The following is a 42,675-nucleotide window of genomic DNA, read 5'->3' as shown; positions in this document are numbered from 1 at the left end:
ATAATTTTGTTTTTCATATCAGTGTAAAATTTATTATTGTTTAATTTAACTCCTTAAATGCTTCAATAAACTTAAAAATATTTTTTTAAAATTCTATCGGCTTCCAATATGGTCAAACCCATACCTTTCATTTCCATTATTTCTTACCCAAATATTGAATTTCTGACTACTGTAGATAGATTGATCACCTTGTAAAACTTCAGTTGTACCTAACAGGTTTGGAATTGTCGCACCAGGATTTAGGCGGGGTGTTGGAAAGGAATTTCCATTCCATCTGCCGATTGTTCCAACAGCGGAACCGGTACTTAACTTCTGATCTACAACAACACCAAAAGTTATTGTTTGAGTATACAATTGATATTTGCTACTCGATCTATTATCCATCCATATTGGATAGGCTTTATTCATACCTGATGCAATTCCTATATAATCACCCATATAACCAGATGCATAACCCGGAATTGCAATTGGAGTAAACTGCTGATCGCTAACTTTATAATTTGTAAAAGTTGAACCTCCATCTGTTGATCTTGCAACATAAACTTCAGTTAGAAGGTTATTAACATCATTTCTACTGTCATAGAATATCACATTTACAGCACCGTCCGGACCGACATCCACCCAAGGCATCCATTGATCGCCGATGGTAATATCGTTTACTAGTACAGGAGTAGTACTCCAGGTTGAACCCTGGTCAGTCGATTTAATTAAAAATATATCTGGTGTCCCGCTTCCAGGCGAAGTTGAACGTTTATCTGCCCATACTACGTATATATACCCGTTCCTCGAACCACCACTTCTATCAACGGCTATTGACGGAAAGCTATTAACACGAATCCCATTTGGATAATCAGTTGTAATTTTTAATCTATAGCGGCTGTTACTTAAAGTTCCAATCTGAGTTACAGAAGTTATTGTCGGTGGATTTGTATATGTAAATGAGCTGCCCCCATTCGTTGATTTATTAAAACCTATACCTGTTTCATTGGGATTCCCTATTCCCCATACAGCATAAACTTCACCATTAGGTCCGACTGCAGGAACAGCTGCCTGAACAACTGTTGTTCCACCGCTGAGATTTGTATAATTAGTAAATGTAGTTCCGGAATCAATTTATCTGCAAAATCTTATTGGATTAGATCCTGAAAATTCAGTCCAGACAAAATAAAGATTATTCTTATAAGTACTATTCGAATTTACATCTATTGCCATATAATTTTTATCAACAGATTTTTGATCATTATTATCAACCCTTACAGAAGCATTCCAATTAATTCCACCATTAGTTGATTTACTTAGATATAGTCTTCCATTGCTTCCTACAACATCTATATAATTGAAAAAAGCATTTCCTTTTCTATCGAAAGCTAACGAAGGATCCGTTGCAGATACAGATGTAGTTAATAAATGATCATTTCCGCTCCATGTATTTGAACCATCCGTTGAATAATAAAAGCCTTGCCCTGGATCTGTATTGGCACCCGCAGCTAACTTGTTACTATTAATAGGACTAATTGATATTGATACCTCACTCTGATGGTTAGAAGTTGGATAAACCTGATAATTTGTAAACTGAACGGTCTTTTTTCCTAAGGGCATTGTAACAGGTGGATTTAAGCCTAGAGCCGAGTTAAATTTTAATAGATCAACTTGACCATTTAGCAAAGACTTACAAACTATTAACAGTACAAATATTTTTAATAAAATATTTTTCACGCAAACTCCTTTTTTTATTTAAAAGATTATTTAATATTTGGTTGTAAATAAAAAAGTGTACTTATCCCTTAGGATTTGTAATTTCGCCTTTTTATTGAGAGCCGGGTAGTGTCAATTTCAAGGTGCGCATAATTTTGTTTTTCATATCAGTGTAAAATTTATTATTGTTTAATTTAACTCCTTAAATGCTTCAATAAACTTAAAAATATTTTTTTAAAATTCTATCGGCTTCCAATATGGTCAAACCCATACCTTTCATTTCCATTATTAAGCCATATAGTCCATTTCTTCCACCAAGCCATCATTAGGTGTACTGCCCTAAATACGCGTAAACATCTTAAAGAGAATATTAAGCGTAACAACTTACCAAATATAATCCCACCCTGCAGGATCGTAAATTTTCTGTTCTGTATAATAAGAAAAGTAAAGACAACAACTGAAACAGGAATAACAATTTTGTCTTTTATTGAAATATATCTCTGGTTAGGCTTTTAAGTAAGAACCCCCGTGCTTTAATAACCAACTGTAATATACTATAGTCTTTCGGATAAACATACTACATTGGTTTTTTACCCTGCTGCTGGTTTAGCGGTTTATCTTTGTAAAGGAATGGTAATTACATGATAATGAACTAGTGTTACGTCAAATGTCCGAAGTCAAAGTTAGCCGTACCATTATCAACAATTTAACAATTAAGCAATTGTACAATTTATTTCCATTTTGCAGTCAGACGATCAATAAGAAAATATTATTTTGGGAATATCAAATCACTATCACATCTTTATGGGATTGTGAAAGAAGTTCTATCTTGCAAGATTGATGTTGAAAAATTAATATTACCGTAATAAACTTTATTGAGGGGTTGAAATGCGGTTCTCAAAAAAAAATATATTAGCGTTTTTTACATTCTTTCTTTTGTCTGTACATTGTTTTGCGCAGGATATGAATTGGAATGCAACCCTGGTTGTAAATGCATATCCAAGCCCATTTTTTAATGATTGGGAGCGCGATCCTTCCATAGGAAACCTGGTGATTATTACCTCTGCGGGAACTCCACGCACTGTATTTTATGCCAGACTTAAAATTATTTATCCCGCAATTGGTGGTAAAGTAATCATTGAAGGGAAAAGTGATACACTTTCAATTCCTGCCGGTCCTCAAACTCAAATTAACACTTATAACGATATTGTTGATTGGAAAGATGTGGATTATGATAAGACTCTTTATGAAACGATTGCACGTTCCGGCAGATTGTTGGAAGGTGATTACATAATAAGTGTTTCCTTATATCGATACAATGATAATAGTTTATTAACTGAAGCATCTGCAAATTTTTATACTGTGTATCCTGATCCGCCGCAATTACTTGATCCGGTGAATGAAGCTCAACTTTCCAGTAGTAATTCTACTCCAACTTTTATGTGGTCGCCGATTTCAACTCCAACAAATTACACAATTCACTATAACTTGAAAATAGTTGAGCGATTTCCACGGCAATTGGCTGAAACAGCGCTTCTATCCAATCCACCACATCACGTTGCAGATATTGTTGGCATTGGTACATATACATATCCCACGGATGCACTTGCATTAGAAAATGGTAAAGAATATGTATGGCAAATTACCGCTACGAATGACAATGGGTTTGCTCCTGGCACTAATAATGGTAAAAGTGAAATCTGGACTTTCTTTTATGGAACATCACAGCAAAAAGCATTTGAAACTTTAGCATTAGAAACATTAATTTTAGAAGAAAATTTTGCATACCTGAAGAATTTAAATTCCCTGGAAATAACAGAAAGTGATTTCAGCTTTTCTTTAAATGGAACAACTAATTTGGAATTGCGTTTCCCCAATTCGGATCCTCGTATTATTTCTGTAATTGTGGATAACCTTACTTTTCTAAAAGGAAATTATACACCACCTACTTTTTTATCGGGAAGAATAACGGCAATGCTTCAGCAGGACGATATCCCAGCTTCTATTACTGGTCAATATTTCCTTCCACGGGAACTGGAATTTATAGCTCCAAATATTTTCAGTATTTCCGGAGCTTTAAATTTCCCAAATTGCAATGTTCCATTGAATGGCAAACTTACTTTATCAAATGGACAACTGTCTGGTGATCTTACAGCATTTGGTTCTTCTGCTGTTCCTATTTGTACTTTAGGAGAAGGAAATTTTTTGCTGAAGATTACGGAAGCGAATATCCATTTCTCAGATCCGGTCATCAAGTTAATGGGAGAGCTTAATCTGTTTGGTGAGCAAGTTAATTGCCAAATTCCAGAGATGACTTTATCAAGAGATGGTAATTTAAGTGCACAGGTTAATTGTAATATAAATCTGGTTTATCCATTAGTTCAAGGTTCAGAAGTTCTAACATTGAATTTCAATAATGTTGCCGGATCCATTCGTGCAAATCTTGGTAATAATACATCGGATTACAACTTAAATCTAACTGGTGGATTTGATTTAAAAGTTGGAAACCTTGGCGGATTTGGAGCCGATATTGTTTATAATTTACAACCTTCCGGAATGGATTTAGTTTCATTCAGGCCAAGAGGAAATGTAGGTATCATTCCAATTGATTTGGGATGGTTGAAAATCAATCTTGAAAATCTTTCTCTTGCATCACTTTCAAAAAGTTCAGGTGGATGGGATTTCCAATTTAATTTTGATGTTGGATTTACTTTTCCTTCGTTGAACTTTACTATTCCTTCATCCTCAGGTGGTTCTTTTAATCCAGGCGGATTTAATATTCCGGCAATCACGTTGCCAAATTTATCTTTACCTAAAATTACACTTGGTTCGTTTGAAATTGAGCTTAATGCTTTACGACTTTTACCATCAACAATTAACTGGCCCGACCTTGGCTCAGGTAATTCGGGCAATCTAGGATTTAATTTCGATTTGGATTTAAGGATGCCGAATTTATCCGGTGGAAGCGGAGACTTACTTAATCTTGTTATTCCGGTTTTAAATGCATCAATAAGTAACGGAAATTTTTCTATTCCATTTCCAGATTTAAGTTTTCCTTTGCCAGGACTTGAACTTGATCTTAACGGTTCATTTCCTTTTTTCATTACAGGATTGAAGGGCGGATTGAACATCAGTCTTTCTGGTGGATTAAATATAAATCCTAACATTTTATTGAAAGGCAGATTTTCTTTACCTCCTGCATTTGCCTGCCAGGGAACAAATAGTTATCTGGAACTTCTGACCCCTTCAATAAATTTATCTTCTAATGGAAAGGTAACGGGAATAGTTGAAAACATAATTCCAAATTGCCCATTAGAGATTGGTTTATTAAAGTTAACAATTACAAGTTCAAAACTAATTTTAAGTTTAGATGGAAATACACAGCAGGCATTTCTGGAAGGAAGTGGAAATATTACTCTTAATTCGCCCGGTGGTCAATCCATTACTGCGCTGGCAACATTTAAATATGATCTGATGAATCAACGTTTAATAAGTTTTCTTGCTCAAGTAAATCAACCATTTACAATAAATTTGCCGCCACAGGATCCTGTTCTATCATTTCTGATTAATAGTGCTACCATAACGCAGGATGAATTTATTATCGATGGCAGGCACCAAATAAGATTAAGCGATAGAACAACCGTAGGTGCAACTTTTAATGAATTTAAAATGCGGTGGCAGGATTACGGAGTTAATTCGGGAACAGTAATTTTCGATATTCCTTTTGCATTAAAGGCTACATTGGAAAATAACCAGGTAGATTTCAAAATGGTTGCTGCAGGAAGTAGTCTAATAGACCCAGTTGGAATACTCATCAATCTGCCGAGTGCGGTTAGCATCGATAGAACCGGTTTAAAAATTTCAGGTAACGCATCTGCATATTTAAAATATGATGGAAGAGACTTGCCTAATCTTAATGCATCATTCTCACAAAATTTTGCAATCTCATTAAATCCATTCAGAATTATTAATGGGCAATGCCAAATTCTTTACGGTCAAACAAGCATTGCCATAATTAATGCGAACGGATTTTTCCCGGATTTAAGTTCGCTTACACTTGCATTATTACCGGAAAGGTTACCTCTTCCAATTGAGTCAATCGCTTATCTGCAAATTAAAAATGGAAATGATCTTCTTGTTGAACAATCTGTTGAAAATGGAAATTTCCGGCTTAGAACTAAGGTTGGGCAACCCGTTAAGCTTGTAATAAAAGCACTTCAGTTTGATAAACCTGAACCACCGGAAATTAATGTAACATTCAATATTCTTATTGACCAGGTGACTAAAGAATTAGTCGAAGGTTCAATCAATGTTCAAGTGCCGGATAATCTTCTATCCACTTTTGATCTTAGACAATTTAATATTCCATTTGCTATCAGGAATATTTTTTTTGGTGATGTTAATGGGGTTAAAGCTTTCAACTTTACCGGTGATCTTTATTCTTTCGGATCTGTAATTAAGAACCAATTTCAATTATCGCTTCTGCCAAATGGAAAACTTTTCGGCGAAGTAAATTTAGACAACTTGAATAAAAACTTTTCACTCGATCAGGCAAATAAAATAATTATTAATCTAACACAATTTTCCGGAAGCTTTAATATTCAGCTTGTGCCGGCAAATGTTCAATACGATTTTACTTTGGATGGTTCATTACGAATGAATCTTGGTGATGTTAATTATGGCGCTGTTATAAAGCTTGGTTTAACACAGAATGGAATTGAATTAAAACAAATTACGGCAGATAACTTGCCTTTGCCTCCGCAGATTGATTTAAGTTGGTTATCTCTTACACTTTCCGATTTCACAATCAGGTCACTAACTTATAGTAATAATCCAGGTTGGGATTTTGAACTTAATATGGGTATTCAAATAAAAATTAAGGATTTGAATATAACGACGCCAATAATAACCGGAGTTAAAATTACTAAAGCTGGAATAATTTTCCCGGAGACTTCATTCCCAAATATTCAGGATGAAGTTCATGCCTTGCTTGGCTTTGGAATAAAGCCAACAGCTTTTAGGATGCCGTCTTTTACTTTTAATTGGTTTAGTCAAAATCCGGTTCCAAATAATTGGGGTTTCAAATTTGATTTCCAGATTAGTTTTCCGGGTATAACTGACTTACGGAATATAAGTTTAGCAATTACTAACGCCAATATAATTTCGGGAAAAATCCAGGGAAGCATTACTGCAAGAACATTTAATTCTAATTTCCCAAGATTGTCGTTCAATCCATCGTTTTACTATTTAATAAAAGAACTTAGTGGCAGTCTTGATTTAGCTGCAAACGGAACTCAAACATTCGACATTAAAATAAAGGGAGACTTACAACTTCCAGGTTCTTTACAATGCCAGGGTGAAACTGGTCTAATGAACCTTACTTCCACTCAATTAACTATTGATGCCAACGGAATAATAACAGGAACAATTGGAAGCTTTGTACCGCGCTGTCCAATCAATTTAGGTATTGGAAGTTTAACCGTTGTAAGCTCATCTTTAATTTTTTCAAAAAATATAAATGCTCAATCAATTGATTTAAATTTATCCGGTGATTTAAAATTGCCATCAATAACTGATGGGCAATTTGCAACAACAAGAGGTAATATTACTTTTGATTTGATCAATGGTGTTATTAAAGACGGGCAGATTGCAGTAAACAATTCTATTCGATTTGGTTTTCCACAGAACAATCCAATACTTTTATTTGAAATAACAAGTGCACTGCTTAACAAGGATGGATTTAAATTAATAAGCGGTAATCTTAAACTGCCAAACTCAACAGTTAATGCAACGTTTGATAACCTGTTGTTTGATTTTACAAATATGGCAATTAAGAGCGGAAAGGTTACACTTACAAATCAATTTGCTTTTAAGGTTACAGCTTCCGGAGGTGTATTTAACTGGCAAACTATTGCTGCCGATCAGGAAGTAAATGATAATTCAGTTATTCGGTTAGTTCTTCCAAACAACATTTTTCTGGATAAAGATGGACTTCACATAAATTCAGGCACATCAAATCTTTTTGCTAAATGGAACGGAAACGTCTTTGCTAATATTACTTGCACCTATAACAATCTTCTTGTTGGATTTTCTTCCTTCATTGTAAAAAGTGGAACTGCACAGATTAAAAGTGGAAGTACAAATGCTGCAACAATAGATAATGTTAGTCCATATCTTCATCTTGATCCGAACTTTTTTGATTTTGTAATTCCGGAAAAAATTCCCTTACCCTCAGAAACAATTGCTTATTTAAAAATCAAGAATGGTAATAATTTATTAATTCAAACGGAAAGGAAAGATAACGGTTTAAGAATTTATACATCATCACCGGTTAAGCTATATATGCCGGGGCTAAAATATAGCGCAGCAAATGTACCAGAAGAGGATGTTAGTTTTGATTTTATAGTCAACACAACAACGTGGGCGTTAGTTAGTGGTTCGCTTGATGTTACTTTAACTCCACCGCTACAATTAAAAAACTATGGTGTACCGGTTACAATCAAAAAAATAAATTACAGCCTGGTAAGTGGTGTTGCTGTTTTAAGAGCAACAGGCGAACTGTGGCTTCCAAATGCTTTAAGCAGCGTAGCCGTTAAAATTGAAAATATGACTATCTCTTCTTCTGGAATTTCAGGCTTAGTCAGAGTCGGAAATTTCAAAGAAACATTTGATCCGACAGGTGGATATATTAAAAATGCAATTCTCGGAAGCATTGCAAACTTCAAGTTACAGGCAATTGAGGCGACTTTTAATCCTGGTTCCACAACATTTAAGATTTGTGGTGATATAACAACCGGCGTTTTCCGCAACAACAGGGATTCCTCTGCCATCCATTTTACTGCTCAGTTTACAAATAACAATTATGCCTTTGCTTTTTCATTAAATCATCTTCAGCAGCCAGGAAAACTTGACTTAAACATTGCGAAGTTTCAGGTTGCTCAAGGTTATCCAAAATTTACTTATACAGAAAATGATTTTTCATTTGAACTAAACGGAATCCTAAGTTTTCCAACATTAAATAATATTGCCATTACAATAACGGACTTGAAGTTTAATAAAAATGGTTTTGTTTCGCCGGATATTAGTATATCAAGGGAAACTGAATACCAGGTATTCAAAATATTCAATGCAAATTTTACACTTAAGGATAGAGGAGCAAATAAAGCTATTACTCTTGCTTATACAAATTCAATATTTTATGCAACCTTAAATGGAAGTATTAATTTCTTGGATAAAAATGTTGACTTCCAAAACTTCAAAATTGGAACGGATGGAAGTATATCGGTTCAGGGAGTTTTTGTAAATCAGCAAATTGATATAATCACCGGATATTTAACAATTACAAGTTTAGGAATAACTTCTCAACCGGTTTTAAAATTAACAGTTAATGGAAATGTAAAACTTCCAAAACCTGCAAGTTCATTAACTAACAACTTTACTTTTGGTATTAGTGCCGATGGCACAATAGACGGCAGCACGGTTGTAACGCTGCTTAATCAAAACCAAAGGCTGGATAATAATCCAAGTGTCGATAACTCTGAATACCAATTCTGGATTGCCACAGTTGATCCAACAATAATAAAACTAAACCTGGATTTTGCCAACATCCGCAACAGTTCTATCCAGGCAGTAATGGATGTTTATTTCTCAAACAGTCAATCAAAACGATTAAGTGTAGGTACAGGAAATCCTTTTGCTCCAGGTTTGGAAATTAAATTTGATGGTTCAATATCCTGGAAAAATATTTCGGTATCCCAAGGTTTAAGTGATTTTAATTGGGATGTATTTAAATTGAAAAATCTAATTATTGCCGGCTCTAACAATCAAAACTTTGCGCTTTCTATTTCTGGTAAAATGGAATTATCACTTGGTGAAGGTGGGAATAATATTTCCGGCTCATTAGATTTTCAAGGGCTTAATATCGATGCTGATGGAAGAGTTGGAAGTTTATCTGATGTAATTAGAGGCGGTTCATTAAGTGTTCTGAATACCGTTACAGTTACCTTAACAAGCCTTGAATGGGAAGGTGGACTTGACCGGACTCTTACATTAAAAGGAGGGACATTACCATCTGGAAATTCAAATGCAACTTCTAATAATAAACAGATTCAGCATGTCGAAAGTTATTTTTCATTTGGTGGAGAAATATCCATTGCAAATGTTCTAAGCGGTGGAATTGACAAATTTGTTGCATATAAAACAAGAAGCGGTGGAAACGGATTTTATATTCAGAATGCCAACCTTTCCATTCCAAATGTTCTAACATTTTCCGCAGACATGGATTATCAAAATATTAGTAACCGATTTTTATTGCTGGCTTCTGGTAGTGGAAGTTTTGGAAATAAAACAATTACAGTTGTTGGTAAGGTTGGTAAAGATGGACAGAATCAATCTACTTTTGGATTGTTTGTTGCAGTTGAAGGTTTAGAAATTCCTATTGGTCCGCTTATTATTAATGGAATTGGCGGCGGGTTCTTCTATAATCCCGAACAGTCTGATATAATTCTTGTTCAACAAAAAGCCCAGGTAGATGCATCTGTAAATTCTAAAATAACAAGATCACCAGGAAAGTTTGCAGTATTTCTTTTTGGTGCAGCGGTTATTGTTAGTGATAATCTTGTTCAGGGTAGAGTTCTTATTACAATTACTCAGGAATATTTTAGTGTTGATGGAAAGCTTATTATACTAAACCAAGGTGAAAGAATAAAAGGAATTGCTCATCTTGCTGTTGGATTTAGCAACGGTTTTGCTGAAGGAAATATAGACATAACTTTAGATATCTATAGCTTAGTTAAAGGAAGCGGTTCACTTGATTTCTATTATTATGGCGGAGATAGCTGGGGAATAACTGGTAGACTTAGTATAGATATTCTGAGTATTTTACATTCCCAAAGCGACCTATATTTTGGAAGTGAAGGATTTCTATGTTCAATTTCGCTCAACGCTGGTTTTGATATTTGGATAATTGAAGTGAACGCTGGATTTAGCGGTGAGATTTGGTATCAAACAAGAAACTCTTCCTGGGGTTTATTTTGTACAACGTGGATAGATGTTGAAGTCCTTGGTGGATTAGCTTCTGCAGAAGGAAGATTGCAGGGAGCTTTGTTTGGTAATGCTAATAACTTTTACATATACGGAGTTGCAAGTTTAAGTGTAAGCGTTTGTGGTATTGATTGGGATGGTAGTGTTTGGGGTAAAATATCAAGCAGCGGTTGTGATGGCGGCTTTGGTGGAAACTCCGATTTAAGAAAACTAATTGCGGAAGCTAAAAGCGCTTCTCAGGAAATGGAGAATAAAAGAAGAGAAGCTCAGCAGGAAATTGATAACTCTATGCTTGCAAATATGCAACTTACCGAGCAGGAGTTGAGTGCCGTATTTGACAGACTTTATTCTTATGGGCAAATGCTTAAAAATGTCAGAACGTTAGGAGATTTGGATAGTCCAGAGATACGGGACGCAATTTGGTTTATTAATTCAACTGTAGATATTGAAGAAGAGTTTGGACCTTACATGGATGGTGAAATTAACCAATATGTTTGGGTAAGAGATAAAGTATGGCTATCACAAGATCTTAGGGAATCATATTCAACCGCTCAATTAAAAGCCGAAAGAATTGTACTTAGCCATAATATATCAGATTTTAATACAGCAAGAACACAAGTATCAACTGGATTGAACCAGGTTATTGCAAATCCTGATATAAGAGAAATGACGCGCGATGAATACGCTTTTGGCGGTAATCCAGTTCAAAATCCTAACTTTGATCCACCCGTTACTTCAACACAGGTTATTGGTGGAAAAGTCTGTAAGGTAGTTAGATCCGGTCCTGGTTTTTCTGTCGATCAGACAATTGCCGCAGCAAACCAAACAGTAGCAAGTAATGCGCAAACGGCAATGGATCAGTATGAAACTAACTTAAATAGCAGAATAAATGCAATTAACAGTAGTCTCCGGATTGTTGATAATGCTTTGGAAATAAATGGACCTATCCAGGCAAATAACTCAATTGGAACAAAGTATTCTACATTATTATCGAATATGGAAGGCTTTTATAGCCATTTGAACTCTCGGTTATATAATGAAAAAACATGGGCAAATAATACAAAAACTGCATTAAGTAATAACCATCGTGCTGCTTTACAAGGTTATATTGAAAGGAAAACAAATGCGGTTGATAATAATGAATTGTTTAATATAACGGAATGGCGTTTAAGAAGGCTTGTTGAATTGGGTGATAATCCAACTGATGCACAAAACAAGTTAAATGATTTTAACCGAACCTGGCAAAATGCATCTGCTAATGTTAAGAAACAACTTTGCAATCAATATGGAATGGATTTATGGTACAATACGAATATTACCGGGTTGCAATCATTTACTAATAAAAGCCAGGATCAAATGTCAGACAATGAAAGAGCTTTACAGGTTGAGTTAGAGAATATTAATAATGGGCAAACCGCTTATACAGATGCGCTTGATCAGCTATTTGCTATAAGAGTTCAGATGCATGAAAACTTGTATGATATTTACAATAGTTATTATTCTTGGAAGAATAATCAACCAGATGCAATAAGAAACAGACCAACCACTTTACAAAATATTAACACATATAAAAATAATATTGCTGCACTTTTAGTTGTACCAAAAATAACTTCCTTTAATGTTAATTTAGAAAACTTCTATTATGAAACTATTGCAAAATTCAGTTGGACAGTTAATCCCGTGGCACTCGAAAATTCAATGAGACTTTTAAACGCCACTAATAATCAGCTTCTTAACGATGGATTTCAGAGCTTAGGCAACAGTACATCAAGATGGAGGTATTTACTTCGTCCGGATAATTTATCGGCAGGAAACTATACTATGTTTTTAAAGGCAAGATCGGGTGCAGGCTTTACAAGTTCCAGAATGGTTCAATTTAGTGTTACTTATGCAACACAAGGGGATTATACAACAGAATCAACAGTTCAAATGCAGGGCGATCAGACGGCTCCTTCAAATCCTGTAATTACACTGCCCAGACTTTATAAAAATGCACAGAACCTGTTAATCGCCTCTGAACAGAAAATTTATGCTAATTGGATTTCCACTGATGATCAATCTGATATTGTTGAGTACCAATATAAAGTTACCTTTCCTAATGGAACTGCAATGATAGACTGGACTTCTGCTGGCGGCAGAACTGATTTGGAAATTTTAGGTTTAACTATGCATACAGGTAATAGATACCGGCTATATGTAAAATCAAAAAATGGCGTAGGTTTATGGAGCGCAACAAATATATTTAAAGAATTTCTATATGATGGAACAGGTCCGACCAGACCAACAGTAAGAAACATTGCGCCACCTGTTATTAATCCATTAGTTGATGGAGCTAATCCTCAGGTAATTCCACCGGTAGACTTGCCACAAGAATTAATGAGTAATGATATCGAAAATCCAGTACCTGAAATCCATCTCCCTCATATCTATCGCGGGGCAGTACCCACATTAACTGTTTATTGGAATGCTTCAAATGATCCCGAATCCGGGCTTTCATATTATGAATACAGAGTTGTAACAAAGAATGAACCGGTCAGGAAAACAGACTGGGATTCATTAGGCAATGTTTTACAAAAAACAATTTCCGGTGGTTTCTTGAATTTTATTGATTCATTTTATGTGGAAATTTGTGCTGTGAATAAAGTTGGTATAAGAAGTGAAATTCTATCCATTGGTCCAGTTCGTCCTTTGGATACAACATTTCCTACAAAGCCGGTAGCAGCGGTTAGTTATAGAAGATCAATTCAGCGGGTTTACCTGATTTTCAGTGAGCTCTCAGAAGATCTTGATTCGAAGATTAAAGGTTATCAGGTTGCAATCGGTACAACAGCCGGTGGAACGAATAAAAAGAACTGGAATAATTCTGTTGATTTTACACCTGACGATATGGGACCAGCATCTTCATGGTTGACACCTAATTTTAACTTACCAAATGGTAGATATTTTATGAGCATTAGAGCTAAGAATAATCAGAATATGGCAAGTTACCGTTGTGTTACTGCTCCATTTTATGTTGATGATACACCACCGGTAACTCCAGATATTCGAGTGAATTTTAATGTGATACCACCTATAAATCTGCCACCCACACCAGGCAGAACCGAAATTATATTCAGGTTTAACGATGTTAGTGATCCGGAATCTAGTATAAAATATCTTGAATATGCCATTGGTACTTCAAGTAATAATACAGCTATTTCAGGTTGGACGGATGTAGATCCGAGTACACAGTCTGTTACTGAGAATATAACTAAATTTAATTTAGAGAGAGGTATTAGATTTTATGCCCGGGTACGTACAACAAATAATCTTGGACTTTCATCAGTTTCATACAAAATATTTCAAATACCTTAGAGGTTAAAATGAAAAAAGTATTAATGGTGATTATACTTTTAATTGCAGTTGTATTAAATGCACAACAGAAAGAGAATTTCTTCGTAATGACAAAAGGGGATTCTGTTGGCATTTTCCTGCTTGAGCCTCCAAAAACACAGGAAGGATTTCTTGTTTACAGAAGTGGTCCATTGCCATCAGAAAGTGAATTTAAGCTAATAAGTAAAGAACCGGTTAAAGCTGTTATTGATCCTTCTGAAGCAAGAATGATAGTTGGAGATGACTGGGATGTCCTGGAAAAAGCAACTAAAACAAGCGATGCCTTTGAAATTTTAAGAAAATTAAGATCAAGTGATTTGTATGGAGGATTACTTTCATTTTTAAATCTCTCTGTTGCAAAAGTTACAGGTAGATGGTTTTTGGATACTACTGCTCAGAAAGGAAAGGAATATGATTATAAAATAACAGTTGTAGATTCAAGAGGAAAAGAAAAACAATCTTACAATAAAAAGATTTTGTTGAAGGAAGTATTTCCGGCAGCACCATTAAAGATAAAAGTTGAGGTTGGAGATGAGAAGATAAAACTGAATTGGGAATATCCAAAGTGGTCTGGAAATTATGATGACATTGCAGTTCAGTTTTCTGTTTATAGAAAATCCGGAGATGGCAGATTTGAAAAAGTTAATAAGAAATTAATATTACGTGATGATTATAATCCACCAGTGTTTGAAGATCTGTTCATTGAGAATGGTCTCGCCTATCAGTATTTCATCACTGCTGTTGATCCGATGGGTAGAGAGAGTAAACACTCGGAAATTGTAAAGGCTATACCTAAGGATAATGTGCCACCATCAATTCCACAAAGTCTTGTAACTGAAACAGGCGATAAAAAAATTAACCTGAATTGGGCTATGAGTCAGGAACTTGATGGGGCTGGTTATAATATTTATCGTTCATTTGGATTAGATAAACCGTTATTAAAATTGAATAAGAAAATAATTCCATTAGAATATCCTTTCTATACGGATTCAACTGTTAAAAATGGAATTCAATATTTTTATTCGGTTTCTTCTTTAGATAAGAATGGTAATGAAAGTGAGCGTTGTAATTCCGTTGCAGTTATAGCTACTGATATTACAAAACCTGATCCTCCAAGTAATGTTACATATAAACTAGAAAAAAGAAATCTTGTATTAAAATGGAAACCTTCTAAAGCGAATGATCTTGCCGGCTATTATATTTATCGTGGTGAGAGTATGGAAATACAACCAAGGATTACACATGAGCCTATAAAAACTTTTTCCTATGACGATAAAGGTTATAAAGGTAAAGGATTACTGCCGGGGAAAAAATTTTATTTCAGCATATCCGCTGTTGATAGTATGAATAATGAAAGCGAAAAAGTAAGCATAATTATTACGGTTCCTGATGATGAACCACCATTACCGCCATCAAGTATTACCGCAGAAAATGCAGAAGGAAAATATGTATTAGTTTCATGTGGTAAAAGTATTTCAATGGATGCAACCAGTTATTGTATCTACCGGAATCAAGTTGGGCAAAAACCAATTAAGATAAAAGTTTTAGACTCTGCTCCTTTCCAGTATGTGGATACTGCTGTAGTTAAAGGAAAATCATATATATACTTTGCTACAGCATTGGATACTGTAAAAAATGAAAGTGAATTTACAAGAGGAGATACTGTCATTGTGCGGGATAATAATCCACCACCGCCAATAAGTTACATTAAAGCCTCGGTTAATTCTAAAGGCGTTAAAATTGAGTGGGAAAAAGCTTTTGATTTTGATTTGGCGGGATATAATATTTACAGAAGTTCCGTTCCAACAGGTATATATGAAAAATTAAATTCTAAACTTATTACAGAATTCTATTTTGAGGACATCAGCGGAACAACAACATATTATTATAAAGTTGTTACGGTAGATACATCTGGAAATGAAAGCATTACGGATTTATATGCACAGGCTGAATAAAATATTTTTGATTTTATTATTATTTCCTGTCTTATGTTTTGCACAGGTCGATCTAAAAAATGCCATCGAATTATACAATTCTGGAAAGTATGAACAGGCAGCAGAAATTTTTAGAGGCATATTTGATTCCAATTCCCAACCGTTGGGTGTATATCAATATCTGGCAGATTGTTATAATCACCTTAAACAACATGATAAAGCAATAGAAATTTTGGAAAAAGCTGACAAGATTTATCCGCAGAATGAAGAAGTTATTTTTTCTCTTGGTAAACTTTATGCCTCCCAAAATAATTATAATGAAGCAGAAAAGTTATTAAAGAAGGTGATTGAATTAAATCCGAAAAATGATGAAGCAAAAAAAGTTCTTGGAGCCGTCTTTTATAATAAAGGTGTTTTACTCTATCAACAAAAAAATTTGTTAGAAGCTGCTTCTTTTTTTAGAAGATCGGTTGAACTTGATCCTTTAAATGAAAATGCCCAGCTTAATTTGGCAGGAGTTTTATTCGAGCAGAAACAATTTGAAAAAGCAAAAGAACAGGTTGAAAAAGCAAGAAAAATTTTTCCAAATAATCTTAATCTTAAGAAAGCTTATGCGCAGTTACTGTTAGGGTTGAAAGAGTATAATGCTGCCAGTATACTCTTGCAAGATATTGTTAAAAGCGAGCCTAACAACTTTGAAGCATCATTGTTGTTAGCAAACGCATATCAATATCAGAATGAAAAAGAAAAAGTTGTTAGTTTATATGAAAACTTGATCAGGGATTTTCCGAATGAAAAGAAAACTTATTTTATTTACGCTAATTACTTAAAGGCGATTGATCGGGTTGAAAAAGTAAAAGATGTTTTTGAAAAATTAATTCTGTTTAATAAAAATAATCTGAAAGTGATGATGGAAATAGCTGATGCTTATATTCTGGACGATAAATACACAGAAGCCCAATCTTTATATCAAAGGATTATTGAATTGAACCCAAATAGTATTGAAGCCAGAATTTCATCAGCAAAATGCTTTTTAGAGACAAAGGAAAAAACTTTAGCGAAAAAAAATCTTGATGAAGTTTTGGAGATCGACAGGCAAAATTATTCCGCTTATAAAATTCTTTTTAAATTATATATGGAAGATTCTCTTTTTGTTGACGCATTAAATCTTAATAGACTTTTTCTAAATTATTATCCGAATGATTATTACCCAAAATACCAAATTGGAATAATATATAAATCACTTAACAACATTGATTCCGCCTTTAGATATTTCAAGTGGGCATATGAGCAAGAATCACTTAATCCATTTGTATTATATCAGGTAGCGTCTTGCTATAATATCAAATGCGAAATGCAATCTGCACTGGAATATTATAAATTATCTCTCAAATACAATATTATAAAATTAGATGAAGAACAAAAGAATCTTTCTGCTTCGCTCAGTGAAAATAAATCACTGGAAAATATTGATATGAGGAGAGACTATGCATCTAAAAAAGAAGATTTGAAAATATTGGAAGAAAATATTCTAAGTAGTTTAATTTTTATAAAACAAAATCTTGAACAAAAGGAATATGGAATTTTATTAGATAATTACATCACAGAATATCCCACCAGCTTATTTTTATTAATTAATCGTGCTGAATTAAACTGCGCCTTAGGAAATTTGTTAACTGCAAAAGCTGATTATGAAAAGGCAATAAAAATAAATCCAAAAGTAAAAAAGGCTCACTTTGGATTAGCAAAAATCTTTGAACAGCAAAATGATTTTTACAATTCTCTACTTTCATACAAACGGATAATATATGCTGATGAAGTAGATAATGAAGCCTATTCGGGATTAATAACTAATGCTATTAAATTAAATAAATTGAATGATGTTTGCGATGAATTAATAATTTTATATAAATCTCAGCCCGAAAATAAAATACTTAAAGAAAGATTAATAGAAGTTCTTCATAAAAGCGGAAGATTAGAAGAAGCAAAAGAAATCATTAACCAGAAATGATTTACGAGGGTAGCTATGAAAATTAAACTATTTGTATTAGGAATTTTATTTCTAGTACCTTTTATTTTTACTCTTGCACAAGAACCACGCGACTCAATAAAAACTGAAATCCAGAAAGAAGGATTAGAAAAATTAATTTCGCCTACAATTGTTAAACTTTCTGGAGAAGCTGGATTATATGGTGAACTATACTCAATTTCGGGTAGGGAGCGAAGAAGACCAGGATCATCCGGCAGAATTTTCTTTAGACCTACACTTACTCTTTTTGAAAATTTCAGCATCGATTTCGATATAATGCTTTCTACAGAAGGAAATTCTGCACGTCAGCAGATAAATCAAATTGCTATTCATCCGGAATGGGGCTGGGGGAAAGCGCACATTGGAGATTTTAATCACGAATTTTCACCACTGATTTTAAATGGAGTTACAATTCGTGGTGGTGGGCTAGAGTTGTACTCAAATCTTTTTAGATTTCAAATAGTTGGAGGGCAAACTCAGCGTGCAATTCAAGCCGGACCATATTCTTCTGCATACTCACGGTACCTGGGTGGATTAAAAATTGGAATTGGAAAAGCTGAATCGTCATTTTTTGATTTGAATGTAATTCGAGTAAGAGACAATACTGCATCTTTACCAAAGGATCTTTTTATAAAGGATTCAACTGCCAGCAAATCAGGTTCTCAATTTGGTGTAACACCGCAGGAAAATTTGGTTGTTGGTGCCAATACGGATATTAAATTCCTTGATAATATGTTCAGGTTTGTGGGAGAAGTGGCTGGTTCTGTTTTTACAAGAGATATGAACAGCACTACTTACAATAAGGAAGATATTGCAGAAGCAGATATGCCAACCTTTATTGATGATATTTATAAAATTAGGTTGTCGTCAAATGCGGATTTTGCTTATAGTGCTGAATTAATTTTCAATCATAATATTGTTAACTCCAAAATTGGGTATTCATTAATTAACCCGGGTTATACTTCGCTTGGACTTGGTTCTTTAATAAATGATAGAAGAAATATTTATTTTTCAACGGGTATTCGCTTGTTCGAAAACAAATTCAATATACAAGGTAACTTTCAATTTCAAAATGATAATCTCTTAAAACAAAAACTTTATACGCTATCCCGTGCGATGTACAGCATTTCTGCCAATGTCCGTCCAATAAAGGAAATTACATTTGTGGTTAGCACGATGCGAAACAATATGTCTAATGATGCTTCAAGCGATACGCTAAAAGTAAACAACATAAATTCCACTTATTCATTTAACCTGATGACTCAACTGCAATTGCTTCAAATGAATCATTCCATATCAGCAAGTTATTCAACTCAGTTTGCAGAAGATTTGAATATTTTAAGAAAGGGGAGTGAAGTTAAGGCAGATAATTTAACTTTTTCTTTAACAACTATGCTCGGTATGAGCTGGTCTGTAACACCAAGTGTTTCAATTAATGTTGTTGATATTCAAAACAGAAGTAAAAATACGACTTCATCTTATAACTTAAGAATTAATAACAGGATGTTAAATTCAAAATTATCTAACTCCTTAACATTGGGTTATTCTGATGCTACCACAACAAAATCTGCAATAATTACATTGCAATCCGGATTATCAATTACCAATGCTGATATGATAACATTTGTAATACGTTCGTCATTTTATTCCATCACAACCGGAAATACTTCCGATTACCAGGAACACAAAGCAAATTTCGGTTTTACACATAGATTCTAAATTGCGATTGCGTTGAAATTATTTAATGGAAAGTTATTTTAGTTTGCTTTCAACTTGTACTAATCAAAAACTTCTATACACTAAATTATTATTTTCTTGTTATTCTAACTTATTAAGTGTAGTTTGATAGCAGTTATTTGATCTAACATAATTTAAAGTTATTCAATTAACTAAATGTCTTTGCTCTAGTACATCGAATTTTGATTTACTCCAATAAAACTTGATTCATTTCCTTTTCTTATTGAAGTCCTTCTCTACAAAGTCCCATTTACTTCAGCCAAAACAAACTAATTTTTATCAAATTTTATTAAGGAGTTCTAAATGAATATTTTCATAGGCAATCTATCAAAAGAAACAACATCCCAGGAATTGGAAGATAAATTCTCTCAATACGGGAATATTGACAGTTGCAAAATTATTAAAGATATGCAAAGTGGCGAATCTAAAGGTTTTGGCTTTGTTGAAATGTCTGATAATTCCAAAGCTGTTGCAGCTATTAACGAATTAAACAACGTTGAACTTAACGGAAGAAAGCTTACCGTTAACGAAGCACGTCCGAAAAATAATGATAGAAGCAGATCCAACTCAACACGTTGGTAATTCTTTTAAAGGGGACTTTCTAAAAAAAAGTCCCCTTTCTTATTTTAAATACTAAAATTGTTTGCAAATAGTAAGCTCTCTGCAATTATTTTAATAAAATCATCTTCCTGGTTTCTACAAAATTACCTGCTTTAAGTTTATAGAAGTAAATTCCACTAAGTAAACCTTGTGGAGCAAATTCTATTTCATAATCACCGGCTAACTTTTCTTCATTAACCAATGTAGCAACTTCTTTCCCAAGCATATCGTACACTTTTAAAGATACAAATCCAGTTGCTGGAATTTCATAATTTATTTTTGTTGAAGGATTAAATGGATTTGGATAATTCTGCTTTAGCTGAAATACTGCTGGTATATTTTCACTTTCAACTGAAGTTGCGTTTCCATAAACTAAATCATCAACTATAAAAGTAGAACCGGCATGTGGAAAAAATGTTGTTGTATTTAGAATCTGGATAGTTATAAAAGCTGTATCAGGTATTTCGCCCGGATTTATCCAGGTAGTATTTGCTACAAACTCAGAATAAGTTGTAGTATTTACATTTCCTAAAAACTGCCCGCCACCAATTCCATTTCCATTTTTTGTATACACAGTTGTAATTAATAATATATCCCCTCCAACTCCTGTAAACTGATACCATCCATGTAAAGCTGCAGGATTTGTACTTATGGGAAATCCACCCCCATCAGTTCCTGCTGAAAGTACAACCGGAACTCCAAACCCTTGCACATCAATTATAGATCCTTGTGCAGATGATGCTCCTCCATGAGATTGGTTTGATTGAGTTATTGGGAAGTAAGAGGGAGCCGCGTTATTTGTAGACCAACCTTCCGGATTACCATTAAGCCAGGACTCAAATCCTGCATTAGGAATTTGAGAATAGTTCCTAATTGAAAAGAGTATTATACCAAAAAGTAAAAGTATAAATTGGCGCTTCATTTTTATCTCCTTATAAAAGAATTTACTAAACTATTTAGTGTTATTAATTTTGATCATTAAGATTAAAATAATGGTTTTACAAAATTTCTATTGATGATATTAGCCAAAAGAGAATAATCTTTATAAGTAAACACTTTTCAACAGAAATTTAGAGATGACCTTCTCTATTTATTTTATACAATTAAATTGATATAAGCAAGCACAGTTAAAAAAGATGTAGCGGTTCCCCCGTCTTGGATAAAAATAATTACTAGGAAGAAATGCAATTAATTCATCTTACGTGTAAAATATTTTCTTTGCAGCACCACGTAGCATGGTTAATCAATCTAAAAATGAATTATGGCAATCCTAAAGAGTTATTACATAACTTATATTTATTATCCTCTTGTTATTCTAAATTTTAAGGTATAGATTGAAGATGGTCATTTACTTCTCGCGATTTCGTTAGTGTAATTGATCATAAATTCTGACACTAGTATTTTGAATTTTGCATCCTGCATAACTCCAATAAAATTTGATTCTTTTCGTTTCCTTATTGAAGTTCACATCTACAAAGCTCCCTTTACTTTTACAGAAACAATTTTTCAATTTATTAAATTTTATTTAGGAGTTTTTATTATGAACATATTTATTGGTAATCTATCCAGAGAAACAACTTCTCAGGAACTTGAAGACAAGTTTACACCATTTGGTAACGTTGATACTTGCAAAATAATTAAAGATATGCAAAGCGGCGCATCCAAAGGTTTTGGATTTGTTGAAATGGCTGATTCTTCAAAAGCCAGTAATGCTATCCACCAGTTAAATAATGTTGAGCTTAACGGTAGGAAACTTACTGTTAATGAAGCTCGTCCGAAAAACACAACCAGAAGCTTTTCAGGTTCAAGTAGCCGTTATTAAAATTCTTTTACAGGGACTTTCTTAATAAGAAAGTCCCTTTTAATTTATATGTTTCCAATCTTCTAACTAAAATCCAGTTCAGTTTATTTTCTTCCTTTTTTCTTTTCGTGTACTAATGGCTGAGTATATTTCTTATATAAATCAAACAGATATTCTAACCGTTGCAGCTCTGAGGTAAATTTTTCTTTCCTGTAACAGTTATCCACTGCATCATCTATTTCTTTGTGGGCATCTACCAAATCTTTTGGCATTGCAACTGGATCATATAAATCCGCAAGCGAAGAACCTTTTGCGAAATATTTTTCCCGCACTGAAAGCATTTGGCTTACAGCTTTTTCAACTCTTTCGTTTTGCTTGTCGGTTGGGTTTTCTGGCCAGGGGAAATTGTTGTAAACAATTGTATTTGAATATTGAAACCTGCTTTCAAGTCTGCCACATGTATATTTCATCCAGGCTGTGTGCATCATTGAAGATAAAACACCGAAATGGAAGTAATTTGAGTTAGGTAAAATTAAACAACTTCCACTTGCAATTATACTTGGTGGATAAATTCCTAACGGAATATATTTCCTAAACTCCGAAGATACTTTTGGAATTAGAACATAATTTGTCTTCGGTTGTCGAATCTCTCCAAACATATAAGGATAGTTAGCAAGTTTTTTTGTTGCTGCCCTATTGCTTGATAATCTATATTCTTTAACTGCCTTTATAATTTTAGAAATAAATGGATAATTTCTAATCTCTGAAGGTTGAATATCTTCTAACCATAAACACCATCGCAAGATATTATTTAAGAACTCCAATCCACCAGTAAATTGACGAAAGAATTTGGCAGCCTCCGGTTCACTTTTTAGAAATTCCTCCTTTTCATCATTACTAAAAATGAAATGTCCATCATCAATTGCCATACTTCCATAATTTAAAACTGGCACATTACAAATCGGATTATTTCTTTTAGAAACAACAAAATCACTTCCTTCGACTAAATATGGATTAATATTTTTAACTCTTATTTCCTGGGCATCAGATCTCGGAGTATCATAATCATAAATGAGTTTATAATTATTGTCATAATTAGCAAATCCAATTATTACAACATGAACTTGGGCATTACCCTTTGCTTCATTATTCCATTTAAAAGTTCTGTGAGCAAAATGAATTTTTATTTTATAATTGCTAAATAGTTCTTTCCACAATATGGATACTTGTTCACCCTGACTTATTGAATTTGTAGACACGAAAGCAACTTTGATATTTGTGTTTTGAATATATCTTGCTGCTTTTACATACCACGAAGTCACATAATCTAAGATACCTGCACTCTGCACATTAGAAAAAATTAAATCCATATCAATTTTCTGGTTTTCATTTTGTTCCTTCTTTCCTACAAACGGAGGATTGCCAAGAATATAACTCAACTCAGTTTTAGGAATAATATCTTCCCACATTAATCTTAGTGCATTTCCATGTATTATATGTGGAGATTTCTTTAACGGTAGGCGAACGAAATACTGACCAAACTCTTCAGATAATTTCATATTGCATTGATGATCGATCAGCCAAATAGCAACTTCTGCAATACGTGCAGGAAATTCTTCGAATTCAATACCATACATAGCATCAACATCAATTTTAGAAAGCACCTGAACATTAAGTTCTAATTGCGAAACAGCCTTTGGTTTGTGAATTCTTTTTAGAATTTCTATTTCAAGTAATCTTATTTCCCTGTAAGTAATAATTAAAAAGTTTCCGCAGCCGCAAGCGGGATCAAGAAACTTTAGTTTAGAAATTTTTTCATGGAATTGTTCAAGCTTTTTAATGCTGCCTTTACATTCTTCAAATTCCTTATGCAGTTCGTCAAGAAATAACCCTTTAACAACTTTAAGAATATTTTTTTCTGATGTATAATGAGCACCAAGGTTACGGCGCTTCTCTTTATCCATTACAGATTGAAACATTGAGCCAAAAATTGCGGGGGAGATTTTGCTCCAATCAAAAGAAGCACATTCAAGTAATGCTTTCCGCATTTTGCTATCGAATGACGGAACAGGAAAAAATTCTTCAAACAGTTTCCCATTCACATAAGGGAATGCAGCAAGGTCTTCATCTAAATTTTTCTGACGGAATTTGTAATCTTTATTTAAAGTATCGAATATGGAACCGAGATGCATTCCGAGATCAGAACCATCAATTTTTGTTTTATTCTCCAAGTAAAAATGAAAACTATCCTTTGTAAATATTCCAGTATCATCTGCAAAAAGGCAGAATAAAAGTCTTACTAAAAATACTTCTAACTGGTGACCAGAATAACCGTTTTCTAATAAAGCATCATGAAGCTTCCCCATTTTTTCAGCAGCCAGGATATTAACAGGATCTTCATCCTTGTAAACTTTCTTTTGATAACCGAGTATAAACCCGAACTTATGAATATTCTTTGGCAAATCTTTTAGATTAAATTCGTGGTACGTATTCTCATCAATATCGTAAAGCCGGAAGCGGGAAAAATCAGAAACAATAACATATTTAGGAAGCTCCTCTTCCTTAATCCCGCCAAAATAAGCAAGCGCCTGGCTGTATGCTTTATCAAGGCTTTTTCCTTTGGATTTGTGTTCAACAATCAGGTTGCTTTTCCAAAACAAATCAATAAAACCGTATTCTTTATTTAGTTGTTTTACTGGTTCTTCAAAGCTGGCAATTCTTCTGCGGGTAATTCCAAATATATTAAAGAAAGAATCCCAAAAGGTTTTTGCTTCAGCATGTTCTCGTGTTTCGTTTTCCCATTCCTTAACGAAATCAATTGCACGTTTTCTTATTTCATTCCAGGTTAAAACCATTTAATGCCAGGTAGTTAATGTGATATGCTTTTAAAAATCAATTTATCTTAAAAATTTTCAAATGAAGTTATAGAAAAATCTGGTTGAAATAAAGCATTTCACCAAAATACTTTTAATTTGTTTTGCACTTTGAATATCTCTTCAACTTCAATATTCTCGTTGTATAAGCATGCCTTCTTTCATATTTTTACCTAAAACAAAAATATAAGTTTATGAAGATAGCAGTCTGTCAATTAAATTCGCTGATAGGCGATATTGAAGGGAACAAGGAAAAAATATTAAAATCATATTTAAAAGGAATCGATGACAAAGTTGATTTAGTTATCTGTCCCGAGCTTGCTTTACCAGGTTATCCTCCACAGGATTTAGTTGAAAAGCAGGAATTCCGGGATAAGATAAAATCCGCAACAGAAGAAATTGCTGCGCAGACAACTGACATTGGATTGATATTCGGAACAATAACAGAAAATTTGGATGATGTTGGAACGGATGTATTTAACTCGGCAGTTTTTTGTTACAATGGTAAAGTTCAGTTCATCCAAAATAAAACACTTATTCCTAACTACGATGTTTTTGATGAAGTAAGATATTTTGAATCTGCAAAGGTAGTTGCAGTTCACCAATTTAAAGATGAGAAACTGGGAATTTCAATCTGCGAAGACATCTGGAATGATGTTGATTACTGGAAAAAGAGAAGGTATATGAACGATCCTGTTGATAAACAGGTAAAGCTTGGTGCAACTATTCTTATAAACATATCAGCTTCACCATATGCTTATGGAAAAAGGGAGCAGCGGAAAGAAATGCTTGCGGTTCTTACCAAAGCTGATAATCTTCCACTGGCTTATGTTTGTTGTGCAGGTGCGCAAACCGAGTTGATATTTGATGGTGCAAGCATGTGCTTTGATACCGATGGAAATTTATGTCAATTAGGAAAAATTTTTTCAGAAGATTACTTCATTTTTGATACTAACAAAAAGTACAATCCGATTTTAGAAGTTGAAGGAATATTTGAAAAAGAAGTTTTGGATGCTTTAATTTTTGGTGTAAGAGAATATTGTTCTAAGACTGGTTTCAAAAAAACTCTTGTAGGCTTAAGCGGAGGAATTGATTCTGCTCTCGTTACATATATTGCTGTTCAGGCATTAGGTAAAGAAAAAGTTGATGTTGTAATGATGCCTTCAGAATTTTCCAGCGAAGGAAGTGTGAATGATTCAAAGAAACTTATTAAAAAATTAGGCATCTCATCTAAAACAATTTCTATACAGCCAGTGTTTGAAAATATAAAAGAAGTTTTGAAACCGATTTTCCAAAATGTTGCCGAAGATATTGCTGAAGAAAATATCCAACCAAGAATTCGTGGAATTTATTTAATGGCTCTTGCTAATAAATTTGCTTATCTCTTGTTAACAACCGGTAATAAATCCGAATTTGCAACAGGTTATGCAACATTGTATGGTGATATGAGCGGTGCAATTGCAGTTATTGCAGACTTATATAAAACTGATGTTTACAGGTTGGCTAATTACATAAACCGAAAAGAAGAAATAATTCCACATGAGATAATTGAAAAGCCACCATCGGCAGAATTGAAACATAACCAGGTTGATCAGGATTCTCTTCCACCATATCCATTACTTGATAAAATTTTAAAAATGTACCTGGAAGAGAACAAAGATTACATGTTTATTGTTAAAGAAGTAGGAAATCCTGAAATTGTAAAAAAAGTTTTAAGAATGGTTGATATGAATGAATTTAAACGAAAACAGGCAGCACCAGTTTTAAGAGTTTCTACAAAAGCATTTGGCTACGGAAGAAGATTTCCTATTGTTCAAGGCTGGAGGAAAAAATGAGGGAAACAATAATCAAATCATCAAACCTAGCCTACCGAAAAGCAGGAGTCAAATGTGTTTTAACGTTGGGAATGATTTACTTTATTTTCTTTAACAGTAATTTATTTCCTCAACCAGATGCATCAAAAGATTTGGTAAAGACAAAAATTACTTTATCTAACGAAAGTGTTGTAGCGGGAAGCGAAGTTAAAGTTTCTGTAACGGTAAGCATGGATGATGGTTGGCATATTAACTCCAACAAACCAAATGAAGATTATTTAATTCCAACTGTGTTAAAGATTGGACAAGCTAATAAAAAAATTGAACTAACTTCAATAATCTATCCAAAAGCAAAAGAATTAAAATTTGATTTTTCTGAAAAACCAGTTTCTGTTTATGAAAGGGATATAACAATAACCGGTTTATTAAAAATTCCAATGGATGCAATTGCTGGAAAATATAAAATTCTGTTTGTTCTCAATTATCAGGCTTGCAACAACAGTACCTGCCTGCCTCCAAATTTTGTACAAGAAAATATTCTATTAAATATTATTGCGGGAAAAGCTGAAGTTACAGAAACCAAAATTGATTCAGGTAAACAAATTCAATCAGCAGGTACATCACCAAAAATAATTGAAGAGCCAAAAGAAAAATCTTTGGAATATGATCTCGCTTCCAATGGTTTATTTTTAAGCTTACTAATTGTTTTCCTTGGTGGACTTGCATTAAACCTTACTCCATGCGTCTATCCGCTCATCCCGATTACCATAGGTTACTTTGGCGGACAAAGTGAAGGCAGCACTGGAAAATTATTTTTACTTGGTGTTCTTTATGTTTTAGGAATGTCTGTTACATATTCTATCATTGGTGTGGTTACAGCCTTAAGTGGTGCTGTATTCGGAACGCTATTGCAAAACACTTTTGTTATTTTTGGTATTGCAGCGGTTCTTGTTGCTCTTTCATTAAGCATGTTTGGTCTTTATGAATTTAAACTTCCAGACTCATTGGTAGCAAAAGCTGGCGGAGCAAAGGGAGGATATTTAGGCTCAATATTTATGGGCTTAACAATGGGAATTGTGGCTGCACCATGTATTGGTCCATTTGTCCTTGGATTGGTGACTTATGTTGGTGCAAAAGGAGATCCCTATTATGGATTTTTAATGTTCTTCTTTTTGGCTCTTGGATTAGGAACTCCATATATATTTTTAGCTCTCTTTTCAGGTAAGATCAAGAACCTTCCCCGTGCTGGTTTTTGGATGGATGCGATAAAACATATTTTTGGATTTATCCTTTTAGGAATGGCTTTATATTTTTTGCAACCGATTCTTCCTAAAAATATTGCTAATTATATTCTTCCCGTTTTTATGATTCTTGCCTCTCTTTATATTTTATTGTTTGATAAATCTGCCAGAAAAGTTAAAGGTTTTAAATATTTTAACTATGCTTTTTCTTTAATTGTGGTTGGAATTGCAATATACCTGCTGATTCCTAAAGAGGAAAAATCTCCGGAATGGAAAATATATTCGGATAATTTTTATCAAACTTCTTTAGCTAAGAACCAGCCAATGATAATTGATTTTTATGCTGATTGGTGCATTCCGTGCAAAGAACTTGATGCAATAACTTTCTCAGATTCCAAAGTTATTGATGAATTTAAACGATTTGATGCTTTTAAAGTTGATATGACTAAATCTTTATCAGATGAAACTGAAAGAATAAGAAAAATGTTTAATGTGATAGGTATGCCGACTGTTTTAGTTATAAACTCAAATGGTAAAGAAGTTGAAAGGATAACAGGATTTATAAAAGCAGAAGAATTTTTAAATAAAATAAAAAGTGTGAACTGAAAATCCGCAATATTGAATTGTCTTAAATTTTGCAATCAACATTGTAGTAATTTGGTTAAGCAGTTAAGACTTTGTATTTTTAATTCAAATTTAATTAACAAATAATTATTAAGGTTATGAATAAAGAAAAAGAAATAAAACTTCTAAGTGAAGTAACGGTGCGGTTTGCTGGTGATTCCGGCGATGGAATGCAGTTAACCGGTACTCAATTTAGTGATACAACTGCTCTCTTTGGAAATGATTTAAGTACACTTCCGGATTATCCTGCAGAAATCCGTGCACCTGCCGGTACATTATATGGTGTCAGCGGTTATCAATTGCATTTCAGCAGTAGTGATATTCATACACCTGGAGACAATCCAGATGTGTTGGTTGCTATGAATCCCGCTGCCCTTAAAATAAATCTTAAGGATCTAAAACCCGATGCTACAATAATTTTAAACACAGATTCTTTTGACGCAAAAAATTTAAAACTTGCCGAATACAAAACTAATCCCTTGGAAGATGATACTCTTAAAGGATTCAATGTTATTGGAGTTCAAATTACCAATCTAACAGTAAAAGCACTTGAAGGTGTTCCGCTTTCCAATAAAGAAATAATGCGTTGTAAAAATTTCTTTGCGCTTGGTATGATGTATTGGCTTTACGACAGATCGATTGATACAACGGTAAATTGGATTAAGGAAAAATTTCAGAACAAACCGAACATTGTTGAAGCAAATACAAGAGCTTTGAAAGCCGGATATTTTTACGGTGATACAACAGAATTATTTACAACTCGATATAATGTAGAACCAGCACAGCTACCGGAAGGTAAATATAGAAACATTTCCGGGAACGAAGCAACTGCATTAGGATTTGTAGCAGCTACGGTTCAAAGTGGATTGCAATTATTTTTAGGCTCATATCCAATTACTCCCGCTTCTGATATCTTACATGAACTAAGTAAGTATAAAAATTTTGGAATAAAAACATTTCAGGCAGAAGATGAGATTGCAGGAATTACTTCAGCAATTGGAGCCGCATTTGCCGGTTCACTTGCTCTTACAACTACAAGCGGTCCTGGTTTATCTCTTAAATCGGAAGCGATTGGATTAGCAGTAATGACTGAACTTCCTCTGGTAATTGTTGATGTTCAACGTGGTGGACCAAGTACTGGTCTTCCTACTAAAACAGAACAGGGGGATTTACTTCAATGTGTTTATGGCAGGAATGGCGAAGCGCCTGTTGCTGTTATTGCTGCTCAATCTCCAAGCGATTGTTTCTATATGGCTATTGAAGCTGCCAGAATTGCAACTAAATTTATGACACCAGTTATACTTCTTACGGATGGTTACCTTGCAAATGGCTCTGAACCTTGGTTAGTACCACATGTAAATGAATTACCCGATTTGAAAGTTTCTTTCAGAACAGAAAAAGAAGGATTTTTCCCTTTCTTAAGAGATGAGAATCTTGCGCGTCCGTGGGCTATCCCCGGTACACCGGGATTAGAACACCGCATAGGTGGTTTGGAAAAATCGAATATTACAGGCAACGTGAATTACGATGCTGAAAATCATGATTTTATGGTTCGCCTGCGAACACAAAAAGTAAAGAACATAGAAAACGATATACCGGAATTAGAAGTTATTCATGAACAGGAAGGGGAGCTTCTTGTATTAGGTTGGGGAAGCACATTCGGAGCAATTACAGAAGCTATCAATCGTGTTAGAAAAAACGGTTCTAAAGTTTCTCATGCTCATTTGAAATATCTCAATCCATTTCCAAAGAATACAGGCAAGGTTTTAAAAAACTTTAAGAAAATTCTAATTCCGGAAATTAACCTTGGTCAGCTTGCAAAAATGATTAGAAGTGATTACCTGATTGATGTAATTCAGTTTAATTTGGTAAGAGGTTTGCCATTTAAAGCTGTTGAGATTGAAGAAAAATTAAATGCACTTTTAGGAGGTAATAATGGAAAATAATATAGATGTTAAAGCAGTAAAACTAACTGCAAAAGATTTTGCAACTGATCAGGATGTAAGATGGTGTCCAGGCTGTGGTGATTATTCCATTCTTGCACAGGCACAAAGAATATTTCCAGACTTAAATATTCCAAAAGAAAAAATTGTTTGGGTTTCCGGTATTGGGTGCTCAAGCCGCTTTCCATATTATATGAATACTTATGGATTTCATAGTATTCATGGTAGAGCCGCAGCAATTGCAACCGGTATTAAATTAGCCCGACCAGATCTTTCTGTTTGGATTGCTACTGGAGATGGTGATTTATTAAGCATTGGTGGAAATCATTTCATCCATACCTGCCGTAAAAATCTTGATTTGAAAATTCTGCTTTTCAATAACAGAATTTATGGATTAACAAAAGGACAGTATTCTCCAACTTCAGAAAAAGGAAAAGTTACAAAAAGTACTCCGTACGGCAGCATTGATTTTCCATTTAATCCAGTTACACTTGCACTTGGCGCAGAGTGTAGTTTTGTTGCACGTTCACTTGATAGAGATCCAAAACATTTGCAAGCAATGCTTAAACGAGCTGCAGATCATAAAGGAACTGCTTTTATAGAGATCTATCAGAACTGCAATATTTTCAATGATGGCGCTTTTGAATTACTGACTGAAAAGGATACCAAGGAAGATAACGTTCTGGTTCTTGAAAATAATAAACCGATGGTGTTTGGAAAAAATAAAGATAAAGGAATTATTATTGATGGAACTACTCCAAAAGTTGTTTCTCTAATCGATGGCAAATATTCCATCAATGATTTGCTTGTACACAATGAATTTGACAAGAGTGTTGTTCTTGCATATTTGCTTGGACAAATGAGTAACAACCCGGAATTTCCTACTCCCATTGGGATTTTTAGACAGATTACTAAACCAACTTATGATGGTGACTTGAACAAACAAATTGAAATGGTTACTGCTAAAAAAGGTAAAGGTGATTTAGAGAAATTATTGTTTAGCGGTAATACATGGGAAGTAAATTAGCGCTTAATTGTAAAATAATTCTTAAATTTCAGGCGAGGTTATTACTTCGCCTTTTTTTTGTTTTAAGGGATAATGAAACAAATGAAAATTTTTTTCGTTTTGGTAACTGTCCTTTCATTGGGATTATTAACTGTGGGTTGTAGTGAATCACCCACATCAACAAATAATCCACCACAACAATTTTTTACTGATGTTACTTTAGCAAAATTAAGTATAGGTGACTTTTGTGGAGGAGGCAAGGTCTTTTTTAAAGGACATAATTATATTTTGGTAGCTGACACCAGCGATCTAGTTCCTCCAAAAAATTGGCAAGATGCCGCTTCGGCTTGTAGACAAAGAGGACTTAATTGGTATTTACCACCTATAGATCAATTAAAACTACTTTGGTTAAAAAAAGATATCGTTGGCGGGTTTGTTGATTCAACTTTTTGGAACCAATTGTATTGGTCTTCATCTCTACCTGATGGACCAGATTCTGTATTTTGGGCTCAAGTTGTTGATTTCAAGAAAGGTCCCAATACTGTACTAACAGTTGCTTTTAAATCTAGTGCATACAATGTTCGTGCAGTTAAAAAAATTTTCATTAATTACAAAATATCATATGATATGTGATAAATAAATAACAATAACATTCCGCGCAGCAAAAATAATTGGTACATTATACCTCTTTAAAACCTACTTACAATAGTGATATGAATAAACAAATTGAAGCACATATCCCAAAAATGTTAAGGTGATTTAGAGAAATTATTGCTTAGCGGTAATACCTGGCAAGTAAATTAGAGCAGCATAGAAAAATAATTGCTAAATTTAAGGCGAAGTTTTTACTTCGTCTTTTTTATAATAGTTTTGAATATTCGAGTATCAATTTTTTCATTTATCATGTTTTATTATGATTGATTTTTTATTATTGAAAAGAATAATCAGCGAGAATAATTCATTTCTTCTTTCCACTCATGTTAATCCGGATGCTGATGCAATTGGTTCAGAAATAGCCTTTTGCCAGATTTTGAAAAAATTGGGAAAAACGGTTAATATTATCAACCATAGCAAAACACCTTATTATTTAGAATTCCTTGATCCGGAAAATATAATTCAGAAATTTGATGTAGAAAAGCATGCTCATCTCTTTGATGAGGTTGATGTTCTTGTTGCTCTTGATTTAAATAGCTCTAATAGATTAGTGAAAATAGAAAAGTATTTTAATCAAAGCATAAAACTAAAAATTTGTATCGATCATCATCAGCATCCTGAAGAATTTGTTAATTACTTTTTCTTAGACAGTTCCTACTCAGCAACCGGACATATTATTTTTAGATTTATTAAAGAAACAAATATTGTTGATTTGACTAAAAATATAGCTGTGCCAATCTATGCAGCTATCATGACGGATTTAGGTTCGTTTAGATTTGACCGCACAACTTCAAAAATCCATCACATAATAGCGGAACTTTTAGATGCCGGTGCGGATCCGGTTGATATTTATGATAAGATTTATGATCAAAGTAATTTTAGCAAAATAAAATTGTTAGGTGAAACTCTGTCTTCAATCCAGCTTAACCATTCCAAAGAAATTGCATATATGGTTGTTACACAAGAAGCAGTTTTACGAACTGGAGCTGATGAATCTGAAGTTGATGGTTTTGTAAATTATTGCCTTTCCATTAAAGAAGTAAAGATTGGGCTGCTTTTTTTTGAAATGAAAGATGGTGTAAAAATTAGTTTGCGATCCAAAGGAACAATTCCAGTTAATCTGCTTGCTGAAGAATTTGGAGGAGGCGGGCATACCAATGCTGCAGGTACCAGGCTGTTTGATATTAGAATTTCAGAAATACTTACTAAGATAATTAATCGTGCAGAGTATTATTTAAATCAATAAGTTTATCTACAAATAATCTTCCTACATTAAATTAAATAAGAAATGGAATTTGAAAGTATAATTTTAGTTGTAGAAAAAGAAAAAGTGGAGGTTGTTAAGGAATTAATTAATACCATTAAGTACCTCAAACAGAATATTGTTGTTACATCTTTTCTTTTTGAAAATATTGGCGAAGAGGTAATTGTATCCTTTAAAATTGATACAGAATCCTATTCTTATATGTTGGAGAAACTACTTTTTAACAAAATCAGAATTCTTTCAGTTGAAAAGAAAAACGAAGAATTATTAGAAAGTATAAAAACAAAGTTAAATAAGAGGAGTTCGGATTTTGTTGGGTGGGGAGGTGTAAAAACAAAACCAAGCACAACAAAACCAAAAACACTTGATGAATTTGTTGCAGAAGGAAATTATAAAGAGGTTATTAAACTTTCTAAAAATATTACGCTGAATAGCGCTTTGCAAGAGAAAGCTAAATCAGCGATTCCTGATGTTATTAATCATGCGTTGGAAAATGCATTCAAAATAGGATTGAAGGGTAGATTCGATGTAGATGAGGCTATTTCAAAATTAATTGAAATAGCTTCGGATAGAAATTTAAAAGCTCTAAATAAAATTAGCGAAATGAAACAGGCTGGATTTCTGGCAATTGAGCTTTGCATTCGTAACCGTGATAATTATACTGATTTAATTTTAATTGCAAATAATAGTTCTATTCATAACCTGGTTAATGTAAAAGCAGTAATTAAATTTTCTCAATTAGTTATGATAAATGTTGAAGAGTATGAATCGGAATTACAAAGTGCAATAAGAACTTTAAATACAAGATGGCTCAACATCGCAATAGAAAGTGTTAGAAGTGATTTAACAGAATTAGAAACTGCGGAATTTGGAAAGATTATTACATACGTAATATTAAGACGTAAATAAACAAAAGTATTTTTCTAAAAGTAATTGAATTTTTTTTTACGAGGTAATTTTTTTTTTGTAATGGTTAACTTCAAAAAGGTGATTCGTTTCATCATTATACATTTATCATTTATTCACAATATTCCCATCTTTCATTTCAAAAACATAGTCTGCAAGTTTCATTAATTCCGGATTATGAGTTACAACAACAAAAGTAGTTCTAAATTCATCCCGGAGATTGACAAAAAGATTGTTTAGAATATCGCTGTTTGCAGAATCAAGATTTCCAGTTGGTTCATCGGCAAAAATAATTTCAGGTTGATTTATAAGCGCTCTTGCTACTGCAACTCTTTGCTGTTCTCCGCCGGATAACTCGGCTGGCTTATGATGAATTCTATCTTCCAGTCCAACAATCTTTAAAAGGTCTTTTCCTTTTTCCAGTGCATTTTTAAGCGAGCTATTATTTATCATCAATGGTATGGCAACATTTTCAACCGCAGTAAATTCTGGCAGCAAATGATGAAACTGGAAAACAAATCCGATATGCGAATTTCTAAAATTTGCCAATTGATTATCAGTTAGCTGAAATATTTCTTTATTATTTATCCACACGTTTCCAGCATCAGGTCTATCTAATCCACTTACGATATGGAGAAGTGTGCTTTTGCCTGCACCTGAAGCTCCGACTACAACAGTTATTTTTTCCTTTATAATTTCCAAAGAAATTCCATTTAAAACCTGGAGCTTTTTTTTCTGCTGGTTCTCAAAGGATTTAAAAATATTTTTCGCTATTAAAATTTTATCTTCCATACTTTTTTTATTTTATTCTACAATTCATTTTCAGATTCAATACATAAATTATTTCCGGTAATTACCAATCTTTTTACTCCCATTTTATTGCATCTATTAACGCAATTTTAGTGGCTCTTTTTGCCGGATAAAGAGAAGCGATAAATGAAAGAAAGAATGACATTCCTGCAACGGCTAAAAAATCAGATAACCTTAATTGAACGGGGAGAGCATCAATAATATATCTGGTTGGATCTAATGGATAGAGTTTGAAATGTTCCTGTAATAAAACTACCATTAAACCAATCAGGCTTCCGGCAATTGTTCCAATTATTCCAATCAGTACACCTTCAAACATAAAAATCCTAAGTATAGATTTATCTTTAACCCCCATTGATCGCAGAATTCCTATGTCTTGTTTCTTTTCTATGACGGACATTGATAAGGAACCGAGAACATTAAAAGTTGCTACTGCAATTATCAAACTTAAAATAATATAGGCAACCCATCTTTCAATTTGCATCATTGAGTACAGGTCTTTGTGCAAATCGTACCAGCTACTAATGCTAAATTCATTTTTATTAACATTCCTTTCAAGTTGGGTCTTAATTTCGTTGGAAAATTTAATATCGTCTAATCGAATTTCAATACCCTGAACCTCGTCTTTCAATCCTAATAAATCTTGAGCAGACTTTAGAGAAGTAAAAACATAATTTAAATCATAATCGTTGTTGTTGGATTCAAATATTCCTTTTACTATGTACTTTTTAGTTATTGGCATTGCGTAGGTGAGAGCTGACATACTTAGATTATTAAATGAAGTAACAGCTACGCTATCACCAATCAAACTTTGAAGTTTTGTTGCAAGGTTCAAACCGATAATTATTCCATCTTCGTTATCGTTAAGATTATATTTACCATATTTCAAACTCGATTTAAATCCCCAATTTGTATTTTCCGATTTATAATCAAATCCTTTTAAATCTACAATACTGATTCGGCTTTCACACTTGATTATTGTTTTGCCTTCGACAAATGGTGTATAAGAAATAATGTGGTTGGTTTTATTAAGTTGCATTCCAAGTTGTTCAAGTTTGTTTGAACTTCCATCGGTAAGTGATGTAATCCTAATGTGTGGATCGAAATTAACAAGGATTGACGTTACTAAATCACCAAAACCATTGAAGACTGAAAGTACAATTATTAAAGCGGCTACGCCGAGTGTAATTCCAATTGATGAAACGATAGAAATAATTGTAATAAAATTAAGTTTATGCTTAGAAAGCAAATATCTTTTTGCAATAAAGAATTCAAAATTCATTAATTAAATCTCAATGTTGAAATTGGAGAAAATTTACTTCCAATATAGCTTGGAATTATCGAAGCGAGTATACAGAGTATTAATGTTGCCACCGAAATAATTAAATAACTTTGCCACTCTATTACAACTGGTGCCTGGGACATGAAATAAACCGTCTCTGGAATTTTTATTATGTTAAACTCCTGCTGCAATTTACTTAAAATTAGTGCAATTAAATTTCCCAACACTATTCCGATGATAGACAAATAAATTCCCTGAAGAAGAAAGACTGAAATTACCTGGTTGTTTTTTGCACCCATCGATTTTAATATTCCAATAGCATTTGCTCTTTCTAAAACTATCATTAACAAAGTGCCAACTATGTTGAAGACAGCAACAATAACTATTAAAATCAGAGCTATTGGGATAAGCCGTTTTTGTAAATCAATCCAGGTGAAAATATTCTGGTAAACTTTAAATATCGTCCGGACATAATATGGATAACCAAGATAATCGCCAAGATTATTTGCCAGACTGTCAATCTTTGTAATATTGTTGAGTTTAATATCGTATCCGTTTACACTATTTGTCATTCCAAAAATTTCTTGTGCTGTTAAAAGATTGGTATAAGCAAATTGATCGTCGTATTCTGCCATTCCACTTTCAAAGATTGCAGCAACTCTAAATTGTTTTATTCCAGGTGGATTTTCCGGAGAAGGAATAGAATTATTCTTAATTGTAAAGGTTGTTAACAAATCTCCACATCGAGTTTGTAATTTTTCAGCAAGCTTTTTTCCAATAAGTATTGAAGGCTGAAATTTTTGATAAGTTAAATCTAATCTTCCATCCGTTATATATGATTTAAGATTTGATACATCATATTCTGGAAGAATACCCTTTATTATTATGCCATCAGTTGTTCGTTTTGATTTGATAATTGCTAAATTACTTGCGAAGGGTGAAATTCCTTCTACATATGGTTTTAATTTATTCTCCAAAGCTGGTCTGATAATTTTATAATCAGGCAAGACTCTGTTATTAAAGGAAGTAATTTGAATATGCGAGTTGAGTTGGATAATTTTTCGGCTAATTGTTTCCTTAAATCCGCTTAAAACTGTTAAAGTGAGTATAAGAGTAGCTACTCCAATTGCAATCCCAACAATTGTAATTATACCAATTAGAGAAAGAAATCTCGAATTTTTCTTCGAAAGAGAAAATCTATTAGCTATGAAAAAAGGGAAATTCATTCTTATGATTTTATTTTTGTGATTCAAAATTACAAATAAATTAAGTAAAATTATAATAAACTGAATTGCATAATAACCATATTAGTCATATCTTTATAACCTAATTTTTATGTTCCTTGAATTGATTTTTATATAACAAGAGTATTATGCTTTTGTAAACTTCGGCTTTTAGTTAACGCCCGAAGAAGGATGGTTACTGAGTAAAGAACAGGAAAAGATTCGAATACGATGCAAAAATGAAGATAGTTAAATTAACCCGGTTATCGCGTCCCGATTTAAGATCGGGAAGGTCTAAGGTTCATAAAAATAGTGATAGAATAAAAAAAAGATAAACGGGGCGTAGCGTAGTCCGGTTATCGCGCCTGGTTTGGGACCAGGAGGTCGCAGGTTCGAATCCTGCCGCCCCGACAAGAAAATGTTATTTTTATAATGAGAAGCCAAATTGAGCGCCCGTAGCTCAATCGGATAGAGCATCAGCCTTCTAAGCTGAGGGTTAGTGGTTCGAGTCCACTCGGGCGTACCCAGTTGAATACGGTGAGTATAGCTCAGTTGGTTAGAGCACCAGGTTGTGGCCCTGGGGGTCAAGGGTTCAATTCCCTTTACTCACCCAAAAATATTTTGATGGCCCCATCGTCTAATGGTTAGGACACCGCCCTTTCACGGCGATAATATGGGTTCGAGTCCCGTTGGGGTCACAAAAAAAGCCTTGAAGATTTTCTCTTCAGGGCTTTTTTATTTCCTAAAGTAGTTTAAGATTTAGTAAAAGGAAATCAGTTTTTTACACCTTGTTTTGGTGCCAGGAATTTATTGAATAGAAGAAGCCCAACAATTGTAACAACTCCAATCATCGAGAAAATTAGCCATAGTGTACCGGGTTGATTTAATTTATCAACAAAATGAACATAAAGATTAGCACCTAAAACACCACCGATTCCACTTCCTAAAACTCCATAAAGGAAAGCATAACCCAGGTAAAGGGCTTTCTTATCCGGGGGAGCAATTAATCCAACATAACTTATATATTTTGGATGAGCTGTCATTTCTCCAATTGAAAAAATTATTATACCAGCTATAAAAACCCATGCGTTGGTAGAGATGGCTAAAATTCCCATTCCAATAGTTCCTAATCCAATTCCAATGATCATTGTAGGAAGAGCTTTGGTATGCTTTACAATATTCGATATAACTATTTGGAGAAGTATGATTGTTCCCGCATTAATCACTGTAACATGTTCCGCATCAAACTTCCATGCGGGATTTGACATAAAGAGCGATAGAAATGAATTTACGAAACTGTTTACTTGTTTCATTTCTACGTGTTCTTTTAAATACCATAATACCGTATCAAACATCTGAAAATAGAGAATCCAAAAACCAGAATAAATTACTATCATAAGAATGAATCTAAAATCTTTAAGTACTAAAACTGCTCCTTTCAAAACTTCTAAAACACTTTTTGTACTTGCTGGTTTAGCTGGTTCTTTATAAACAAAAAAGTTTAGAATAAGAAGCCAGCCAGTTCCAACGGCTGCCATTAAAAAAATATAAGACCAAGAAATATTTTTTAATATTGGAATAAGAAATAGAGGGAAAATAAAGGCACCTAAATTTATCGACCAGTAGAATATACCAAATCCAACGGTTGAATTTTTTTCATCCGTTGAGCGGGCAATTGTTCCGGAAATTATAGGTTTGAAAAAGCCAGCCCCAATAACCATCAGAAGTAAACTTAGAAAGACTAATGTATATGATGTTACCATACTTGTTAGAAAATAACCAACGCTCATTACTGTAAAAGCAAACATTAAAGTTTTACGGTAGCCGAACCTTTCTGCGATGGCTCCTGATAAAATTGGCAAGAAGTATAATAGGGGAGTTATAGTACTTTTAATTATTCCAACACTTTCTTTACTAAAACCTAATCCACCTTCATTTACACTCATTACAAGGTATACTGAAAGAACTGACATTACACCATAATATGAACCTCTTTCAAAAAATTCCATCGTAATAACAGTCCAGAAATTTTTAGAAAAAGATCTGAAAATACCTTTTTCATTTTTGGTTTGTGCCATATTAAGCTCCAGATAATTTTCGGATATATGTGTGCCAAAATAAGGAATAAGAAGCGGAAATATCAAACACATAAATAAAATTTTTTTAATGATTGATATTTGCTATTTTTGCCAACAATAAATAACATTTAATTTTCTTGATAAATAACATCTACAAAAATTTAATATTAACCCAGGAAGATGTATACAAAACATCTTCGGAAAGTAACGCTCATTTTTTAAAAGGTACCGCAGTAAATTTTTTTATTCATCTCATTGGTATAGTGCTTCGAGGTGGAAAACTCGCTAAACAAAATAATTATGGAAATAAAGAATGGGTAGAGTCAAGTTTGGGTGTTATGCGTGGGTTGGAAAAAGCTGGGATAAAATTTGATATATCGGGTTTAAAAAACATTTCAGGATTTGAAGGTCCTGCCATATTTATTTCCAACCATATGAGCACTTTAGAAACAAGTGTACTTCCATTATTAATTCAACCGCAAAAGGATGTTACTTTTGTTGTGAAGCAGGAGTTACTAAATGTTCCTTTCTTTGGTACTCTATTAAAAAGTAGAAATCCGATAGTAGTTGGAAGAAGTAATCCACGTGAAGATTTTATACATGTAATTAATCAGGGTGAAGAAAATATTAAAAGGGGAAGATCGATTATAATTTTTCCACAGCGGACAAGAAGTTCTGTTTTTGATGCAGCTTCCTTTAATACAATGGGAATTAAATTAGCAAAAAAAACTGATGCATATGTGGTTCCAATTGCATTAGTAACCGATGCCTGGGGTAATGGTAAAATAATTAAAGAGTTTGGTAAAATAGATTCAACTAAGATTGTATACATTTCATTTGGAGTACCTTTTAAAGTGGAATCAAGTGGTACTAAAGAACATTCATTGGTTATCGATTTTATAAAATCAAAATTGATAGAGTGGAAGCGGCACGATTGTATATTAGAAAATGGGAGATGAGGATTGTTCTGTTACTGGTTAAACCAGGATTGAAAAATCATATTTGCAAAGTGGGATAAGAATTTTTATTTTAACGGCTAAATTTAATAATCTTATTTTAACTGTCCGGAGGGGATATGAAAATATTGAAACCTTCTAAATTGAACAAAGGGGATCTAATTGGTATCGTTTCGCCAGCATCAACCCCCGACGATCTGACAAAAATTGAAAAAGGTGTTAGATACCTTGAAGGTTTAGGGTACCAGATAGAAGTTGGTAGCAATGTTGGACAAAATATTGGCTATTTAGCTGGTAGTGATGAACAAAGGGTTGCTGATCTTCATTATATGTTTAGCAAAAAGGAAGTAAAAGCAATAATTTGTATACGCGGAGGATATGGCTCACCAAGATTACTTGACAAAATCGATTATAATTTAATAAAAAAATATCCTAAAATATTTGTTGGCTATAGTGATATAACTGCACTCCAGATGGCATTTTACAAGAAAGCTGGTTTAATCACTTTTGCTGGTCCTATGGTGGCTGTAGATTTTGGTGGAGAAGTTAGCAAGTTTACAGAAGAAATGTTCTGGGCATTGATAACTTCAAATAAAAAGTTTGGAAAAGTTAAAAATCCAGACAATGAAAAATTTAATATTCTTCGTCCTGGTAAAGCTCAAGGTGAATTACTCGGTGGCAATCTTTGTCTGTTGGTTTCACTAATGGGGACAGAATATTTTCCATCATTTGAAGATAAACTTGTTGTCTTTGAAGAAATTGGGGAAGCCCCGTACCGAGTTGATAGAATGTTAAATCAATTAAAACTTGCTGGAATATTAGAGCAGATTAAGGGAGTTATTATAGGAAGATTTGTGGATTGCTTTGAAACTGATCAATCTAAAAAATCATTAACATTAAATGAAGTTATTAACGATTACTTTGGGAAATTAAAGATTCCAATCATTTATAATTTCCAACATGGACATATAAAAGACAACATAACAATTGCATTTGGAATAAAGTATAAGATTAATACAGAAGACTCTTTTGTTGAAATTATTGAAAGCGCTGTAGAGTAATTAAAACCGATAATAAGCAAAATTAATTTGCTTTATTAATTGCTATTATTTAGGTTAGTCTCAGATTTATTAACCATCCACAAGTTCTAATTTTTGATGAAAACATTTCTAAAAAAACTTTTTATTAACATTAATTTGGAGGTCCAATGAAAAAATTATTCCTTGTTTTAATTACGCTATTGTTAGTGGTTGGGTTCAGTAATGCACAGTACACAAAATTGTGGGAAAAAAGTGCTGGCGCATATCCTTGGCTCGCAAACGATAATAGTTTCCGAGCCCTTGCTGTAAATCCTGTTACTGGACATTTACTTGTTGCAAGTAAAACAACTCCATACGCAATCCATATTCTAAATGCACTATCTGGAGAAGAGCTTGGAACTTTGGATATGACCGGTGTTTCTGGTGGAACATTCAATTTAAATTTAGTCCGCGTTACAGCAGATGGAAAAATTTATGCGTGTAATTTAGCCTTAGCGGCAGGGGAGTTAAAACTTTATCAGTGGGCTAATGAAGCAGCAGTACCAACTGTTGCATGGTCAGGAGCTGTTGCGCAACGTGCTGGTGATGCTTTCCAGGTAACTGGTTCTGGTGTGACTACAAAAATTTATTGTAGTGGTAGTTCAAGCAATGTTATTTATGTTTTTTCTACGGTTGATGGGACAGTTTTTGCACCAGCAACAGATATATCACTTTCTGCAGCAGGTCTTGCCAGAGGAGGTATTTCACCGAT

The 42,675-nt window shown here is 33.5% G+C and carries 24 protein-coding genes and 4 tRNA genes (1 of these 28 only partly in view); 20 read left to right on the top strand and 8 right to left on the bottom strand.

Translation table 11 applies throughout. The features are described from left to right. Positions 1–93: 93 nt before the first annotated feature. Positions 94–630, bottom strand: coding sequence for a hypothetical protein (locus NTX22_05770; GenBank protein MCX6150013.1), 537 nt, complete (start codon positions 628–630; stop codon positions 94–96). Positions 631–1,113: 483 nt separating this feature from the next. Then, complete coding sequence (locus NTX22_05765) at positions 1,114–1,716, bottom strand: hypothetical protein (GenBank protein ID MCX6150012.1); 603 nt, start codon at positions 1,714–1,716, stop codon at positions 1,114–1,116. An 867-nt stretch (positions 1,717–2,583) separates the two neighbouring features. On the opposite strand from NTX22_05765, the gene NTX22_05760 reads away from it, so the two are divergent. From NTX22_05760 to NTX22_05740, 5 genes are all read left to right on the top strand, one after another. Next, positions 2,584–14,091: a hypothetical protein gene (locus tag NTX22_05760; protein ID MCX6150011.1), complete on the top strand. Its 11,508-nt coding sequence runs from the start codon at positions 2,584–2,586 to the stop codon at positions 14,089–14,091. A gap of 8 nt (positions 14,092–14,099) precedes the next feature. Beyond that, positions 14,100–16,064 carry a hypothetical protein gene (locus NTX22_05755; GenBank protein MCX6150010.1) on the top strand — a complete coding sequence of 655 codons (1,965 nt, stop codon included), beginning with the start codon at positions 14,100–14,102 and terminating at the stop codon, positions 16,062–16,064. Next, positions 16,027–18,054 carry a tetratricopeptide repeat protein gene (locus NTX22_05750; protein MCX6150009.1) on the top strand — a complete coding sequence of 676 codons (2,028 nt, stop codon included), beginning with the start codon at positions 16,027–16,029 and terminating at the stop codon, positions 18,052–18,054. The genes NTX22_05755 and NTX22_05750 overlap by 38 nt, the downstream gene beginning before the upstream one ends. 15 nt (positions 18,055–18,069) lie before the next feature. Further along, a complete protein-coding gene (locus NTX22_05745; protein ID MCX6150008.1) occupies positions 18,070–19,791 on the top strand; it encodes a hypothetical protein in 1,722 nt (573 codons plus the stop codon). Between the two features lie 321 nt (positions 19,792–20,112). After that, on the top strand, positions 20,113–20,391 hold the full coding sequence (locus tag NTX22_05740; GenBank protein MCX6150007.1) for an RNA-binding protein: 279 nt from the start codon (positions 20,113–20,115) through the stop codon (positions 20,389–20,391). 85 nt (positions 20,392–20,476) lie between these two features. Here NTX22_05740 and NTX22_05735 read toward each other — a convergent pair whose 3' ends face one another. Next, complete coding sequence (locus NTX22_05735) at positions 20,477–21,331, bottom strand: T9SS type A sorting domain-containing protein (GenBank protein MCX6150006.1); 855 nt, start codon at positions 21,329–21,331, stop codon at positions 20,477–20,479. Positions 21,332–21,949: 618 nt separating this feature from the next. Here NTX22_05735 and NTX22_05730 point away from each other — a divergent pair. Continuing rightward, a complete protein-coding gene (locus tag NTX22_05730) occupies positions 21,950–22,231 on the top strand; it encodes an RNA-binding protein (GenBank protein ID MCX6150005.1) in 282 nt (93 codons plus the stop codon). Between the two features lie 83 nt (positions 22,232–22,314). On the opposite strand, the gene NTX22_05725 is transcribed toward NTX22_05730, so the two are convergent. Next, a complete protein-coding gene (locus tag NTX22_05725; GenBank protein MCX6150004.1) occupies positions 22,315–25,065 on the bottom strand; it encodes a hypothetical protein in 2,751 nt (916 codons plus the stop codon). Positions 25,066–25,277: 212 nt separating this feature from the next. Between NTX22_05725 and NTX22_05720 the strand changes: the two genes are divergently transcribed. The 7 genes from NTX22_05720 to NTX22_05690 all read left to right on the top strand — a co-directional run bounded on the left by NTX22_05720 (position 25,278) and on the right by NTX22_05690 (position 34,538). Then, complete coding sequence (locus NTX22_05720; protein MCX6150003.1) at positions 25,278–26,918, top strand: NAD+ synthase; 1,641 nt, start codon at positions 25,278–25,280, stop codon at positions 26,916–26,918. Beyond that, on the top strand, positions 26,915–28,744 hold the full coding sequence (locus tag NTX22_05715; protein ID MCX6150002.1) for a thioredoxin domain-containing protein: 1,830 nt from the start codon (positions 26,915–26,917) through the stop codon (positions 28,742–28,744). The genes NTX22_05720 and NTX22_05715 overlap by 4 nt, the downstream gene beginning before the upstream one ends. Positions 28,745–28,860: 116 nt before the next feature. After that, positions 28,861–30,708, top strand: coding sequence for a 2-oxoacid:acceptor oxidoreductase subunit alpha (locus NTX22_05710; protein MCX6150001.1), 1,848 nt, complete (start codon positions 28,861–28,863; stop codon positions 30,706–30,708). After that, positions 30,698–31,732 (top strand): 2-oxoacid:ferredoxin oxidoreductase subunit beta, encoded by a 1,035-nt coding sequence (locus tag NTX22_05705; protein MCX6150000.1) that lies wholly within the window; start codon positions 30,698–30,700, stop codon positions 31,730–31,732. Before NTX22_05710 ends, NTX22_05705 begins: the two co-directional genes overlap by 11 nt. A 72-nt stretch (positions 31,733–31,804) precedes the next feature. Further along, positions 31,805–32,344 (top strand): hypothetical protein, encoded by a 540-nt coding sequence (locus tag NTX22_05700; protein MCX6149999.1) that lies wholly within the window; start codon positions 31,805–31,807, stop codon positions 32,342–32,344. Between the two features lie 280 nt (positions 32,345–32,624). After that, on the top strand, positions 32,625–33,611 hold the full coding sequence (locus NTX22_05695) for a bifunctional oligoribonuclease/PAP phosphatase NrnA (GenBank protein ID MCX6149998.1): 987 nt from the start codon (positions 32,625–32,627) through the stop codon (positions 33,609–33,611). Positions 33,612–33,653: 42 nt separating this feature from the next. Continuing rightward, entirely contained in the window at positions 33,654–34,538 is an 885-nt protein-coding gene (locus tag NTX22_05690) for a hypothetical protein (protein MCX6149997.1), read from the top strand. A gap of 105 nt (positions 34,539–34,643) precedes the next feature. Here NTX22_05690 and NTX22_05685 read toward each other — a convergent pair whose 3' ends face one another. The 3 genes from NTX22_05685 to NTX22_05675 form a co-directional block, all read right to left on the bottom strand. After that, positions 34,644–35,327 carry an ABC transporter ATP-binding protein gene (locus NTX22_05685; GenBank protein MCX6149996.1) on the bottom strand — a complete coding sequence of 228 codons (684 nt, stop codon included), beginning with the start codon at positions 35,325–35,327 and terminating at the stop codon, positions 34,644–34,646. Between the two features lie 73 nt (positions 35,328–35,400). After that, positions 35,401–36,627, bottom strand: coding sequence for an ABC transporter permease (locus NTX22_05680; protein ID MCX6149995.1), 1,227 nt, complete (start codon positions 36,625–36,627; stop codon positions 35,401–35,403). Next, positions 36,627–37,853, bottom strand: coding sequence for an ABC transporter permease (locus NTX22_05675; GenBank protein ID MCX6149994.1), 1,227 nt, complete (start codon positions 37,851–37,853; stop codon positions 36,627–36,629). Before NTX22_05675 ends, NTX22_05680 begins: the two co-directional genes overlap by 1 nt. A 333-nt stretch (positions 37,854–38,186) precedes the next feature. Here NTX22_05675 and NTX22_05670 point away from each other — a divergent pair. From NTX22_05670 to NTX22_05655, 4 genes are all read left to right on the top strand, one after another. Further along, a tRNA-Pro gene (locus tag NTX22_05670) sits at positions 38,187–38,261 on the top strand. Positions 38,262–38,299: 38 nt separating this feature from the next. After that, positions 38,300–38,373: transfer RNA gene (locus NTX22_05665), tRNA-Arg, on the top strand. A 14-nt stretch (positions 38,374–38,387) separates the two neighbouring features. Further along, positions 38,388–38,461 (top strand) — tRNA-His (locus NTX22_05660). A 15-nt stretch (positions 38,462–38,476) separates the two neighbouring features. Next, positions 38,477–38,548 (top strand) — tRNA-Glu (locus NTX22_05655). Between the two features lie 75 nt (positions 38,549–38,623). Here NTX22_05655 and NTX22_05650 read toward each other — a convergent pair. Next, a complete protein-coding gene (locus NTX22_05650) occupies positions 38,624–39,928 on the bottom strand; it encodes an MFS transporter (protein MCX6149993.1) in 1,305 nt (434 codons plus the stop codon). 137 nt (positions 39,929–40,065) lie between these two features. Between NTX22_05650 and NTX22_05645 the strand changes: the two genes are divergently transcribed. From NTX22_05645 to NTX22_05635, 3 genes are all read left to right on the top strand, one after another. Next, positions 40,066–40,887, top strand: a complete 822-nt coding sequence (locus NTX22_05645; protein MCX6149992.1) for a lysophospholipid acyltransferase family protein — start codon at positions 40,066–40,068, stop codon at positions 40,885–40,887. Between the two features lie 116 nt (positions 40,888–41,003). Then, entirely contained in the window at positions 41,004–41,945 is a 942-nt protein-coding gene (locus tag NTX22_05640; GenBank protein MCX6149991.1) for an LD-carboxypeptidase, read from the top strand. 146 nt (positions 41,946–42,091) lie between these two features. Further along, a protein-coding gene (locus NTX22_05635; protein ID MCX6149990.1) for a T9SS type A sorting domain-containing protein crosses the window boundary here: on the top strand, positions 42,092–42,675 show its 5' end (the start). Its footprint extends 1,564 nt past the window's final position; 584 of the gene's 2,148 nt are visible here — the first part of the coding sequence; the start codon lies at positions 42,092–42,094; its stop codon lies beyond the right edge, outside the window.

Source organism: Ignavibacteriales bacterium, from assembly GCA_026390815.1.
Lineage (GTDB): Bacteria > Bacteroidota > Ignavibacteria > Ignavibacteriales > SURF-24 > JAPLFH01.
The sequence above is the reverse complement of the archived record's forward strand: the minus strand, read 5'-3'. Positions and strand labels throughout refer to the sequence as shown.

Bases quoted from the DNA above. Each gene is read 5' to 3' on its own strand.
- NTX22_05760 (MCX6150011.1), top strand. From the start codon at position 2,584: ATGCGGTTCTCAAAAAAAAATATATTAGCGTTTTTTACATTCTTTCTT.
- NTX22_05740 (MCX6150007.1), top strand. From the start codon at position 20,113: ATGAATATTTTCATAGGCAATCTATCAAAAGAAACAACATCCCAGGAA.
- NTX22_05700 (MCX6149999.1), top strand. From the start codon at position 31,805: ATGAAACAAATGAAAATTTTTTTCGTTTTGGTAACTGTCCTTTCATTG.
- NTX22_05725 (MCX6150004.1), bottom strand. From the start codon at position 25,065: ATGGTTTTAACCTGGAATGAAATAAGAAAACGTGCAATTGATTTCGTT.
- NTX22_05720 (MCX6150003.1), top strand. From the start codon at position 25,278: ATGAAGATAGCAGTCTGTCAATTAAATTCGCTGATAGGCGATATTGAA.
- NTX22_05710 (MCX6150001.1), top strand. From the start codon at position 28,861: ATGAATAAAGAAAAAGAAATAAAACTTCTAAGTGAAGTAACGGTGCGG.
- NTX22_05690 (MCX6149997.1), top strand. From the start codon at position 33,654: ATGGAATTTGAAAGTATAATTTTAGTTGTAGAAAAAGAAAAAGTGGAG.
- NTX22_05650 (MCX6149993.1), bottom strand. From the start codon at position 39,928: ATGGCACAAACCAAAAATGAAAAAGGTATTTTCAGATCTTTTTCTAAA.
- NTX22_05640 (MCX6149991.1), top strand. From the start codon at position 41,004: ATGAAAATATTGAAACCTTCTAAATTGAACAAAGGGGATCTAATTGGT.
- NTX22_05705 (MCX6150000.1), top strand. From the start codon at position 30,698: ATGGAAAATAATATAGATGTTAAAGCAGTAAAACTAACTGCAAAAGAT.
- NTX22_05695 (MCX6149998.1), top strand. From the start codon at position 32,625: ATGATTGATTTTTTATTATTGAAAAGAATAATCAGCGAGAATAATTCA.
- NTX22_05685 (MCX6149996.1), bottom strand. From the start codon at position 35,327: ATGGAAGATAAAATTTTAATAGCGAAAAATATTTTTAAATCCTTTGAG.
- NTX22_05675 (MCX6149994.1), bottom strand. From the start codon at position 37,853: ATGAATTTCCCTTTTTTCATAGCTAATAGATTTTCTCTTTCGAAGAAA.
- NTX22_05680 (MCX6149995.1), bottom strand. From the start codon at position 36,627: ATGAATTTTGAATTCTTTATTGCAAAAAGATATTTGCTTTCTAAGCAT.
- NTX22_05745 (MCX6150008.1), top strand. From the start codon at position 18,070: ATGAAAATTAAACTATTTGTATTAGGAATTTTATTTCTAGTACCTTTT.
- NTX22_05770 (MCX6150013.1), bottom strand. From the start codon at position 630: ATGCCTTGGGTGGATGTCGGTCCGGACGGTGCTGTAAATGTGATATTC.
- NTX22_05755 (MCX6150010.1), top strand. From the start codon at position 14,100: ATGAAAAAAGTATTAATGGTGATTATACTTTTAATTGCAGTTGTATTA.
- NTX22_05715 (MCX6150002.1), top strand. From the start codon at position 26,915: ATGAGGGAAACAATAATCAAATCATCAAACCTAGCCTACCGAAAAGCA.
- NTX22_05750 (MCX6150009.1), top strand. From the start codon at position 16,027: ATGAAAGCATTACGGATTTATATGCACAGGCTGAATAAAATATTTTTG.
- NTX22_05735 (MCX6150006.1), bottom strand. From the start codon at position 21,331: ATGAAGCGCCAATTTATACTTTTACTTTTTGGTATAATACTCTTTTCA.
- NTX22_05730 (MCX6150005.1), top strand. From the start codon at position 21,950: ATGAACATATTTATTGGTAATCTATCCAGAGAAACAACTTCTCAGGAA.